Origin of the sequence: Rheinheimera sp. (assembly GCF_036782235.1) — a bacterium.
Taxonomy (GTDB): Bacteria; Pseudomonadota; Gammaproteobacteria; order Enterobacterales; family Alteromonadaceae; genus Pararheinheimera.
On the sequence record NZ_DAIPZL010000005.1, the window covers coordinates 173,015 to 230,685 of the forward strand.

General features: G+C 49.3%; 48 protein-coding genes, 1 pseudogene and 1 riboswitch (2 of these 50 running past the window's edge). Of the genes and pseudogenes, 22 read left to right on the top strand and 27 right to left on the bottom strand.

Going from position 1 to position 57,671, the window contains the following annotated elements:
• On the top strand, positions 1–1,252 hold the 3' portion of the coding sequence (locus tag V7P87_RS08220; RefSeq protein WP_333797007.1) for a sulfatase-like hydrolase/transferase. Its footprint begins 812 nt before the window's first position; the window shows 1,252 of its 2,064 coding nt (coding positions 813–2,064); its start codon lies beyond the left edge, outside the window; the stop codon is at positions 1,250–1,252.
• 92 nt (positions 1,253–1,344) lie between these two features.
• Here the strand turns inward: V7P87_RS08220 and V7P87_RS08225 are convergent, their stop codons facing one another.
• The gene (locus tag V7P87_RS08225; protein WP_333797008.1) at positions 1,345–1,965 is read right to left on the bottom strand and encodes a DUF2799 domain-containing protein; all 621 of its coding nucleotides are present in this window, start codon (positions 1,963–1,965) and stop codon (positions 1,345–1,347) included.
• A gap of 237 nt (positions 1,966–2,202) precedes the next feature.
• On the opposite strand from V7P87_RS08225, the gene torT reads away from it, so the two are divergent.
• The 4 genes from torT to V7P87_RS08245 all read left to right on the top strand — a co-directional run bounded on the left by torT (position 2,203) and on the right by V7P87_RS08245 (position 6,068).
• Positions 2,203–3,282, top strand: coding sequence for a TMAO reductase system periplasmic protein TorT (gene torT, locus V7P87_RS08230; RefSeq protein ID WP_333797009.1), 1,080 nt, complete (start codon positions 2,203–2,205; stop codon positions 3,280–3,282).
• Between the two features lie 129 nt (positions 3,283–3,411).
• Positions 3,412–4,359 (top strand): hypothetical protein, encoded by a 948-nt coding sequence (locus tag V7P87_RS08235; RefSeq protein ID WP_333797010.1) that lies wholly within the window; start codon positions 3,412–3,414, stop codon positions 4,357–4,359.
• A gap of 48 nt (positions 4,360–4,407) precedes the next feature.
• Entirely contained in the window at positions 4,408–5,625 is a 1,218-nt protein-coding gene (locus V7P87_RS08240; RefSeq protein WP_333797011.1) for a class I SAM-dependent methyltransferase, read from the top strand.
• 53 nt (positions 5,626–5,678) lie between these two features.
• Positions 5,679–6,068, top strand: coding sequence for an acyl-CoA thioesterase (locus V7P87_RS08245; protein ID WP_333797012.1), 390 nt, complete (start codon positions 5,679–5,681; stop codon positions 6,066–6,068).
• A 51-nt stretch (positions 6,069–6,119) separates the two neighbouring features.
• Here the strand turns inward: V7P87_RS08245 and yjjX are convergent, their stop codons facing one another.
• The 4 genes and pseudogenes from yjjX to V7P87_RS08260 all read right to left on the bottom strand — a co-directional run bounded on the left by yjjX (position 6,120) and on the right by V7P87_RS08260 (position 9,276).
• Positions 6,120–6,680, bottom strand: a complete 561-nt coding sequence (gene yjjX / locus V7P87_RS08250) for an inosine/xanthosine triphosphatase (RefSeq protein ID WP_333797013.1) — start codon at positions 6,678–6,680, stop codon at positions 6,120–6,122.
• Positions 6,681–6,770: 90 nt separating this feature from the next.
• Positions 6,771–7,274, bottom strand: coding sequence for a methyl-accepting chemotaxis protein (locus V7P87_RS16710; protein WP_442967948.1), 504 nt, complete (start codon positions 7,272–7,274; stop codon positions 6,771–6,773).
• Positions 7,275–7,307: 33 nt separating this feature from the next.
• Positions 7,308–8,126 (bottom strand): annotated as a pseudogene (locus V7P87_RS16715) (PAS domain-containing protein); the annotation flags it as partial.
• Positions 8,127–8,192: 66 nt separating this feature from the next.
• Positions 8,193–8,278, bottom strand: a riboswitch (cyclic di-GMP riboswitch).
• A 296-nt stretch (positions 8,279–8,574) separates the two neighbouring features.
• Positions 8,575–9,276, bottom strand: coding sequence for a YebC/PmpR family DNA-binding transcriptional regulator (locus tag V7P87_RS08260; RefSeq protein WP_260656348.1), 702 nt, complete (start codon positions 9,274–9,276; stop codon positions 8,575–8,577).
• Between the two features lie 147 nt (positions 9,277–9,423).
• On the opposite strand from V7P87_RS08260, the gene V7P87_RS08265 reads away from it, so the two are divergent.
• Positions 9,424–9,885 (top strand): cytochrome b562, encoded by a 462-nt coding sequence (locus V7P87_RS08265; RefSeq protein ID WP_333797015.1) that lies wholly within the window; start codon positions 9,424–9,426, stop codon positions 9,883–9,885.
• 50 nt (positions 9,886–9,935) lie between these two features.
• The gene (locus tag V7P87_RS08270) at positions 9,936–10,307 is read left to right on the top strand and encodes an excalibur calcium-binding domain-containing protein (protein WP_333797016.1); all 372 of its coding nucleotides are present in this window, start codon (positions 9,936–9,938) and stop codon (positions 10,305–10,307) included.
• A 179-nt stretch (positions 10,308–10,486) separates the two neighbouring features.
• Here V7P87_RS08270 and V7P87_RS08275 read toward each other — a convergent pair whose 3' ends face one another.
• From V7P87_RS08275 to imuA, 9 genes are all read right to left on the bottom strand, one after another.
• A complete protein-coding gene (locus V7P87_RS08275; protein ID WP_296300050.1) occupies positions 10,487–10,876 on the bottom strand; it encodes a ribonuclease E inhibitor RraB in 390 nt (129 codons plus the stop codon).
• A gap of 73 nt (positions 10,877–10,949) precedes the next feature.
• The gene (locus V7P87_RS08280; RefSeq protein ID WP_333797017.1) at positions 10,950–11,552 is read right to left on the bottom strand and encodes an acyl carrier protein phosphodiesterase; all 603 of its coding nucleotides are present in this window, start codon (positions 11,550–11,552) and stop codon (positions 10,950–10,952) included.
• A gap of 42 nt (positions 11,553–11,594) precedes the next feature.
• The gene (locus V7P87_RS08285; protein WP_333797018.1) at positions 11,595–12,365 is read right to left on the bottom strand and encodes a hypothetical protein; all 771 of its coding nucleotides are present in this window, start codon (positions 12,363–12,365) and stop codon (positions 11,595–11,597) included.
• Positions 12,366–12,419: 54 nt separating this feature from the next.
• Positions 12,420–13,280 carry an EamA family transporter gene (locus V7P87_RS08290; RefSeq protein WP_333797019.1) on the bottom strand — a complete coding sequence of 287 codons (861 nt, stop codon included), beginning with the start codon at positions 13,278–13,280 and terminating at the stop codon, positions 12,420–12,422.
• Positions 13,281–13,408: 128 nt separating this feature from the next.
• Positions 13,409–15,988, bottom strand: a complete 2,580-nt coding sequence (locus tag V7P87_RS08295; protein WP_333797020.1) for a hypothetical protein — start codon at positions 15,986–15,988, stop codon at positions 13,409–13,411.
• A 250-nt stretch (positions 15,989–16,238) separates the two neighbouring features.
• A complete protein-coding gene (locus V7P87_RS08300; RefSeq protein ID WP_333797021.1) occupies positions 16,239–16,703 on the bottom strand; it encodes a hypothetical protein in 465 nt (154 codons plus the stop codon).
• A gap of 58 nt (positions 16,704–16,761) precedes the next feature.
• Positions 16,762–19,833 (bottom strand): error-prone DNA polymerase, encoded by a 3,072-nt coding sequence (locus tag V7P87_RS08305; protein ID WP_333797022.1) that lies wholly within the window; start codon positions 19,831–19,833, stop codon positions 16,762–16,764.
• Positions 19,833–21,557, bottom strand: coding sequence for a Y-family DNA polymerase (locus V7P87_RS08310; RefSeq protein WP_333797023.1), 1,725 nt, complete (start codon positions 21,555–21,557; stop codon positions 19,833–19,835). The genes V7P87_RS08305 and V7P87_RS08310 overlap by 1 nt, the downstream gene beginning before the upstream one ends.
• Before the next feature lie 10 nt (positions 21,558–21,567).
• On the bottom strand, positions 21,568–22,269 hold the full coding sequence (gene imuA / locus V7P87_RS08315; protein WP_333797024.1) for a translesion DNA synthesis-associated protein ImuA: 702 nt from the start codon (positions 22,267–22,269) through the stop codon (positions 21,568–21,570).
• A gap of 337 nt (positions 22,270–22,606) precedes the next feature.
• On the opposite strand from imuA, the gene V7P87_RS08320 reads away from it, so the two are divergent.
• The 3 genes from V7P87_RS08320 (at position 22,607) to V7P87_RS08330 (ending at position 25,211) form a co-directional block, all read left to right on the top strand.
• Positions 22,607–22,990, top strand: a complete 384-nt coding sequence (locus V7P87_RS08320; protein WP_333797025.1) for a DUF3718 domain-containing protein — start codon at positions 22,607–22,609, stop codon at positions 22,988–22,990.
• 218 nt (positions 22,991–23,208) lie between these two features.
• Positions 23,209–23,841 carry an HAD family hydrolase gene (locus V7P87_RS08325; protein WP_333797026.1) on the top strand — a complete coding sequence of 211 codons (633 nt, stop codon included), beginning with the start codon at positions 23,209–23,211 and terminating at the stop codon, positions 23,839–23,841.
• A gap of 110 nt (positions 23,842–23,951) precedes the next feature.
• A complete protein-coding gene (locus V7P87_RS08330; RefSeq protein WP_333797027.1) occupies positions 23,952–25,211 on the top strand; it encodes an HD-GYP domain-containing protein in 1,260 nt (419 codons plus the stop codon).
• 67 nt (positions 25,212–25,278) lie between these two features.
• Here the strand turns inward: V7P87_RS08330 and V7P87_RS08335 are convergent, their stop codons facing one another.
• Positions 25,279–25,611, bottom strand: a complete 333-nt coding sequence (locus V7P87_RS08335) for an MGMT family protein (RefSeq protein ID WP_333797028.1) — start codon at positions 25,609–25,611, stop codon at positions 25,279–25,281.
• A gap of 56 nt (positions 25,612–25,667) precedes the next feature.
• Between V7P87_RS08335 and V7P87_RS08340 the strand changes: the two genes are divergently transcribed.
• The 3 genes from V7P87_RS08340 to V7P87_RS08350 all read left to right on the top strand — a co-directional run bounded on the left by V7P87_RS08340 (position 25,668) and on the right by V7P87_RS08350 (position 30,206).
• Entirely contained in the window at positions 25,668–25,841 is a 174-nt protein-coding gene (locus V7P87_RS08340) for an oxidoreductase-like domain-containing protein (protein WP_333797029.1), read from the top strand.
• Positions 25,842–26,123: 282 nt separating this feature from the next.
• Positions 26,124–27,779, top strand: coding sequence for a peptide MFS transporter (locus V7P87_RS08345; RefSeq protein WP_333797030.1), 1,656 nt, complete (start codon positions 26,124–26,126; stop codon positions 27,777–27,779).
• 180 nt (positions 27,780–27,959) lie between these two features.
• A complete protein-coding gene (locus tag V7P87_RS08350) occupies positions 27,960–30,206 on the top strand; it encodes a S46 family peptidase (RefSeq protein WP_333797031.1) in 2,247 nt (748 codons plus the stop codon).
• A gap of 105 nt (positions 30,207–30,311) precedes the next feature.
• Here the strand turns inward: V7P87_RS08350 and V7P87_RS08355 are convergent, their stop codons facing one another.
• On the bottom strand, positions 30,312–31,157 hold the full coding sequence (locus tag V7P87_RS08355; protein ID WP_333797032.1) for an HDOD domain-containing protein: 846 nt from the start codon (positions 31,155–31,157) through the stop codon (positions 30,312–30,314).
• Between the two features lie 349 nt (positions 31,158–31,506).
• On the opposite strand from V7P87_RS08355, the gene V7P87_RS08360 reads away from it, so the two are divergent.
• From V7P87_RS08360 to V7P87_RS08380, 5 genes are all read left to right on the top strand, one after another.
• A complete protein-coding gene (locus tag V7P87_RS08360) occupies positions 31,507–33,279 on the top strand; it encodes a choice-of-anchor I family protein (RefSeq protein ID WP_333797033.1) in 1,773 nt (590 codons plus the stop codon).
• A 380-nt stretch (positions 33,280–33,659) separates the two neighbouring features.
• Positions 33,660–34,115 carry a hypothetical protein gene (locus V7P87_RS08365; RefSeq protein WP_333797034.1) on the top strand — a complete coding sequence of 152 codons (456 nt, stop codon included), beginning with the start codon at positions 33,660–33,662 and terminating at the stop codon, positions 34,113–34,115.
• Positions 34,087–35,289, top strand: a complete 1,203-nt coding sequence (locus V7P87_RS08370) for a hypothetical protein (protein ID WP_333797035.1) — start codon at positions 34,087–34,089, stop codon at positions 35,287–35,289. Before V7P87_RS08365 ends, V7P87_RS08370 begins: the two co-directional genes overlap by 29 nt.
• A gap of 2 nt (positions 35,290–35,291) precedes the next feature.
• On the top strand, positions 35,292–37,715 hold the full coding sequence (locus V7P87_RS08375) for a putative bifunctional diguanylate cyclase/phosphodiesterase (protein ID WP_333797036.1): 2,424 nt from the start codon (positions 35,292–35,294) through the stop codon (positions 37,713–37,715).
• A gap of 587 nt (positions 37,716–38,302) precedes the next feature.
• A complete protein-coding gene (locus tag V7P87_RS08380; protein ID WP_333797037.1) occupies positions 38,303–38,767 on the top strand; it encodes a hypothetical protein in 465 nt (154 codons plus the stop codon).
• A gap of 502 nt (positions 38,768–39,269) precedes the next feature.
• Here the strand turns inward: V7P87_RS08380 and V7P87_RS08385 are convergent.
• From V7P87_RS08385 to V7P87_RS08425, 10 genes are all read right to left on the bottom strand, one after another.
• A complete protein-coding gene (locus tag V7P87_RS08385; protein ID WP_333797038.1) occupies positions 39,270–41,972 on the bottom strand; it encodes a CHASE domain-containing protein in 2,703 nt (900 codons plus the stop codon).
• A 4-nt stretch (positions 41,973–41,976) separates the two neighbouring features.
• Positions 41,977–42,138: a hypothetical protein gene (locus V7P87_RS08390; protein WP_333797039.1), complete on the bottom strand. Its 162-nt coding sequence runs from the start codon at positions 42,136–42,138 to the stop codon at positions 41,977–41,979.
• Between the two features lie 369 nt (positions 42,139–42,507).
• On the bottom strand, positions 42,508–43,410 hold the full coding sequence (locus V7P87_RS08395; protein WP_333797040.1) for an SAM-dependent methyltransferase: 903 nt from the start codon (positions 43,408–43,410) through the stop codon (positions 42,508–42,510).
• Between the two features lie 164 nt (positions 43,411–43,574).
• Entirely contained in the window at positions 43,575–45,317 is a 1,743-nt protein-coding gene (locus tag V7P87_RS08400) for a tetratricopeptide repeat-containing diguanylate cyclase (protein ID WP_333797041.1), read from the bottom strand.
• 17 nt (positions 45,318–45,334) lie between these two features.
• A complete protein-coding gene (locus V7P87_RS08405) occupies positions 45,335–45,607 on the bottom strand; it encodes a hypothetical protein (protein ID WP_333797042.1) in 273 nt (90 codons plus the stop codon).
• 41 nt (positions 45,608–45,648) lie between these two features.
• Positions 45,649–46,167: a GNAT family N-acetyltransferase gene (locus V7P87_RS16720; RefSeq protein WP_442967947.1), complete on the bottom strand. Its 519-nt coding sequence runs from the start codon at positions 46,165–46,167 to the stop codon at positions 45,649–45,651.
• A gap of 176 nt (positions 46,168–46,343) precedes the next feature.
• Entirely contained in the window at positions 46,344–49,463 is a 3,120-nt protein-coding gene (locus V7P87_RS08410; RefSeq protein ID WP_333797043.1) for a transglycosylase domain-containing protein, read from the bottom strand.
• Positions 49,464–49,601: 138 nt separating this feature from the next.
• On the bottom strand, positions 49,602–50,084 hold the full coding sequence (locus tag V7P87_RS08415; RefSeq protein WP_333797044.1) for an FKBP-type peptidyl-prolyl cis-trans isomerase: 483 nt from the start codon (positions 50,082–50,084) through the stop codon (positions 49,602–49,604).
• A gap of 124 nt (positions 50,085–50,208) precedes the next feature.
• Positions 50,209–50,667 (bottom strand): hypothetical protein, encoded by a 459-nt coding sequence (locus V7P87_RS08420; protein ID WP_296299674.1) that lies wholly within the window; start codon positions 50,665–50,667, stop codon positions 50,209–50,211.
• 100 nt (positions 50,668–50,767) lie between these two features.
• Positions 50,768–51,592: a zinc-dependent peptidase gene (locus V7P87_RS08425; protein ID WP_333797068.1), complete on the bottom strand. Its 825-nt coding sequence runs from the start codon at positions 51,590–51,592 to the stop codon at positions 50,768–50,770.
• Between the two features lie 168 nt (positions 51,593–51,760).
• On the opposite strand from V7P87_RS08425, the gene upp reads away from it, so the two are divergent.
• Together upp and V7P87_RS08435 are read left to right on the top strand one after the other, a co-directional pair.
• Positions 51,761–52,414, top strand: a complete 654-nt coding sequence (gene upp / locus V7P87_RS08430; RefSeq protein WP_333797045.1) for a uracil phosphoribosyltransferase — start codon at positions 51,761–51,763, stop codon at positions 52,412–52,414.
• 10 nt (positions 52,415–52,424) lie between these two features.
• Positions 52,425–54,542, top strand: a complete 2,118-nt coding sequence (locus V7P87_RS08435; RefSeq protein ID WP_333797046.1) for a CHASE domain-containing protein — start codon at positions 52,425–52,427, stop codon at positions 54,540–54,542.
• A 10-nt stretch (positions 54,543–54,552) separates the two neighbouring features.
• On the opposite strand, the gene V7P87_RS08440 is transcribed toward V7P87_RS08435, so the two are convergent.
• Positions 54,553–55,890, bottom strand: a complete 1,338-nt coding sequence (locus V7P87_RS08440; protein ID WP_333797047.1) for a DUF3422 domain-containing protein — start codon at positions 55,888–55,890, stop codon at positions 54,553–54,555.
• A 200-nt stretch (positions 55,891–56,090) separates the two neighbouring features.
• Here V7P87_RS08440 and V7P87_RS08445 point away from each other — a divergent pair, with 200 nt between their 5' ends.
• Positions 56,091–57,056, top strand: a complete 966-nt coding sequence (locus V7P87_RS08445; RefSeq protein ID WP_333797048.1) for a sterol desaturase family protein — start codon at positions 56,091–56,093, stop codon at positions 57,054–57,056.
• On the top strand, positions 57,056–57,671 hold the 5' portion of the coding sequence (locus V7P87_RS08450; RefSeq protein WP_333797049.1) for a LysE family translocator. 5 nt of this gene lie beyond the right edge of the window; only the first 616 of its 621 coding nucleotides appear in the window; the start codon lies at positions 57,056–57,058; the stop codon falls past the right edge of the window. Before V7P87_RS08445 ends, V7P87_RS08450 begins: the two co-directional genes overlap by 1 nt.

The window sequence follows — 57,671 nt, forward strand, 5'->3', positions numbered from 1 at the left end:
CATTGATGAAGATGACTTATTTGGTGATTTGCCGGCTTTGCCAAAAGCGCAGGACAGACTGCCGGCGCTGGTACAACAAGCCATTCGTGAACAGCGCCGGCCACAACATCTGGTGCTGGTAGTGCTGGAAAGTGTCAGGGCGGATCAGCTGTTTGCAACTTTAGACGGCAAGGCGGTGATGCCAGAGTTGTCGGCTATTGCCAAACAAGGCAGTTTTAGCCAGCAGGTCTACAGCCATACCGGTTTTACGACCAGTTCATTAAAAGCTTTGTTTAACCGCAGTTTAAGCAGCAGGCCAGTGGAAATGAGCCTGGTGCAGGCGCTGGCTAAACTGGGTTATCAGCAAAACTTTATTTCCGGTCAGGCCGAAGATTTTGGCGATGTGGCCACCACAGTCGGTATGAAGGCGCCGGGGCATTATTATTTTGATGCCAAAACCGCGATACAAGACCGGGTGTATCCCTCAACCACGCTGGGCTCGCTGCGCCTGAGTGAGGACAGAGTGGTGCGGCAGGTTGCGCAGAGATTCAGCGAGCTTGACTGGCAACAACCGCAGTTTGTGTACATTAATCTGCAGGCTGCCCATTACCCTTATGTACACGGCCAGACCAAAAAGCTACTCAGTGAAGTGCTGATCAGCCGCAGTCAAATCAACGAGCGTAATAAAAAATTGCTGGAACAAAGTTACGCCAATGCCGTGGCTAATGCCGATCTGGCGCTTGGCCAGATAAAACAATTGTTGGCCCGGCAGCAGGTGATGGAGAACACCTTATTGGTGGTCACGGCTGATCATGGTGAGTCGCTGTTTGATGATGGTTTTTTAGGCCATGGCCATCAGCTGAACGACGCCCAGACCCGCATTTTTTATGTCAGCAATCAGCAACAACAATTGCCGGCGGTCTTTGGCCATGTGCAGATGGCTGAGCTGATATTGCGCCAGGCGCTGTTGCTGGGGCCAACAGCGGCAGAGCCGGCCGCAACTGTGCCTGAGGTATTGCAGGTGGTCGGGCTTATCCGGGCGCCGCTGCAAATTGCTGCGATAAACAGTGACAACAACAGATTGCTGTATGATTTTCGGGATCAATTTTTCAGTGCCCAAAGTGAGCGTGGCAAAAAGCGCCTGATGTTGTACCACAAACAACAGCAGCAACTGACAGCACCACAGCAGCAAGCAGCAGAACAATTAATACGGCATTGGGGCTGGCTGAGGTATCAGCAATCGGACTTACATCACGGGCTCAGTCAGGGGTGAAACAGCAGCAGGCACAAGTTACAGCTGATTTGCTTTTGGCTACACAACACGGCAGCTGAAGCTGCCGTTGATAGACAAGGCTGTATGACAAGTTAAGGTCGGTTTAGTGGTGCAAATGCTTGTTGTGCCTGATAAAACTGTACCTGCAACCGGCCAAGTTCGGTGTGGTAGTCTTCCAGTTCATCTCTGAGCCTGTCGGTGCGGTATAACAAAGAAGCACGGCGGCTTGGGTCATTTTCCATCGCAATTTGTTGATTGCTGCGGTAGATCTCATCTTTGTGCTGTTCTATCCGTATTTGAATGTTGTTGATGGCAGCGCCTAATTCGTCCACCTTCGATTTGGCCTGGTACCAGCGGCGTCCTTGCTGATAACCACGGCGAAAATCAGCTTCAAGTTTGCCACTGCAGGCGGTGTTGTATTCAGCACCACTGCGGCCATGGGCTTCACCGTGCGGGAAATCACAATAAAACACTAAGCCCTGGTTATGACCTTGCTGATAAGCCTTAAAGTCGGGGGTTACTCCATGCTCTGCACAGTCTTTTTGATAATCACGAAACTTGCTGGCCAAAGTGCCGGCTTTACCATCGTTAACGCCCAAGCTGTACCAGTCGCCACGCAAACATTCATCTTTGCTGATACTGCTGCAGGAGGCTAATAACAGCAGCAGACTAGAGGCGGCAACGAGCCGGCATAAGGTCTGGGTAAGGCTCATCTGATGTTCCGTCATTTTTGAAAAAGTGCTCTATGCTAATGTTTGCCGCTTTGGCTGCCAAGCAAATTTCCCTGAAAAAACCGTGCTTAAGCAACAAGGGCTCTGCCTCATGTGGTCTTTGACTGTTGTTGTTGTGAAGGTTGTTGCTGTTGCAGCGAGCGTGAAGCAGGGGCTTTGTGCAAGAAGCCGGGGCCAAGTAGTTAAGCCTTGTGGTCACGGATATCAGGAGTGCTTTGAATGAAACGAATTTTTGTGCTTTTGTTGTTGCTGCTAAGCCCTGCCGTTATTGCCAACTGGTATCCGGTGCCTGTGATAGCCGATGGTAAAAAACAACAATACAGTCCTTTGCCCAAGGCGCAGCGGCAATGGCGGTTATGTGCTTTGTTGCCCCATGGTAAAGATCACTATTGGTGGGGCGTGGCCTGGGGCCTGTCGGAGGAAGCGGCCAGACAAGGCGTAATGCTGGGCATTTACGAAGCCGGTGGTTACGAGAATGCCACAAAACAAGCTGAACAGCTGGCCTTATGCGCGCAGAAACAAGCGGACGCTTATATTATTGCGGCTATTTCGGCCAATGGGCTTGATGCCCAGATCCGTGAACTCAGTGCAAAAGGAATTCCGGTGATAGACCTGATTAACGGCATTGACAGTGCAGGGGTCAGCAGTCATTCATCGTTATCTTTTGCCGGTATGTCGGCGGCGGCCGCCCGTTATATTCTCAAGCAGCAGGGTAATAAGCCATTAAAACTTGCCTGGTTTCCGGGGCCTGAAGGTGCAGCCTGGGTGCGGGATGCTGAAGCGGGTTTAACAAAAACGCTGCGGGGTAGCCAAACTCAGGTGCTGCACGCCGGTTATGGTCCAACCGATGCTTTTAGTCAGGCCGGCCTTGCCCGCGATTTTTTTGCCAAAAACCCGGACATTGATGTGGTGCTGGCCAATGCCGTTGCCGCAAAAGTGGTGTCGCAATTATTACAAAAGCAAATATTACAAAATGAGCAGGCCGGCAAATCGCCGGACGACGCCAAACCTTCGCCAAAAATTATTGCGTATTATGCCAATCCGGCAGTAATAGAACTGCTACAACAAGGCCAGATAGCTGCAGCTGTTACTGACTCGCCGGTGCTCCAGGCGCGGATTGCAGTGGATCTGGCGGTGCGGCTGTTACAAAAAGAGCGGGTGCCAGCTTATGTGGCGCCACAAATTGAAGTACTGCAAGCCGATAATCTGGCTTCCTACCCGATAAACAGGTTGTTACCGCCGGACGAGCAGTGGATCATCCGTCGTGAGCTGCTTGATTTGCCGGAAAAACCACGTTAGCAACCCCTTCGCAGGCGCTGCCGCTTGTAGCTGATTTTGCTGCCGTTTACGCAGGCACAGCTTCGCTGGCTGTGGTGGGGCAATTCCACTATGCTGAAGCTATCTGTATGAGATAAAGGTATTTTTGTGATGTTCAGTTTGCCGCGCCAATGTATTTTTGTGTTGTTATTGACAGTCTGGTTTGGGCTGGCAACTAAGGCGTTTGGCGCAGAAACAGTGATCCGAACCCTGGGTCAGCAATCCATTCAGGAAGCCAGCCATGCTTATTATCAGGATTTATTGCAGCTGGTGCTGAAACAAACCGAAGCCGAGTTTGGCCCTGCCCGGGTGCAGGAGCTGATGCCTCCCCGTCATGGCAATATGTTTTACATGCTGCACAAGGGGAATTTTATTGATTTACATCGTTTTGGCACCGATTTGCAGCTGGAAAAAGACTTGTTGCCAATCCGGGTGCCGCTGCTTGGTGGGGGGTTAGGTTGGCGCGGTTTTATGATCCGAAAAACCGATTTAGCCGGTTTTAAACAGCTGACGAGCTTTTCAGAGCTGCAGCAGTTAACCGCCTGTCAGGGCCTGACCTGGCCTGATTCGACCATTATGGAGCAGGCTGGCCTTAAGGTGCTGCGGGTGGATGGTTATGATCAGATGTTGTCTTTACTCAGTAAAAAACGTTGTGATTATTTCCCACGCAGTGTGTTTGAAGGCCCCTCTGAAGTGGCACATTTTGCCAAAGAATATCCGGATCTGATGTTCAGCACTGATGTGTTGCTGAAGTACCCCTACGCCATGTACTTTTTTGTCAAACAAAACAATGAACAACTGGCCAAAAGGCTGCAAAAAGGCTTAACGGCGCTGGCGGTGTCTGGCCAGCTGCAGGCCTTTATGCAACAACATCCGGTGAGCCGGCATGTGTTTCCGCTTAGTCAGTTTAGTCAGTCGCTGGTGTTTGAGCTGCCAAATCCGGTGTTACCGCCGGCCACGCCCACCAGCATTACCGAATTTTGGTTGCAGTTGCCGCCTTCCACCCGGGTGGAAAAAATTAAAATAAGGGAAGCAATAAAGCCCGCACAGCAGTTTTAAGCCTGGCTCTGATATAATCCGGCGATATTTTTTTGCACCGGAACCAGCATGACCTTTATTGATCCTATGACCAAGTCTACAGACCCAGCGCTGACTGAATTTATCGACCTGTTCCGCCAGGCTTTTACCGCCGGTGCTTTGGTGCGGTTGTTATTGTCAAAATATCAGGGGCAGGATGCAGAGTTGCAGCGGGTGCACATCAGGCCGGTGCAACTAAAAAACGAGTTGTTGCTGTCGTTCTTATCGGAAAACCGCACCTTTGACAGCACAAAAAATTATACATTGGCGGATGCTTGTGCTCTGCTGACCGAGTGGATTGGCCGCGATTTTTATAATGTGTTATTGGAAACTCAAAGCCAGGAAGTGCAGCTTGGCATCAGTAAAAAAGGCAAGGTGCTTTTGAATAAACGCAAAATTGCCCAACCCAAAGCACCGGCCGTTTTGGCGCATAACAAAGAAAAACACCGTTTTGTGGAACAAAGCCGGCCTTATTTGCAGGCGCTGGGCATTACCGACGCCCAGGGTCAGCTGATTCCGTCCATGTCAAAAAAATGGAAGCAAATTAATAAGTTTATTGAGGTGCTTTCCAAAGCCATCAGCCAAACCGGCCTGGCACAGCAACAGTTGTTGCATGTAGCAGACTTTGGCTCAGGCAAAGCTTATTTAACTTTTGCGGTTTTTGATTATCTGACCAGCACCCTTGGCCTGAAAGCGCAGGTAACAGGGGTGGAGCTGCGCCAGCCTTTGGTAGATTTATGCAATAACACAGCACAGGCGCTGGCACTTGATGGCCTGCAGTTTGAGCAGGGCGATGTGAAACATTTTAAAGCCCGCGGTATTAACGTGATGATAGCGCTGCATGCCTGCGACACCGCCACCGATTATGCCATTCATATGGGCATTCGCACCGGCGCTGAAATTATTATGTGTTCACCTTGTTGCCACAAAGAACTGCGGCCTCAGCTATTAAGCCCGCCGGTGTTATCGCCATTATTGGTGCATGGTATTCATGCCGGCCAGCAGGCGGAGATGTTAACCGACGGCTTGCGGGCATTATTGCTTGAAGCCCATGGCTACGACACTCAGGTGTTTGAATTTATCAGCCTGGAGCACACCAGTAAAAATAAAATGATCCTGGCGCAAAAACGGAAAAAACCAAAAGACAACCAGGCGGTTCTTACACAAATTGCCGAGCTGAAAGCTTTTTATGGTATCAAACAGCATTGTCTGGAAACCTTATTGGCTGCGGCTGAACCGACCAGCTAAGGCGTTAAAATCAGCGACAATCGGCAACTTTTTCGAAACTTCAGGAGCTTCATGTGTTTGCGGTAGATTTTAAAGTACGGGATTACGAATGTGATATGCAGGGTATAGTGAATAATGCCGTGTATTTTAATTATCTGGAACATGCCCGCCATGAGTTTTTATTAAGTAAAGGCATTGATTTTGCCGCACTGGCACGTGATGGCATTCATCTGGTGGTGGTGCGCAGTGAAATGGACTACAAAGGCTCGCTGACCAGCGGCGATTTGTTTGCAGTTACAGTGCAGTATCAGCCAATTTCTAAGGTTCGCTTTGGCTTTCGCCAGCAAGTGGTCAGAAGCCGCGACGGCGCTGTGCTGCTGGATGCGCTGGTGACAGGCACGGCATTAAATCAACGTGGCCGGCCTTTTGTGCCTGACGCACTGGCGCTGCTGGCCAACGAATAAGCGCAGACGCCCGCCAGCTGCGGTTTCGCAAAAAACTGCAGCTTTGCTGCATTAAGGTGCCTTCGGGTACAACCCGGGTTGCAAAAACGGGATCAAGGCCAGTATTAACGCCTGTTGATAAACACTGCTGCGGCTGAGTCTGTGGCCTGTTAACAGCGCAATGGCACCACCGGCTTGTTTGATATTGTCGGTACCAAACAACGCGTCCATCACATCACCAAGCTCCTGACCCTGTTGCAGCTGTTGCAAGGCTGCAGGTGGTAACATCAGACTGGCCGAGCGGGCTTTGCCCAACACACCCCGGTGTTCTATCAGCATCCAGGCAAAAGTAAATTCCCCGTCCAGACCTGCTTCGATGCTGACATAAAAGTCGGCCTGCACCTGCTGTTTTAGTGTGTTGATGCGGTTTTGCGCGCCCAATAAAGTTTCTTCGCTGCTCATCGGCTGCGCTGCCACACCAGATGGCACGGCATAACCTTGCACTTCACAATGGATATCGGGGAAAACCTCAGTAAAACAATGCTGTACAGCTTTGATTTTGGCGGGGTTGGCTGAAGCGACGGCAATAGTCCAGTACTGAACACCGGGTTCTGTGAATAGTTGTGGTGACATCAGGCAAAAATCTTAGACAAAAACTACCGTTATCATACAGTGCCCCGCCACAGTATGCAGCAGGCAGTTTTTGTTAGCTTGTATGCTGCATCAACCGCAGGAACCCGACAGCTCGGAGATTGCACGCTGCACCTGCTCGTTACTTTGGCAAAACCCGACAAAAACCTCTGCAGTGTCATTGATCAGCATATTGCCCCGATCAGACTCGCGACTGGCCTGTTGCATGCTAGCAAGGGCGTTTTGCGTTAAAGTCAGATTGGTTTTTACGACGGTTTCGATATCTACTGTTGATTTACCAGTACTGGACGCCAGTTGCCGGACTTCATCGGCCACAACGGCAAAACCACGACCGTGTTCGCCAGCTCTGGCCGCTTCAATAGCTGCATTTAATGCCAGCAGGTTTGTTTGTTCGGCAATATGGCGAATGGTGCTGACCATGGCATAAATCGCCTGTGACTGTGTAGCCAGCTGTTGCAGCAGTGCTGCTGCATGATTCACTTCTTTATTGACCAGGCCTGTACTTTGTACACTTTGTTGTAGCAACAGCTCTCCCTGAGCAAAAAGTTCAGTGTTAAGTTGCTGAATTTGCTGCACTGTTTTTGTAGCCTGCTGTACGGCCTGGCGTTGGCGGATCAACGCCGTAATATCACTGGCAAACTTTACGACTTTTACAACACGGCGTTCTTCATCAAAGACCGGGTTATAGCTGGCCTCCAACCAGATTGAGTCGCCGGCGGCATTTTTACGTTCAAACTGGCCGGATTTAAACTGCCCCTGTTGTAACTCAAGCCAGAAATCCGGTTGTTGCTGATAAAAACCGTCAAAACAAAACATCCGGTGATGTTGACCGCTGATTTGTTCCAGACTGTAACCTACAGTGGTGAGAAAATTTTGATTGGCGTGCAGAATATGGCCGCAAGGGCTGAATTCGATAATGGCCTGTGATTTATGCAAAGCGGCAATAATGGCCTGTTGTTCCTGCTGCTGCCGGGTTTTAGTGCTGACGTCGGCAGCAAACTTAACCACTTTCACCACTTTGCCATGTTGTAACACCGGAAAATAAGTGGCTTCCAGCCAGATTTTCTGCCCTGATTTATGCAAGCGCATAAAAGTGTCAGCCTGACTGTGCCCCTGTGCTAACTGTTGCCAGAACAACTGGTAGCTTTTGCTCTGCTGATGTTCCTTGTCACAAAACATACTGTGATGGCGCCCACAAATCTCATCCCAGCGATAACCGACAGTGTCCAGAAAAGCTCTGTTTGCGTGCAAAATAGTGCCATCGGGTAAAAATTCAATCACGGCAATATTGCGTTCGATAGAGCTGATGTAATGTTGCACCGACTGCAGATCGTGCTGGCTTTGTTGTAAGGCAACTTTGAGTTTTTGATTAAACATAGGCTTTCCCTTGCTGCTAAATGTGTCTGAGCTGTGTTGACGCAATAACATGGGCAAGGGGTGCTGCTAGGAGAAAGTCAACAGGCGGCGACGGTATTAGTGAACCACCTTTGTGTCTACTGCAACCTGGCAACCTTAGTTTATTCACCTTAGGCCCATAGTTTTGCGTGTTCAGCTTTTCAACTGACTTGCCGGTTTTGATTTTAACTATCCGCAGCAATTTGAACAGCGCTAACAGATCAGCTGTGTTGCATCATTGAGATAACGATCTGATTTGGTTCGATATGTGAAATGTACAAAATTGTGCAGTGTGAAAAATTGTGGCATGGGCAAAAACTACAGTGATGCCCGTCAGCAGGTGCTGTAGTAAAAAACATCTGCAGGTTCAGAAGGTGTTGTTGATGGCCGATGGATACAGCGGCACAGCAAAAAACAAGCAGCTAGTTAGCACAAAGGAGCTTTACAGCTCCTTTGTGTTGGGGATTTTGCAGTGACTTAATTAACCGCCTAAACCCACATACACTGTTTGCACGTCGTCATCGTTGTCGATGGCTTCGAGGAAAGCTTCTACTTCGGCGCGCGCGGCGTCATCCAGGCTCACCGGGTTTTTCGGTTTATAAATCAGCTTGGCAGAGCTGACGCTAAAACCAAATTCCGGCAGGGCTTTTTGGACCAGGTCCAGATCGGTCGGTTCAGTGTAAAAAATCACACTGCCATCTTCATCCTGTTCAAAATCCTGAGCACCGGCTTCAATAGCGGCCACTTCTACATCAGCGTCTTTGTTGTCGGCTGTGGCTTCAATAGCGCCTAAATAATCAAAGTCCCATGACACTGAACCTGAAGTGCCAAGCTGACCTTTGCGGAACAGAATACGCATACTTTGGGCTGAACGGTTTTTGTTGTCGGTTAAACATTCAACAATGACCGGCACCTGATGTGGGGCAAAACCTTCGTACACGACGTGCTCGTAGTTCACCGGGCCATCCAGTAAACCAGCACCTTTTTTAATGGCGCGTTCCAGCGTGTCTTTTGGCATTGAAGCTTTGCGGGCGGTTTCAATGGCTAAACGCAGTTTGGCGTTCATTGAAGGGTCGGCGCCGTTTTTTGCCGCCATCATAATTTCTTTGGCTAATTTGGTAAAAATACGGCCTTTGGCCGCTGCAGTATCCTGCTTATGTTTTGCTTTCCATTGTGCGCCCATGGCTACAATCTCGCTCTGTGCTGTGTGATCAAAGAAAATGCCGTAGTCTAGCCAAAGGGCCTGACCGGCGCAACAGCCACAGTGGGTACTGCAAGCGGATTTATGTTCTGTGCTAGAATGCCGGCAGTTTTTTGGCAAAGAGAAGTGATGAAGTTGCTATTATCCAGGTTTAAAAAATTAACGCTGTTGTTATCCGTATTTAGTCTGGGTTGTCTGAGTCTGGCGTTGCATGCTCAACCTTTAGAAGAGCAGGTGAGCGCACCTGCGGTTGTTGAAGCAACCACTGATGTCGAAGCTACGATGAAGTTGATGGCGCTTTATTATAAAAAAGCGCTTACTGCTGTTGATATTTCGCAAATGCAAAATGAAATCAATGCATTACAACATGAAGTTGCAAGTGTACAACAATATCAGTTTCCCTCTGAAAAGCAGCCTGTATTCCAGAAAGGCCTGATGGAAGTGCAGCAACAATTGACGCTGGTACAACAGACGCTGAGTACAGGCGATCTGGCACTTGCAAAACAACAGCTGGCTCAAGTGGATCATCTGAAAAAACAATATCATAAAAAGCGCAGCCCAAGTTTCTGGCAATTGTTGTTTGGCGGTTAACACCTGGTGAAGGTGAGCAGTCTGAAGAAAATACGAGGGAACAGTCCAGTATGAATAGCTATGTGATGGTCGCTCTGGCAGCTTTTGGTATTGGCCTGGTGACAGGTAAATTAATTTATCAGCAACCGCCGCAACTGGTGGCAGTGCCTGCTATTGGCGCTGTGCCGGAAGAATATCTGGCACCTGTCAGCACAGGCGCTGCCGGTATTGCTGAGGGAAAAACAGCGCATAACACCAACCCTGACCAAGGCACTTTGTTTAGTGAAGCCGCCACAAACAGCAGTTTTTCCTGTGATGGCAGAACCATGTGCAGTCAGATGAATTCAAGGGAAGAAGCAGAGTATTTTATTAAAAACTGCCCCAATACCAAGATGGATAGTGATTTTGACGGCGTTCCCTGTGAAAGGGATAGCCGCTGGTAAGCACTGCGCCCTGCAGGTAGCAGGTCCAGTAAGCCAACCAATAAGCCAAAGTGACCTTTGTTGCCTGTGATGCCGCTGATGCCCATAGCGCCTTGAAGTCAGTCAGATCTGAAAACAAAAACAGCAGCCCATGGTGCTGCTGTTTTTTTTACAAGACGATGTGTTTAAAAACTCAGCTTTTAGTGCTGGTGATCACAGTCGTCATCACATTCGTGATCGTCAGCAAAATCGTCGTCGCCGTCCTGATGTTGCATCACACCCCAGCCGTCGTTATAACCGCCAAATTTTTTCGCAAATTTGTCCAGTTCGGCTTCTTTGGCGGTGATAGCGGCATGGTCCGGCACCATATTCAGGCTGACAATCAGTTCCCATTGCTCCAAATCGTTAAAATTCAGTTCAACTTCGCCACCTTCATCCAGTGCTGTTAACGCATTCAGTGCGGTTTCGGCTTTTTGTTTGTCCGGAAATACTAAATAAAAATCCAGCTCCAGGCTTTTGCTCAGATCCACACCGGCGTCAGCCAGTGCCTGTAGCATATCGCCGTTGCCATCATCCGGGAATTGACTCATTGGGCTCTCCGTGAAGCAATAGTAGGGGAAAATTCTGCGCGCTAGTTTAGCAAGTTTTTAAAATGTCCGGCAGTTAATTTCCTGCGCCAGCTTGCTGCGCTGCGTTGTATTGCACAACAAAAGCCTGCAGGCTTGGAAAAAACTGCAAAAACAATTGCTCAAACTGCTGTTGATGGGTGCTGAAGTCGGTGATAGCACCGGAGAATTCGTTGGCAAAACGCAAACGACCAGCGATACGATCCAGCGCCTCGCCAATACCGTCAAGTGAAGCATAACTGCCAAACCAGTCCTGTGGCACCAGATAACTGATGGTGGTTGCCATGCGCTCCGGCATCAAAGCTCTGTCCTGCCACAGCTGCTGATAAAGACGGCTTTTGTACACTACAAAAGGTTCAGGGTGAAAAGCCGGCCAATGTTTGATTAAGTAGTGATCAAACAATAAATCCAGCGCCACTCCGGCAAAACGACGGCGTTTGGCGGCAAATAATAATTTGGCCTCACGCACTTCTGGTGCAGCGTCGGTAAAACGGTCGATGGCTCTGTGCTGCATCAGGCCGGCCTTTGTTGCGGGGGAAAGCGCCGTTAAATCAACACCACGGCAAAAATCCCCTAATAAATTGCCAATCCGCGATTCAGGGCTGTTGCCGGCAAAATATAAATGAGCCAGATAGTTCATCTTTGGCCTGCATTGCAGCCTGCATGGTGCACCATCATGCAGTTACTCAGACTCAGGCACACAAGATTTGATATAAGAACACTTATGTTTTTTGGCATAAGAAACAATCGCTTGTTGCATCTGAGTTTGATGGGGCGAACGTGCCGACAACACATAAAAAGTATCAATGGCACTGATTGCCTTACGCTCTAGGTTTTTCAGTATGCTGGCATCTTTGGCTTTTGCATAGGCGCGAAACGGGCCGTCGTAAGTTAACAAATGCTGGCTGCGCTGATGCAAAAATAAGTCGCTGGCGCTGATGGCATCGGGTAAATCCACAGGAATAAAACCACGTTCAAGCAATTTGGCTCTTTGGCCCTGGTAGTCAAAACCACGGATCAGCGCAACTGAGTTATCTCTGGGCGCCTGACCACGGTTTTTATGGCTGTACATCACCAGCTGCAGCTCTGAGTAGGGCGTTGCCACAAACAAATGTTGCCCCTGCTGCGGTGCCAGTGCTTTGGTGCTTTTAATATTGATGCTTAAATCCAGCTCACCGCTGTCAAGCAGCAGATACATCCGCGCCGGGGTGACACAGACAGCTTCTACTTCAATCTGCTGCATGGCAAAAATGCGGCGGGTCAGCTCAAAGCCTGGCCCACCACAACTTTGGCCATCGCTGCTGACAATAAAATCAGGCGGAAAATTATGCAGTCCCATTTTGATCCGTAATGGCGCTGACGCCGCACAGGGCAGCGCAGCAAAAAGGATGGCGAGTACCAACGCACAGCGCAATTTGACAAAGACGGCTAATAAGGGTGTTCTGGCCTGCATAACATCACCTGGAGTTACTTCTGGCTTTGAGTATGAAAAGCCTGATGCTTAGTTTCAAGCCTTTTGTGATGGCCTGGCAAATAAGGTCTGGGCAATACCGCAGGCTAAAATCAGCAAAACACCACTGATTTGCAGCAGGCTGAGGTTCTCCTGAAACAACAGCCAACCGGCCAGGATCACGGCCACAGGTTCAATATAAGCCAAAGTGCCATACACCCGGGTCGGCAGATGCTGCAGCGCGGTCAGCGTCCACAAAATAGCTAAAAACCCCGGGAAAATGCCAGCCAATAATATCCAGGGTAGATCCGCGCTGGCTGGTAAGGCGGCGTCTTGCCAAAACGGCAACACACACAAAGCGCCGATGGCCAGCTGGTAAAAGGTGCGCTGGTACAAAGACTGCGCCGGGTCTGGTTTTCGGTTGAGCAGTAAAAAAGCGCTGTACGCCAATAACGACAACAAACCATACCCAAAACCGGGCAATTGCGCCGGGGTTAAAGCTAAATCCAGCTGAAATTGTTGCAGCATGGCAAAACCCAGCATGGCAAAAACAATACATAAACTACTGGCAAGATTCAGTTTTTCATGAAAAAGCCAGTGGGCGGCAAGACTGGTCAGCGGCGGGGCCAGGTACACCAGCATAATGGCGTTGGCCAGGCTGATAGTCTGGATAGCCTGTAAAAAACACAACATAAAACTGGCGAGCAGCACACCGTTTAGCCACACATGCCAATCAGGTTTGTGTGTGAGCACTTTGAGTTGCCCACGTGCCAACAGCAGCAGCGCCAGGCAAAAAGCCCCGACAAAAAGCCGGTAGAAAGTGAGTTCAGCAGCGCCAAGGCCGGAATAACGCGCGATAATGCCGCTGCTGGCCATACAAAGGGCGGACAACAGCGCCAGTACTACATAAAAATTCACATCTGATCCTTAGTTGGCCGCAGGTTAACCTTGGCTGGGGCCAGTGTTTATTGGCTTGCCGGCAAAGCTGTGATTTCAGACAAATCGTGCCGGCAGGCACCTGCTACAGATGCAGCAGGCGCCAGTTGTTATTGTGCCGCACTCCATAACAGGGCTTTGTGGATCACCGCCTGATTCAGTGGGCCGGTCTGACCGCCTTTGCCGCCGGTGTAAAGGGCAAAATGTTGCAGATAACTCATATTAAAACCATCCACAATGCTGATCTGACATTCGGTGCCGGCCTTGGCTTCAAAGCTGGCCACAGTCGATATACCAGCTTCAGTGGCTGTGGCCAGATGCGGCATCACTAAGCTGCTTTGTTGCAGTGGCAGGCCAGGGCATTGCACCTGTGCCTGTTTTACCACAGCGGTAATACCGGTATTTACCGGGCCGTTGTCGATAAAATACTCCAGAGCCAGCCGCTGGGTGCCACTGTGGTTGATTTTGGCGCTCAGCTGCAGTTTTTGCTCCGGCAAACCCCAATTTTTAAACACCGGTAAACCCAGATAATCAGTGGCGGTTAAATCATCACTTTGTAAAGTGTCGCCTGCCACAAACTGTTGCTGTTGGCCTGCTGTGCAGACAGTGCGGCTTGGTAGTGAGGTTAACGCAGTATCGGTGTAACTTTGCACCAGGGCATAACATTGCGAAACATGACCAGGGTCTTTATCCAGATAATGATCCCGCTGTTTTTTCAATTGCACTTTTGCGCCGTTTTTATACAGGATAAAACGGGTTTTTGTTTCACCATTGGCGTCAAATTTCAGTAAGATTTCACCTTTGTCGGTACTGGTCAGGCTTAATAATGGCTGTTTTGGCGCAAACAACGCCCTTTGTTCAGCTGTGCTCAGTTTCTGGTTGTCGGCCACTTTTAACATTCTGACTGGGCTTTGCTGCTGGGCTACAGGCGTAAGCACCATGTCAATCTGGTTTTGTTCAGTAGAAAAATCATCCAGTTGCAGCTGCAGTTGATGCGCTGAGGTTAAGGCTTGTGCCACGCCATTGATCCGCACTTCGGACAGCTGATAACTTTGTTGTTTGCTGGCTTTGCCCTGCAGCTGCAAGGTCAGTTGTACTCTGTTGCTGCCAAGACGCAGATTTTCCAGTTTCAGTTCGTTGCCAAGCTGCAGATCCTGCGCCAGCTGTGCCGGAATATAAGGGTTCAGCACCAGAGTACGGCCGGATACCGCCACACCAAATAAAGCGTTCACGATAAAGTCGTGATAAGCGGCTACAGACCAGAGCTGGCGCTCAGAGTTAATCACAGGACCGGATAACTCACCGTCATCGACATGGGCTTTTTGGCTCAACCATTCGAGATTTTCCATATTGGATAAATTAAAAGCCGCGCCCTGAAATAACGACATGGCAATTTTATGGAACAGTTCCGCATGTTGGCGTGACTTGGCCGCTCTTAACGCATAAGCGCTGACAAAAGGCCAGATGGCTCTGTTGTGGTAAATCGGAATTTGTTGTTTTGCCGGAAACAACACGGGTGGACCGGCCTGGGTCAGCGGATAGTTTTGTAAAATCTGGTCGGCCTGCGCGCTTGATGCCACCTGATGGTTAATAGCCAGCGCTAAACCCAATAAATCATATTGTTGCACCGGCATAGGGTTAAATTCTTCGCCGAGATAACTGGCATATAAACCTTGTTCCGCCAGCCAAAATGACTGGTTAATGGCGGTTTTCAGCTCATCGGCCCAGCGGGCAAATTGTGGCGCTGCCGCTGGCTCCTGGGTTTTGGCTGCTTCTGCAACCGCCTTGAGTGCGGCGTAGTGCAGCACATTGGTTGAGAGTGCATAAGACTGAGCCAGAAAGCGGGTATCTTTGGCTGTCCAGTCCGGATAATTTTGCTCGCGCCAGTCTAAAAAGGACGTTTCGCCCCGGTATAACCCCAGTTTTTCGCTGAAGATATATTGCCTGTCCTGCAGCAGGGTATTTTTGGCAATGGGGTACCACTGCGCTTGCCAGGCTTGCTGCGCTTCAGTGCTGCTGCTATCGGCCATAGCGTTTAGCGTCAGGCCGCTGGCGGCTAAAATCCATACCACCCGGTCTGAGCTGACAGGCCAGCTGCCGCCTGAGCCAGTGTCCTGCAGCGCCACTTCAATAGGCGACACCTGACGGGCCACCAGTTCGGGCCGCACTTTGGAGGTTTTAAATAACAATGAGTTTCGGGCGCGCTCCGGGTCGAGATAACCCAGGCCCAAATCCAGGCTGTAGGATAAATCGCGGGTCCAGACATAATGCCATTTGGCACCGGTTTCAAAACAAGGGCAGGGCACTGCCTGCTGATCGTTAAAACCCCAGTCGGTAATTTCATTGACGCTGTTCTGGTTTTTTTCCAGCTGCGCCAGGCTAAACAGGGCGTCAAATAACACATTCTGGCTACGAACCTGCAAATCGCCGGCACTGACACTCAGAGTTTTTGTTTTAACGGTTTGCACTGGCTCGGTGCTGGCGCTGCCATCGGCACTTTTGAGCGGCACAGCATTACTTTGCAGGTTAAATTCCCGCTGACCATCGGCCAGCAATAAAGCCTCTATGTTCACCTTGCCAAATTTATTGGCATATTGCCGCTGCTGCTGGCTGGCTTCGCTGTTGGCCCAGGCACTCTGGCTCAGGCCGACTAAGGTGGAGAAAAGTCCCAAAGCAAAATAAGAGCGCATAAGCATACCTGTCCTTGCCGATAGAATCGGTTTGAGTTTAACAGGCTCTTGGCGCTGAGTGTATGGTGCAGGGTACAAAAAACGCTGTCAGGCAAAGACTTAGCAATAAGTTAACAAGAAATGCAGCCATCAGCCGCTGATGCCGTTGATGTTTAGGTAGCCGCTATGGATGCCAAGGTGTTGTAGGAATGGTGCAAAAATACGGCTTGTGGTGGATCAGGCTTAGTGCCGGGCTGTGATAAGCCTGTATTTATTCTGCTGCCGGTGACAGACCAGTTAAAATCGCCTGCCGTTCTTTTTCAGTCAGCAAGGCTGAAAGGGCGGTACGCCTGCGGTATTTGCGGCTATGCGCGTCATCGCCAAGCAGGCTTTGCCGGAATAACTCTGGCTGATCCAGCTGCAATAAAGCAGTACTCCAGAACAGATATTCACCATGGCGCAGCAGCCCTTGCTGATAACGCTCGTCCAGCTGCTGCTGAATACGGGTCGCCTGCTGCGGCGCCGCCAGCAGTTTTTCCACCATGGCCTGATGTAATAACCAGATCTGCTGATCAAGCTGACGTTCTTTGGCTGAGCTTGCTGTTTTATTGCGGCGCTGTTGACGGCGTGATTTGGGTTGCCAGCCGGGTGTACTCACCAGTTGCCGCCGCTGTGTCACAGTGGTCGGCACTGTGGTTTCAGTTTGTGGTTCTTGTTGTTTTTGCTGCTGAGCCATACCGTTGTGTTATCTGCTGTTGTCGTTATTTTTTGCCGTTACCGCCTGCAACTTGCCTTTAATGAAAATTACGGGCAGCAGTTACAAGTTCAGGCAAACAGTGGTCCAGACTTTGTAGTTGTCCGGCGATAATATGGATCACTTCACCACTACGTTGTAACTGGCCGGCCACACTCAGAATTCGACTGGTTAAAAAAGCGGTTTTATCACGTTGTGCAATAGTGCGCCACACCACGACATTCACCAGTCCTGTTTCATCTTCCAGCGTGATAAAGGTTACACCACCTGCTGTGCCAGGGCTTTGCCGGCAGGTGACCAAACCCGCTACCTGCACCGGCAGTTGGTTGGCAAGTTTGGGCAAATTGATCGCCTGATGACTTTTTTTTAAAAAGCCGGCCTGACGTAATAATGACAGTGGATGTTCAGCCAGGCTGAGTCCCAGCTGGCGATAGTCTTCCAGTACGTTGCTGATGGCTTTGGGCGCCGGTAAAGGGCAGGGCGCAGGCTGTTCGGCCACAGCAAACAAAGGCAAATCTTCCAGTTTGTCCTGGAGCTGCCAGCGGCTGGCATAACGGTGGCCACTGAGCTGTTGTAAAGCGCCGGCACTGGCCAGTTTTTCCAGTTCAGCTCTGGCGACACCACATTGCCTCAGTGCAGCCAGTGAGGCAAAACCAGTTGCCGGGCGTTTTGTCAGCAGCAATGTTGTGCTGGCCTGAGACAGGCCTTTCACCAGTTGCAAACCAAGCCGTAATGCCAGGCCATCTGCTGTTGTTTCTATCTGATGTTGCCAGGCCGAATGCTGGATACACACCGGCAGAATGGTCACTCCTTGCCTGCGGGCATCCTGCACCAGCTGCGAGGCACTGTAAAAACCCATAGGTAAGCTATTGAGTAGGCTTGTAAAAAACTCAAGCGGGTAATAATGTTTTAACCAGGCGGAAGCATAAGCCAATAACGCAAAACTGGCTGAATGTGACTCGGGAAAACCATATTCACCAAAACCACAAATTTGCTGGAAAATCTGTTCGGCATATTGCTGGCTGTAGCCTCTGGCCAGCATGCCGGCAATCAGTTTGGGTCTGAATTGCTCCAGTTCACCGGTTTTTTTCCAGCTGGCCATGGCACGGCGCAGTTGGTCGGCTTCACCGCCGCTAAAACCTGCCGCCACCATCGCCAGTTTAATCACCTGCTCCTGAAAAATGGGGACGCCCATGGTGCGGCCCAGCACCTGCTCCAGCTCTTTAGACGGATAACTGACAGGTTCGAGGCCTGCACGGCGGCGTAAAAACGGATGCACCATATCACCCTGAATAGGGCCTGGCCGCACTATGGCGATTTGGATCACCAGATCATAAAAACAGGCCGGTTTGAGTCTGGGCAGCATGCTCATCTGGGCACGGGATTCAATCTGAAAAAGCCCGACTGTATTGGCTTGCTGGATCATCTGATACACCGCCGGATCGTCGCCGCTGTTGCTGATATCGGCCAGCGTCAGCGCTGTAGCGGCACTGTTATTCACCAGTTGCAGGCATTTTTTCAGTGCGCTCAGCATACCAAGCGCCAGAATATCAACTTTGAGCAAACCCAGGGTTTCCAAATCGTCTTTATCCCACTGGATCACGGTGCGTTCGCTCATGCTGGCATTTTCCACCGGGACCAGCTCATACAAAGGTCCGGCTGAAATGACAAAACCACCCACATGCTGGGATAAATGCCTCGGAAAACCACGAATTTGGCTGATCAGGCTGATCAGCTGCTGGTGTTTGGGCTCGGCCGGGTCAAAACCATAGTTGGTCAGTTGCTGCCACCAGCTTTGGCTGGAGTCACGCCTGTTGATCTGCTGCAGCCATTGCTCCAGTTGCAACGGGTGAAAACCCAGCGCTTTGCCAACATCACGCAGGCTGCTGCGAAAACGATAACTGACCACAGTGGCGGCCAAAGCAGCTCTTTGCCGGCCATATTTGCGGTAAATATACTGAATCACTTCTTCGCGCCTTTGATGCTCAAAATCCACATCAATATCAGGGGGTTCGGCCCGCTCTTTTGAAATAAAACGTTCAAACAACACCGATATTTTTCGCGGATCCACAGCTGTAATGCCAAGGCAATAACAGACCACTGAGTTAGCGGCTGAGCCCCGGCCCTGATACAAAATGTGCTGGCTTTTGGCAAAGTGCACCAGATCGGCAATGGTCAGAAAATAATAGGGGTAATTCAGCTCAGCAATCAGCGCCATTTCTTTATCAATAATCTGCTGAATATCGGCAGGCACGCCGCCCGGGAAACGATCATCGGCGCCCTGGCTGACCAGTTGCTGCAGATGTTCAATCGCAGTTTTGCCTTTTGGTACCAGCTCAGCCGGGTATTCGTATTGTAAGCTGCCAAGGTTAAAGTGGCACAAAGCGGCGATGTGACAGCTTTGCTCAAGTAAAGCTGCATCAAACAGCCGCTGCAGCTTGGCGATTGGCCTTAAACAACGTTCGGCATTTGGGCTTAATGCAAAACCGGCTTGTTCAACTGTGGTGCCAAGGCGGATGGCGGTCAGCACATGCTGGAGCGGCAACATGCTGGCCTGATGCATCAGTACTGCGCCTACAGCAGTGCTGCGCAGCCCAAACTCCCGGGTAAGTGCCTGACAATGCTGCTGATATTGGGCATCTGTTGCAGTTAACAATCTTTGCTGAGCCAGATATAGCCGCTGCTTAAAATGCTGCACCAACCAGCGCGCCCAGCGTCTGTCTGCCGGGCCGCCTTGTGGCAACCAGAGCACCAGGCAATAACGGCAACTTTTTAAATCCCAGATATTCAGCTGATACTGGCCTTTGCTGGCGCGGCGGCGGCTATTGCTGATAATACGGCACAGCTCAGCATAAGCGGCACGGCAAGGGCACAGCAGTACCAGTTCTAAGTCGGGCGGCAATTTGAATAAAGAGCCCACAATCAGCTTTAGCGGCAGTTGTTGCTCACGAATACGCCGGTAAGCGCGAACCACACCAGCCACTGAACATTCATCAGTGATGGCAAGCGCCTGATAACCAAGTTGTTGAGCGTTATCAACCAGTTGCTCCGGGCTGGAAGCACCGGTTAAAAAAGAAAAATTGCTTTGGCAAAACAGCTCTGCATAAGTCATCAGGCAAAATACCCCTGCACATACCAGCCCGTTCTGTCTTTAAACAACCAGCACCATTGGCCTTTGCAATTGCGGCCAATCTGATAATCACGTTCTATTGGCTGGCCGTCCCACCAGCCGCTGACCAGGCGTTCGACTCCGGGTTGTAACTGTATCGGCTCCTGGAGTGGTACAGGTGTTGTCAGTAAAAAAGCAGGTCTGAATAAGTCAAAGTTGTGGTCCTCCGCATGCTGTAATTTGGCAGCTGGAGTTTTTCCCTTATGCTTTGCTGCTGTGCCCTGGGTTGTTGTATTGTCTGCTGCTTCCTCCGTAGTCCAGGCACTTGCCAAAGTTGTAGTGCAGGCACTCTGATACGAAGTGTCGCTGATAGGGCGGTTTTTTGTTTTTAGTGGTGGCACAGTGCCGCTGCTTAATGGCAGGCACTGGTTGGCTTTGTCTGGTCTGTGTGCTGGTACAGTGTTGAGCTGGAACAGCAGCTTTGGGCCAAATTTAGCCAATAACAAAGATTGCAGCTGAGCAGGTGTCAGGGCTGTCGTGGAACGGTCAAACAAGGCCAGTGCCTGCTCAGGGCGCAAACAAGTTTGCCTGGCACCAAGTTTCAGCTGAACCACAGGCGCTTTGAGTTTCAGCTGCTCCAGCTGCAGCTGGCATAAAGTCAGCCAGCGCTGGTACTGATATTCTCCCTGGGCTGACTGGATCGACAGCTGTAAAGGTTCTCCTTGTTGCAGCTGTAACTGCAGCTCCAGCAGATAACAATGTTGTGCCCGCTGCAGCAAATACGCCTGTAGTTTTTTTAACAATAAGGTTAGCGGCCCTTGCAACTGCGCGACAACCTCACACTGATACAACAGCTCTAACTGTGCCGAAAACTGCTCAGGCGGTTGATAAAACTGCAGGTCGGATGGGCGCTCGCCACTAAGCTCCTCTAAATAAAGACACAGCGTTTTTGCAAAACGCCGGCTCAGTTCAGCTTTAGGCAATGCCTGTAACTGCGAAAGCCGAACTATACCCAAAGCACTGAGCTGCTGCAGCACATCGTCGGGCAGTGGGCTGGCTGCCAGATTGCAATCTGCCGGGCTGGCCTGTTGTAAGTTTGTGGCCAGTTGCTGCAGCTGTGTTGGCGGGGTTCTGTTGTCTGCTTTGCTTGCCAATGGCGCTGCTGTGGTTTTTATCTGTGTTTTTGCCCCATTTTGGCAGTTTGACATTGTTTCAGGCGTAAAAAACGGCAGTGTAACAGGCCGGTCACAGGCCAATAAACGGGCGGCAGCCGCTGTGTGGCCAGCGCCCAGCATAATATGCACCCTGGGTAATTGTTGACGCAGCAATAACAACAAAGGCGCCAGCCCACCATAAAGCTGCAGCATAGGATCAACTCTCAGCCATAAAGCTGCCGGTGCATCCAGCGCTATATCGGCACAATACAGATACAACAGGCTGGCCAGCTGTTGCAGTTGATGGTGTTCCAGCTCAGGCTGATAAGGGATGAGCTGTACATCAGGCACCAATGCACAGGCCATGCTGATGTTATGCCCCAGGCAAATACCGGCCTGCTGCGCCGCCTTATTGAGCTGACAGACCTGTAGTTTTTGATTGTCTATCAGGCAAATAGCAGGTTCAGCTCCGGTTTTTATGGTGCTGTCACAGTGGGGTTGTGCGCTGAGCTCCTGATACAACAAATCAAGTTGCAATGAAGGAAAACGCAGATATAACCAAAGTGTATTCATTGCTGGTTGCTCAGGCAGTGTGACTCAGAGGCTGTGCAGCTGTGCCGCTTCTGGTGTGATGGACTGAACTTGTTTTGGTGACACTGGCAGCAACACAGAGCTGCGGGTAATGTTGTTGCCAGTCCAGCACAATAGCGCCGCGGTGATGACCTCCTCTGCGTTTTAAAATCTCAATGGCAATGCCAAGCGGGTGGGGGCTCAGTTGCATACTGAGCGCCACCGGCAGCGCAAGTTGTGATTGTGGTGGTCTGAGAAGCAAATGACAGGATTGGCCTTGTTCAGCACAAAGTTGCAGCCTTTTCAGCTGGGCTACCGAAAGGTTGGCCTGCCATTGTAATACGGCACTGCAACAGCCACTTTTTAAACAGACTTCGGCGGCCCAGAAGGCATCTTTGGCATTGTGTGGCGTTAAAATCAGCAGCTGAGACAACTGCAGGCCGGCCTGCAGCAGCATTTGGGCGCAAAGCTTTAGCGGCGGAGCAATAAAAACCAGCAGCTTGCCCTGTTGCTGTTGTTGCAGCAGCGGCAGTAATAACCGCAGCTCCCCAATCCCAATCTGACTTTGAATATCAATCACGGTATGCAGTGGCCAGCCACCGGCCAGCGCCTGATCTAATTCATAAAAGCCGGTACTGACCACAGCAGTGGTTGCCTGCACTTCACTCAGTCGCCAGACTTTTCCTGTGGCTGTTAGTTTTGACAACACAGACATAAACACACACCAAGATATACTGTATATAAATACAGTATATCTTGCTTTTTACACAGTGCAATTTTTATCTGGGGCTGGTTGTGCTGCCAGCTTGTAACAAATTGTTGGAGCAGGCCGTGATAAACCTGGTGAAGTGCGTTAAAAATCAGTAGGTTGAATGGAACTCTGCCGTTCATCCCTGCTCTGTTGTTACATCGCAGATCGGCAAACTAACAACCTTTTTGTCATCCCATGCAACTATTAAACGGAGTTCTGGTGTGCCGGTCTGGCAGTGCATCATCAGTACCCGGGAGCCGCGTTAATGCGGTAAACAATGGAATGAGGCAGGAGTAACATTATGCGAGTATTCAAAGCTGTTTTGCTTGGGGTTTGTATGCTGGGCGCCAGTGCTGCACAGGCAGCAATTTATGTGGCTGCTGATGACAGTCCGGCAACCCGTTTGTGTGTGAGTGCAGCCATGGACGTTCCTATACGCTTTGTGATGAATATGCGCGAAAGCAATATGACACGTCCTTTTATTGCCAATCGTATTACCTGTAATGGCAAAAATATTACCGCTTTTGCTTATGAAACCGGTAACATCAAAAATTATCAGAGATTAAGCCGTTATCATCGTGGATTTGTTGAGATCAGCGATCTGGCAAAAGCACCGATGGTAAAACCTACAGATACTGTTGTTGCCATTCAGGGTGGGAATATTGCGGTATTTGCCAGCAATTAACCTTGGTGGTTATGGTGGTCTGGATAAGCCCCGGCATGATGCCGGGGTTATTTTTTTCAGATGTTTGAAACTCTGATCTGGATGTGCGGGCATTGCGTAATGCCTGCACACCGATACAAGGATCTCGTATTTCGTTAGCTAACGTTTTGGTCGTAGTGCCATTTTGACCTGGTTTTGTTACGTTACTTTTGGCAATTATTTGTAATAATCAGTACTTGTTGAGACATCAAATTTTCGAGGTTGTTATCAGTCAGCTCAGCATTGGCAGAAATTTAGGCCAGCATCGCGGTATTATTTTTGATTTAGATGGCACTCTGGTTGATTCACAACTGGACTTCGCCTTGTTGTGTCAGCTACTGGGCTGGCCCGTGGGTACCGCTATTCTGGAGCATTTAGCCACTTTAGCTGAGGCTGAACAGCAAAAAGCCCGTCACATCATCGAAGATTTTGAATTGTCAGCTGCTGCCAGGGCCAGTTGGATGCCGGGGGCTGCTGCATTGCTTCAGTTGCTGAAACAGCAGTCTGTACCTAGCGCTATCTTAACCCGCAATACCCGTAAGGCCACTTTGCTTTGTATGGAAAATCTCGGGCTTGAGGTGGATGTGATCCTGACCCGCGATGATTGTCCGGCGAAACCTGATCCTGCCGGTTTACAGCAAATTGCCGCACAATGGCAAATGCCCTGTACTGAATTGCTGTTTGTCGGGGATTATTTGTTTGATTTACAAACCGCTGCAAATGCCGGTATGCCTTCTTGTTTATATCGCAATACCCACAATGGCCATTTTGCCGCCAGTGCCGATTTTGTCATTGATCATTTTATTGAACTGCATCAGCTTTATGACAGATAAAGTGGAGAGCCGCTACTATCGGCACAGACATTCGCAACTGATATTGCTAAACTACAAAGCAATTCGCTAAGTCAATGCCGTAAGGCACATTTTTGGTCTAAAGGTGCAGGGTGTCAGTCGCAAAAATCAGTCCAGCTCAGCTAAAAATTGGTTTTTTTATTCAGCTACCCGTGAACTGGATGAAACATCCTTTTATCACCAATAAATTTAAAATTGAAAATCATCAGCAGATAGCCATTATCCAGGGGCTGGATCTGGATTTTGTGTATTTTTTCCCCGATAAAAGCAGTGTTGATTTATCCGCCGAGCCCGAACCTGAAACCACAGATCTGAGCTTGCAGGCTGCCACTTTAAAAACTGAGCTGGAGCGGGAAAAAAATGCCCGGATAGAGCAGGCAAAAGAGCAGCGCCGGCAACTGCAAAAAACTGAAAAAGCCTTTGAACAATCGATGGTGCAGGTGCGTAATGTGATGGCCAAAATTGGCTCTCGCCCGTTACAGGCTATTGATGAAGCTTCAGAACTGGTGGGCAATATTGCTGATACCATTATTAACGCCGATGCACTGGTGTTACACCTGATTTCTCAGGCCGGTAAAGAGCAGGAGAGTGTGTATTATCACGTACTAAACGTGTCAGTGCTGTCGATGATGCTGGCGAAAAACCTTGGTTTAACCGAAGAAAAAATTAAAATGGTTGGGCTTGGGGCTTTGTTTCATGACATTGGCAAACTGAAAATTCCAAGCCAGATCCTGCGTAAAACCGAACCTTTAACCACGCCAGAAGCCAATTTGTTAAAACTGCACACCCGGTATGGCGTGGAGCTGTTAAAACTGACTCAGACTTTTCCGGAAGATGCACTGACCATAGTGATGCAACACCATGAGTTTCTGGACGGTTCTGGTTATCCGGCCGGCCTTAAAGAGCATGATATTGATTTACTTGCAAAAATTGTTGCTGTGGTCAATGAGTTTGATAATTTGTGCCACCCGGTGGACCCCAGTAAAGCCCGCTCGCCGCACCATGCTATGTCTTATTTATTTAAAGCGATGAAAGGTAAACTCGATACTGCCCAGATGACCACGATGATCAAAATGATGGGGGTTTATCCACCTGGCACAGTAGTGTTGCTCAGTGACCAACGTGTGGCCATGGTGATGTCGGTTAACAGCGATAAGTTGTTATATCCGAATGTGATGGTGTATGAACCACAAATTCCACGGCTGGAAGCGCCGGTCATTGCGCTGGAAGAAGGCAAACTCAGTATTGAAAAGGTATTAAAACCAACGGCTTTACCACCACAGGTATACGAGTATCTGAACCCAAGGGCTCAGGTCAGTTATTATGTGCAGGGGGAGCAGCATAAAAAATAATGCTGCTGCGCCTGTTGTATTGGTATCGTTTTTTTATTTTGTGGTTTAAAAGCAGATTGCGTAAATCCTAATACTGCAGTGTAAACAGCAGCTCACTCAGCTCAGGTTGCCAGCGATAGTGGGCACAGACACGTTGGCCCTGAAACATCACTCCTTCTTCCAGCAATAAACTGCGCTGTAACTGCGCATCTGCAGTGCCGGCAGCAAAAGCCAGAGTTAAATTACTGCGCAGCACTCTGTGCCAGGGCAGGGGCTCTGGGCTTAAACCCAGCGCTTTGCCCACCAGTCTTGCCCGGCCCGGTAAGCCGGCTAAATCGGCAATCTGACCATAACTTGCCACTTTGCCCGGCGGAATTGCCAACACTGTTTGCCATATTTGTCGGTAATAAGCAGACGACATCTGGCACCTCTTGTCTTAGAATAATGGCCTTCAGCATGCCAGAAGCCGGAATAAAGATGAAGTTGATTGAAAAACCAGAACCTCCAGGAAGTAACGAATGTTGTGGCAGTGGCAGTTGTTGCCCTTGTGTCTGGGATTATTACCGTGAACAGCTGGCGCTCTGGCAACAGCAACAAGCCAGTCTGCAAAGCGCAGCAGAGCAGCCAGAGCCTCCTGCCCAGGAAAATTAACAAAACACAAATTGCTGCCAGGCTCAGACTGATTACTGCAGTAGTCAGTTTTAGCATTGCGATATCCGTAGCCATAAAAGGCAAAGTTCAGGGTAAAAAGGAATGGCTCAGCTTTGCGCTGGTATTGCCAATTGCCATCAAGTTTCCATTTGTTGATTCCGTGTTATAGTACGGCACCTATGATCCGGCTATGCCTTTGGCTCCAGCTTTGTTTTGCGCACAGCTGCATGGCAACAAGCCCGGCACTCTATAACTAAAAAATACCGACATTCCAGGATTTATATGACAATTTCAACTCCAGCACTGGCTAGCCAACGTCAGTGGTTTGGCCATCCGGTTGGCCTTTATGTATGTTTTTTCACCGAAATGTGGGAGCGTTTTGCTTTCTACGGTTTAAAAGCCCTGCTGTTTTTATACCTGACTAAACACCACTTATTCTCTGACAGCGACGGTTATTTACTGCTTGGCACCTATGCCGGTTTAGCTTATGCATTGCCGGTGGTGGGCGGTTTATTGGCTGATAAATATCTGGGCATGCGTAAAGCCGTGACCTTCGGCGGTGCTTTGATGGCTGTGGGTATGCTGGGCATGGCTTATCGGGGTCACGCCGCCACAGTGGAAGCCGGACAAGACGCAGTGGCAGTACAAATTATGTATTTGTCGCTGGCGCTGGTGGCTGTTGGCGTGGGCTTTTTAAAACCCAATATCTCTACTATTGTTGGCCGTTTATACAGTGATACAGATCCACGCCGTGATTCGGCTTTTACGCTGTTTTACATGGGCATTAACTTAGGTGCTTTTGCCTCCAGTTTATTTGTTGGCTGGATAGGTGAAGCCTACGGTTGGGAATATGGTTTTGGCTCTGCCGGCATAGGTTTATTGTTGGGTTTAGTGGTGTTCGGCACCCAGAAAAAACATTTGCATGGCCAAGCCGAACCGCAGCAACCTGAACTGTTAAGCCAGAAAGTCTGGGGCCTGGGGCGGGAAAAACTGATTTATCTGCTGGCTATTGCCGGTGTATTGGTGGTGCAGCAAATTCTGCAAATCCGTTTTGATTTTGGTGCCCTGGCTGCAGTGCTTGGTCTTGCGGAAGGTTCACATATTACAGCCACTGAAGTGGTAGCTATAGTGCTGACCATCGCGCTTTTGGTGTGGTGGTTTAAGTTTATTTTTGTTGAATGTAGTGCGCTGGAACGCGCCAACATGATAGTGCTGATGGTGCTGATTGCCATTTCAGCTGTGTTCTGGGGTTTATACGAGCAAACTTACGGTACCTGGCTGGCCTATTCAGATCGGGTGATGAATAGCCACACCTTTAATTTTGGCTTATTTGACTTTACACCTAATGCTGCGCAGCTCACTTCTGCGGGGGCTTTGTTTATTTTCCTGCTGGCGATTCCATTTGCCTGGCTCTGGCCTGTGCTGGATCGTAAAGGCTGGAACCCATCAGCCCCTGCCAAGTTTGCTTTGGGTTTATTGTTTGCAGGCCTTGCCCATTTTGTATTGCAATATGCAGCGCTGAATCCACAGGACAACGGTCTGGCCGGTTTCTGGTGGTTTATTCTGGCGTACCTGGTGTTGGAAATTGGTGAGATGGCGTTATCACCTATTGGTTTATCTGCGGTGACCGCTTTGTCGGTGGCGAGGGTGGTGAGTCTGATGATGGGCGTCTGGTTCCTGGCTTCAGCTTTTGGTGAAATGATCGCCGGTCGTTTTGGTACCCTGGCTGCTATGCCACAGGGCACTTCGGTGCCTGATGCACTGGCCATTTATGCCGATGTCTTTGCCACCTTGGGCTGGATTGGTGTGGGCTCAGCTGTGCTGATGTTTGTATTAACACCGCTGTTGAACCGTCAAATCAGCCGAGCTACGGCGCAGCATCAGCTGGAACAGGCCACAAAGAACCCTGGCTCTGCAACAGCGGAAAAACTGGCCTGAGTTACAGGGTGAACACAAAGCCGGAGCCCTGTGCGCCGGCTTTGTTGTTTCTGCTCTGGCGTTAAATGGTTGTGTAACGGTCGTTTTATAGTGCAGTTTGACCGCAACTTGCCGCCGGTCGGCGCGCAAAATCGTTACTCTGCACCATCACATCATTAGCAATATAATACGAAGGGATGTATGAAATATTCTCTGCTTGGCAGCGCGCTGCTTGTTGCCCTCACCACACACAGTGCCATGGCCGATGAAGGCCAGTGGCAGGTTCATCAGTTAACTGATTTACAACCACAACTGAGTGCCAAAGGGATCCGGTTGCCAGCCAGCCAACTGGCTGATTTGTCACAATATCCAATGAATGCCATTGTCAGTCTGGGTTATTGTTCTGCTTCTTTTGTGTCTGATAAAGGCCTGGTGATCACCAACCATCATTGTGCTTATGGCGCTATTCAGCATAACTCAACAGCACAAAACAATCTGATCGCCAATGGTTTCCTTGCCAAAGAGCTTGCGGCAGAGCTGCCGGCCGGCCCACAGGAAAGGTTGTATATCACTGAGCAGGTGCTGGACGTGACAGCCAAGGTTTCAGGTGGACTGGCCAAAGAGCTTGGCGCACTGGAACGTTATGAAGCTATTGAAAATAATCGAAAAACACTGATTAAAGAATGTGAAAGTGATGCCAACTACCGCTGTAATGTGGTGAGTTTTCACCATGGTATGGAATATTTCCTGATCAAGCAGCTGATGTTGCAGGACGTGCGCCTGGTGTATGCACCGCCTGAGTCTGTCGGCAATTTTGGCGGGGATATCGACAACTACGAGTACCCGCGCCATACCGGTGATTTTGCCTTTTTACGCGGTTATGTGGGCAAAGATGGTAAACCTGCGCCTTATGCTGTGGATAACGTGCCTTATCAGCCAAAAAGTCATTTAACCATTAATGCCGCTGGCGTGCGTGCCGGTGATGGTATTTTACTGGCCGGTTACCCGGGCCAAACCAGCAGGTACCGCCTGGCTGAAGAAATTGCTTTTGCCGCCAGCTGGCAGTATCCGCAGAGTATTGCCACATACCAGCAAATGATTGGCACCATTGAAAAAATGGGCGCTGCTAATGCCGATTTCCAGGTGAAATACGCTTCAGTGGTAAAAAGCCATCACAACAGAATGAAAAAACTCAAAGGTTTGCTGGACGGGTTTAAAGCCACTGATATTTATGGCATTAAACAGCAGCAACAACAGGCGCTGCTGGCCTGGATTGCTGCGGACGACAGCCGTGCGCCTTATCAGCAGGCGCTGACTGAGCTGGCCGCTGTGGTGAAGGCCGAGCAGGACTTTGTCAAACAAACTTATTATTTTGATAACGCCAAACGCAGTGATTTGTTAAAAGCCGCCAGTGATTTATATCGCCTGGCGGTTGAGCAGCAAAAACCGGACGCACAGCGGGACATTGGTTATCAGGACCGCGATTTAAAAATGTTTGAAGGCCGGTTAAAACGGCTGGAAAAAAGTTTTGCCAAAGAAGTGGACCTGGCGCTTTGGACAGAACAACTGGCGGTATATCTGGCACAACCAGCCGAACTTCGGGTAGCAGCTCTGGATAAAGCGCTGGGGCTTGAAGCCGGCACTGATATGGCTGCTTTAACCGCAAAACTGCAAAGCTGGTATCAGCAAAGCAGCCTCAGCAGCAACGAAGGGCGTTTAAGCTGGCTTGGCAAAACACCGGCAGATTTTGCCAGCAGTGACGATCCTTTTATCAAAGCTGCAGTGGCTTTGTTTGATGTCAGCATGGCCTTTGAAAAACAGCAAAAAGAGCTGGCAGGGCAGTTGTCTTTAGTGCGTCCGGCTTATATGCAGGCCATTATTGCCTATAACAAAGCACAGGGCCGGCCTGTGTATCCGGATGCCAACAGCACACTTCGGGTCACTTATGGCACTGTGGACGGTTATCCGGCAGCAGATGGTGTGTATAAAACACCTTTTACCACTGTGGCCGGCATGCTGGCAAAACAGCAAAACCAGGCGCCGTTTTTAGTGCCGCAAAAGCTGATAGATGCTTATAAAGCTGAAGCATATCAGGGGTATTATTACGCTGACCTCGCGGCACCACCGGCCAAACACTGGTGGTGTGCCATGGTCACTTGTGCTGCACCGCAGGCGCTGCCCATCAATTCAGTGCCGCTGAATTTCCTGTCGAGCGCTGATACCACAGGCGGTAACTCAGGCTCAGCAGTGATGAACGCCGACGGTGAACTGGTGGGTCTTAACTTTGACTCTACTTACGAGTCTATCAGCAAAGACTGGTATTTTAACCCGGCCATTACCCGCGCTATTCATGTCGATATCCGTTATGTGCTGTGGCTGATGCAATATGTAGATAAAGCCGATAATTTACTGGCTGAAATGGATATTAAAACAACCAAGCCTGAATAAAGCTTTCAGCACCTGCTAAAGCTTTACAGACCATAAAGCCCGGCGTTACCGGGCTTTATTTTTTGGGCAGCTGCGACAGAACCAGCAGTATTATCTATCAGGCCATTACAAAATCATCGAGGCTTTGGGATTTAACAAAGATAAAATCGACAGCCCTTCGAGGCTGGCAAAAGCACGAGCTTCATCCAAATCTTTGCGGCTTAAACCTAGGCTCTGCGCCAGCGGCAAATCAATTAAATCAGCAAATTCAAACTGGCCGGCGGCGGCATTTAATAACGCCAATCTGGACGCCAGATGTAAGATCTGTACCGGCAGATTGCCGGTTTTCAACTGGGGTGTATTCAGATAATTTAACGGTTCAATCAGATTTTCCGGCAGTTGCCACAGTTTGAGCAAGGCCACACTGCAGTCGCTATAGCTAAAACCCAACAGCTCCTGTTGGCGGATCCAGGGAAAGGTTCCGCGCTGATAATGGGCACAAATCCTTGCTACTTCGGGTTTTACCGCAACCACCACCAGCTCGCCGATATTATGCAATAAGCCCGATAAATACAGCGGTTCACTTTGCCGTACATTCAGCCTGCTCCCCAGTTGTTTGGCAATGAGCGCACAATGAATGCTCATCTCCCAGAATCTTTCTAAATCAATGACCTGAGTTGGTGTTTTGCTAAAAGCTTCAGTGGTGCCATAAGCCATCACCAGATTATAAATCTGCGTGTCGCCCAGCAATAACAGCGCTTTATTTAGCGAGTCCACCTGATTGGGAAAATTGTATAAAGCACTGTTGGCAAGTTTCAGGATGCGTGAGGCCAGCGCGGGATCAAGGGCGATCAGTTCAGCAATTTCATCCAGACTACTGACATTGCTATCGATTAAGTCTTTGATTTTAAGGCAGGTCTCTGGCAATACAAATAGATCACCGACCTGGCGGGCATAGTCCAATGCACTCACGCTGTCCTCTCCTGTACGGTTTTGATTTTCTATAGTGTCGCTTTAAACCACACTTTTACAAGGCAGGGCTGGCTTTTTTTTGACCTGTGCACTCTTGGTCAGCGTATATTTTGATTGATGTTAAACCCTTGTAAATTAATCCTTTATCTGTGACCTGCTGCTGTGCTGAACCCAGGTTGCGCTCCATCTTGATCCGGCTAAAGCCCAAACCCCAAATGCTCCGAAGCTGTTTTCAGGCAGCAGTTAAATTGCTATTACAACATAAAAATGACATTGAGATGTCATGTAGCTGTCATCGCAGGCTTCTATGGTAACTGCTTTATTTTTATCAAGTTACTGAGGAATTGTGATGAAACACAACGGAAAAATGCGTGCTGTAGTGTTGGCGGTATTGCTTGGAAGCCTGCTGTCGGGCTGCAGTCTGGACGGTAAAGATGGCAGCACAGGGCCAGCAGGGGCAACAGGGCCAGCTGGCGCCACCGGACCTGCCGGCAGTGCCGGCCAAAATGCACAAAATGGTATCGCGCTCACTGCCATTGCCCGTTTTAGTACCGGCACTTATGGCGCTGGCGCTGCCGAAATAGTGCAGTTTCACCATGCATCTTCCCGTATTTTTGTCGTCAACGGCGCTGCCAATAAAGTCGAAGTGCTGGATGCCGCCGGGCTCAAAACAGCTGCGCTCAGTGACCCGCTGACTGCCAATAACCTCAGCAGTACACCACTTTTGATGCCTGCTACAGTGACAGTACGCAACAGTTTGGATCAGGATGAAAACCTTGCGCTGGGTTTTGCCAATTCTATTGCCATTTGGGGCAACTGGCTGGCCGTTGCAGTGGAGAATAAAATCAAAACTGCGCCAGGCGCTGTGCTGTTTTTTGATATCAGCGCCGCACCTGTATTGCGCTATGCCGTCAAAGTTGGCGCTTTGCCCGATATGCTAACTTTTACCAAAGACGGCAGCAAAGTGCTGGTGGCCAATGAAGGTGAACCTGCCGCTGATTATCTGACCGATCCTGAAGGTTCAGTGTCGGTGATCACCTTGTCTCAACAGCAACCGGCCTTACAGGCACAACATATTCTGTTTACCGGGCTGAACAGCCAAAAAGCGCAGCTGGCGGCCAAAGGGGTGAAGTTTGCAAGCCCGGCAGCCACCACTGTTGCACAGGATCTGGAGCCTGAATACATCACTTTCAGTGCCGATCAGCAAAAAGCTTATGTAGCGCTGCAGGAAAATAACGCGCTGGCAGTGCTGAATTTAACCAACAACACAGTAGAAAAGCTGTTACCTCTTGGTTTTAAAGATCACAGCCAAAGCAAAAACACGCTGGATGTCAGTAACAGAGATGGTGTCAATCTGGTGACAGTGCCAAAACTTTATGGCATGTATCAGCCCGACACTATCGCCAGCTACAGCTGGAATGGCGCCACTTTTATTGTCAGCGCCAATGAAGGGGATGCACGGGATTACCCCGGTTATTCTGAACAAGCCAGAGTAGCGTCATTAACCCGCTCCGACAGTCTGCAACTAAGCCAGGCACAAATGTATAGTGCAACCGGTCTTGGCCGGCTGAATGTCAGCACTGCCTTAGGCAAAAATGAAGAGGGCAAGTTTGACGCTTTGTATGCTTTTGGTGCCCGCTCTTTTAGTATCTGGGACCAAAATGGTATGCAGGTGTTTGACAGTGGCAACGATTTTGAACGGATCAGTGCGGCTTTACATGCAGAAAAATTTAACTCCAACCATCTGACGGTCGAAGGTGATAACCGCTCTGACGACAAAGGCCCTGAGCCGGAAGCGCTGGCGATAGGTCGGGTCGGGGACAGAACCTATGCTTTTATTGGCACAGAGCGCATGAGCAGTCTGTTTATTTACGATATCAGCAACCCGTATCAGCCGGTGTTTATCGACTATCTGCTGAACCGCGATTTAAACGCACAATACAGCATTAATGATGATGTGCAGCCGGCGGTTGTCAGCGGCAATGTGCAGCAGGCCGGCGACTTAGGCCCTGAATCTATAGTCTTTGTTGAAGCTCAGCAAAGCCCGACCAAACAGCCGCTGTTATTGATTGCCAATGAAGTCAGTGGTTCTGTCACTGTATTTCATATTCAGGTTAAATAAGTAACAAGCTGAAAAAACGTTTTTATCGGTCACGGCCGGTCTGACCGATCGGCCAGTTTGCTGCTGCAGCGACACAATAGCCGCATCAGGCTATTGTCTGTTGTTGCTCTTTTAATACTTTATATGTTGTTTTTTGTCCTACTCCCGGAAACAGACGATCACTTTGGCTTGAAAATTTTCATCACAACTTGCTAACATAATCTAAATGGCTGCTTTTTATGACATTATTGGCCTTTTTTATGTGCTTGATTGATGGGCTTCATCTATACTCTGCCACATTCCAGACCAACCTTTACCGGATTTGTTGTTGAACGCGACAGCAGACTGCACTGCTGCGAATTCTTATCAGGGTAAAATTGCCAATTCTTCAGAAGGACACTGTGATTAAGTTTGCATTTGGCATTTTCTTATTATCTTTCAGTGCACTGCCGTTGGCTGACAATGCAGCTCCAACACCTGTGGAAAGTGCGGCTGCGCAGCCACTGGTGGTGGTGCATCCCACTGTTGCGGTGCCGAGCCTGACTGCGGCGCAGCTTCGCAGTATTTATTTAAAACGTCAGGTGATTTGGCCAGACGGTTTGCCGGTTCAGGTTTTTGTCTTGCCATTGCAGTCGGCTGTGCATAAGCAGTTCAGTCAAACCCAGTTAAAAATGTTTCCTTACCAGCTGGAACGGAATTGGCAAAAACTCACCTTTTCCGGCATTGGCACGCCACCCACCGAAGTTAGTTCAGCCACGGACATGTTGCGCCTTATTCAGACGACACCAGGCGCTATAGGCTATTTGCCGTTTGATCATGAGACTACAGATGCAAAAGTTATTCAAATCAAGCCATAACGCAGCAGGAGCGCTGCTTCTCGCCCTGAGCATTTGCCAGGTGAGCCCGGTTATTGCCAGCGACACCTGGCACTGGCATGGTTTTGTGGCCCAGGGCCTGATGCGCTCGGCCGACAGCAATTTTTTGAATAACGACGGTGCCATCAGTGCTGAACTCACCGAATTTGGTCTGAATTCTACCTGGCAGCTCAGTAACACTGTGCGGTTGGCAGGCCAGCTGATGTATCTGGATGGCGGCAACAGGTTCCAGCAGGGCGGTCGTATTGATTATCTGTTTTTAAACTGGACTGCCGTCAATGATATGGACTGGCAACTGGATTTATACGCCGGCCGTTATAAAAACAATCATTGGTTATATTCCGCCACCCGCGATGTGGCCATTACCAGGCCGCTGATTGTGTTACCGCAGTCGGTGTATTTTGATGCCTTTCGCGATATTGCAGTGGGCTCAGACGGCCTTGCCGTGACTTCCACCCATAACCTGAGTTTTGGCGAGCTGGAGCTGAACTGGAGCCTGGGGGCTACCCCTATTCCAAAAGAACAGAGCCAGCGGGTGATCAGTACCTTTATTAACGGTAAAACCGAACAGGATTTTGTACATCAGTTCAGTGTGTTTTTACGACCGGCTCAAAGCAAAAGTCAGTGGGGTATCAGTTTACTGGATTCGGATTTTAACTACCGCCGGGTTGCCAACGACGTTTTTGCGGATGGCGACTTTACTGTACAACGGGTGATGGCCAACTGGCGTTACAGCGAGCAGGATTGGGAGCTGTCGAGCGAGCTATTTCAGGAACGGGTGTCGGTGTATGGTTTTTATGCGCCCGGCACAGAACGCACCCAGTTTGGCTGGGGTGCATATTTACTCGGCAGTTATAACCTGTCAGCCAACAGCACTTTGTATCTGAGTCATGACCACTTTTTTGCCAACAAAGATGACAAAAGGGGGTATTTATTGCCGCAGCAAAGTGGTGGTTTGATCCCGGCTTATTTTGGTTATCAGCGTGATACTGCACTTGGTCTGAGCCACAACATCCAGCCAAATTTACGGCTGAAAATGGAGTATCACTGGAATACCGGCACAGGCCGGCTTGGGCCCAATGTGGTGCCTGACATTGTGGTGAACCGCTCGCGGCATCACGAGCTCTGGGCTGTGCAGTTGATGTATTGGTTCTGAGTATGCGGCCATTTTTAAGCCTGCCGTGGAAAATTCTAACCCTCACGCTGGGCGCTTTATTGCTGATGACGGTGGTGCTGACCAGTTTTAGTCTGGTGAAAATGGAGCAGGATTTTCGCCTGCAACAGAACAAGCAGCTGGAACTGCGGCAACAACAGTTTAACCATCTGAATTTGTTATTAGAAAACCAACTGCGTAGCTGGATTGAGTCTTTTACCGATATGGTGCAGCTGCGCGCGCAAAACGACTTTTCTGCTTTTGCCACTGAGTTGGCCGAACATTATGACGCCATTTCTTTACATCTGAATGTGGAAAGCATGTGGTTGCTGGATGCCCAGTTACAACCCTTGTATGCCTCAGTGGCCGAAATTCCAAAACCTGTGTTAACAGTGGCCCGTCAGGTACTGGCGTTACAGCAGCCACAGTCGGCCATCTTTTGCCGTTTGCAGTGCACTAAGCTGGTGATGGTGCCGGTGCAAAATGCCAGTGGTGAACTGGCTGTGGTGGCTATTTCTACCACTTTGCTGGATGTGCTGGCGTCGCTGAAACAGGGCGTTGGTTCGGAAGTGGCGATAGTGCGGATTGAAAGTGCTGAACAAAGCCCACTGCTTAATTTTAAATTATTGTCTTTGTCCAATCCTGAACTGATGCGGCCTGTGTTTGCGCAGTTGTCGGAAGTGCTGAGTTTACAACAGGCCATCAACCGCGGCATTGACGTAAAACTGAACCAGCAGCAGTACCTGATCAGCCTGTTGCCGCTGCTGACGCAGGATGAAGGTTTTTATCTGGCGATGGTGGACGATATCAGCAAGTTTGCCAAAGCCAAACAGCAGTACCAGCAACAGATCATCTGGTTTGCCTGTTTTAGCTTTTTTCTACTGGCCATTATTATTTATATCAGTACCTTACGTTTAAGCAGACGCTTGTTAAACCTGGCTGCGCAGTTGCCTTTGCTGGCGCAGCGTCAGTTCCGCCAATTCCGCCAGCAAAGCAGCCACGCCCCGCTGATTTTTCAGGATGAAGTGGACGTGCTGACCCAGTCGGCGCACCAGCTCAGTGTGGAGCTGGAGCATCTGCATCAGCAAATTGAGCTTAATACCCAGGAGCTGGAAAACATTGCGATGTTTGATTTGCTGACCGGCTTACCCAACCGCAATATGCTGCAGTTTCAGCTGAAAAAAAGTCTGGCGGCACTGGAGCGACAGCAAGGTGCTTTGTCGGTATTGTTTCTGGATTTAGACGATTTTAAAAAAATTAACGACAGCAAAGGCCACGCCGCCGGTGATCAGCTGCTGGTTGAGGCGGCCAGCCGGCTCCGTGGCTGTATCCGCAGTGCCGATATTGCCTGTCGTTTTGGCGGCGACGAGTTTGTGCTGGTGTTAACTCAGTCTAATGAGCTGAATTACCCTTATCAGGTGGCCGACCGGATTTTTGAAGCTTTTAAACAGCCCATCAGCCTGGGCAATCAGCTGTTTTATATCTCCACCAGTATTGGCATCAGCATGACCGAAGATCCGGACGCCGTGCCGGATGAGCTGATACGACAAGCCGATATGGCCATGTATGAAGCCAAAGAGCGCGGCGGTAATAATGCACTGTTGTACGACCAGCAAATGTATCAGCGCCTGGCGCAGCGTCTGGTGCTGGAGCGGGAAATTAAAGATGCTATCAGCCTGCAACAATTCAGTTTAAGCCTGCAACCACAAATTGAACTGGCCACAGGCCGGCTGGCCGGTTTTGAAGCCTTGCTGCGCTGGCAACATCCAGAGCGTGGCATAGTGACACCAGATGAATTTATTGGCATTTTAGAAAACTCACCCCAAATGATTGAGCTTGGCTATTGGGTATTTAAACGCAGTTTTTTCCTGGCGAAAGAGCTGATTAATAAAGGTTATCCGGATATCCGTATTGCGATTAATTTATCGGCTGAGCAGTTTTTAGACCCACAACTGCCGGAGCTTTTGGCGCAGTGGCTGGAAGATTTAAACTTGTCGGCCGCCCATTTTGAGCTGGAGCTGACCGAGCGCACTCTGGTAAAAAATATCGACGCCACCCTTACAGCCATGCGTGCACTCAAAGCCCAGGGTTTTTATTTTGCCATTGACGACTTTGGCACCGGTTATTCGTCGTTAAGTTATCTGAAACAAATGCCGGTCGACATTATTAAAATTGATAAAAGTTTTGTGTTTGGCATGCTGGAAAACGACGCAGATTATCAGATCATTGTGTCGACCATTGCCATGGTGCAAAAGTTGGAGCTGAAAGTTGTGGCCGAAGGGGTAGAAAACCGCGCCCAGCTGCAGCTATTGCGCCAGCACAGATGCGACTACGCCCAGGGTTATTATTTTGCGAGGCCACTGAATGATGTGCAGTTGCAGGAGTTTTTAACCGATAAGGTACCTAATGGGTATTTGATGCTGGGGTAGGGGTGGCATATTTGAGCAGTATGCTTTTGCCTTTATCTCGTTTTAACCGCTACAGGTTTCCTGTCATTTCTGTTGGCGACCCGCCATAAAATGCACTTTCAGCTGGCAGCTGATGCTCTGCCATTAGTGTTGATGCCTGCGGCATGGCGCTCAGCGGGGACTCGCCCCCGCAGGCGAGTCACTTTTTGTATCGACAAAAAGTGACGCAAAAAACGACCCCGATAAGCCTTCGAAAGCCCGCTAAAAATCAAAAGTTTGAGGCGCCGCCAAAACTCAACGGCTGCTAACGTCAGCCGCTTCAAACAGTTGGCGTCTTAAAACCTCAAACTTTCAATTTTTATCGGCTCGGCTTAAAGGGGGGGGGAAAGTGCTTGCTTTGGGATTGAACCTGTAGGGTCAGGTCTTGCTTTTTGCCTTTTAGTGAGCTTGATGCAGGCTAATTAATAAGGTTTAGCTTTTAATCCCAAAGGGGTTAGGATTAGGCAAAAGGCAAGACCTGACCCTAGGGGCCTGTGCAGTTTTGTTAAGGCTGGTGTCGGTGATGCTGTAAGGCTGGGCACTTTTAACTACAAAAGTTGGTGGTAATGATGGAGGCGAATCTGCTAATAAGTAACAAAAAAGTTGCCTATCTTTTAGGGGGCTTAATTTTAGCGTACGTAGGAGCTATTTTATCGATGCTTATCGGGAAGGACGAGTTGGTACTTCAGACATTTCTCGAGATCAACGAAAGTACGCCGTATACACTCGAGTCAGAAGAAGGCGTAACAAATGGACAACTAGGCAAGTTTTTTAATTGCTTAAATAATTACCGTAGCATCAATCAGTTACAGGTTAAAGATGGTCGTTCAGTCCGAGCGAAACTTTATATCTCAAATTACAAGTATTTGAAATTACTAATCGTTGATAATGAGGCATATCGTTTTTATATTGTTCACGCGGAAGAAGGGCTGGATGTGATGAAGAATAAGGTATTCCAGCGAACGCAGGATTCTGACTCATACGCCATAAACTGTGATTTAGGATTGTTGAATCAATTAGAGCCTGATAATTAAATTATGCCGTAGCCAATCAAAATTTGAACAAAGCTCCTTCACCGGGGCTTTGTTTTACTCGATGCCTTTGGCAATGCGTTGGGTTCACAAAAATATGAATCCTCTCAACGAGGCAAAGCCGACGTTTGTTTTTGAGAGTTTCTGTTTAAAACAACCGCTTTTCGCTCAAACCAGAAATTCCGCTTTTCCTCCCCGTTTAGCGAGCCGTTGTTTTGGCCGGTTTTGAGGTTTTAAGCCGACAACTGTTTGAGCGGGGTGACGCTAGCACCCCGCGAGTTTTGGCGGCGCCTCAAAATTGGTCAAAACAGCGGGCTTTCGAGCGATCTCGGGGTCGTTTTTTATGTCACTTTTTGGCGACCCAAAAAGTGACTCGCCTGCGGGGGCGAGTCCCCGCTTATACAACACCATCAGCTGCAAGCTGAAAAAACCATTCAGCCAGATGGCGGCGAAGCCCTGCTTTCACATCGCCATCAGTGAAAAGTGCAATGGGTTTTATAGCAACCTAACCTGCCGATGTTGGTGCTTCAGGCTCCTCATCCACCAATGGCAATATAATAAAAAAGGTGCTGCCTTTGCCTTCAATGCTGTCAAAACCAATGCTGCCGTGCATTTTTTCCATCAGCGCTTTGCAAATACTGAGGCCAAGGCCGGTGCCGCCGCGTTGGCGGGTGTCTGAGCCGTCAGCCTGGGCGAATTTCTGGAAAATTCGGCTGCGAAATTCTTCGGCTATACCTGGGCCCTGATCGCTGAAGCTGACAATAGCCTGCTGGCCTTGTAGTCTTGCTTTGATTTGCACCTGGCTTTGCGCGGGCGAAAATTTTACCGCGTTGCTAATCAGGTTACTGAACACCTGCTGCAAACGCTGGTTATGGGCCATCACTTTGGTTGTGGCTGGCAGCTGCTCCATATCCAGGCACAGGGTAACGGCATAACTGGTGGCATAACTCTGGTTTTGTTGCAGCGCCAGCTGCAGCTGGTCGGCAAGATTTAGCGGGCTCAGCACCAGACTGGCTTCGGCCAGCTCCAGTTTTTCTATATCCAGAATATCGTTCACCAAAAGCTCCAGCCGCTCAGTGTTTTTGCAGGCCAGGCACAGCATATTGCCGGCCGCTTCGGGTATGGTGCCTAACACGCCGGCGTTCACCAGCTCCAACGCACCTTTAATTGAGGTGAGCGGCGTGCGTAATTCATGGCTGACGGTGGCGACAAATTCACTCTTTAGCCGGGCTATTTTTTTGCGTTCGCTGATATCGTGCAGCAGACAAATAAACCAGGTGTGGCCTGGCAGGCTGTAGCTGCTCAGGCTGATTTCCAGCTCAAGCATAACACCGGCGGCGCTGTTGCCCACAGCTTCAATAGCACGGCCTTGTTTTTGGCTCAGTTCGGTTTCGCCGGCGTGTTTAAATTCCGGCAACAGGCTGCCAATAGGCAGTTGCAGCAGCTGGTTATTGCTGTAACCAAACAATTGTTGTGCGGCAATATTGGCCCGTTCAATTCCACCTGCAGAATTAAAAATAAGAATGGCTTCAGCGGCGTTATTTAAAATGCCGGTCAGCTCCAGCGTGCGCTGTTTAACCTGACGGCGCACTTGTTCAGCCCGCCCTGTCACCGACAACAAAAATCCGCCCAGCAAGCTGCATAACAACAAACCGCCGGTCAGAATGGCCCAGGGCTGCAGGCTGCTTTGGGCCTGCAAAAATTGTTCACTTGGTTCAATATGCAAACTAAAACGCCGTCCGGCTACTTCAAACTCTTGCTGCCAGGCCAGCGCCCTGGCATAAGCCGGCACCGGGTTGCTTTGGGTGTGATAGAGCGGCAGGGCGCGGCCAGTGCTAATGTCATCCAGCTGTAACTGAAAACTCTGCTGTGGGTAACTGACCAGTGCCGAAGCAATAACCTCGGTGATATGCAGCACAGCCACCACATAACCACGCAATAACTGCTGGCGCCCGGCCAGAGTGGCAGGCAGTTGATGGCCTTGATACACCGGATAAAACAACAGCATACCAATCTGGTGCTGATGGTCCTGCACCATGCTCAGTGGGGCAGTTAAGCTGGCATTACCGCTGTTACGTGCTTTAAACATCGCCTGCTGGCGCACCGGCTCAGAGGCAACGTCATAGCCCAGCGCCGCCCGGTTTTGCGCCAGAGGTTCAATATAACGGATAGGGAAATAACTGGCTCTGTTGCCAGCTGGCACCAGAGTGTCATCGTCGTCCCGCTCGTTGATGCTAAGCCTGGCCACTTGCCCCGTACTGTTAGCATCCTGCGTTAGTTCAGCTTCAAACTGCAGGCGCTCTTGCTGCAGCACTTTGGGGTTCCAGCTCAGCGCCCGGATCCCGGCATGGTTTTGTGCTGTTGCACTGACAAAAGTGGCGAAGTCGGTGTTGCTGACTTTGGCGGAGGCCGCAAAAAAACGTTCGACCGGTTTGATGGCACTGGTATAAAGCTCAAGGCGCGACTGAATGCTTTGGGCCATTAATTTGGCCTGCTCGTGAAAATGTTGTTGCAGCCGGCTCTGCTCATCTTCAATGGTGCGGAAAAACAGCACCACCATCAGGGCGCAGCTGAGCAATAACGGCAGGCCTACAGTGCTTATTCTGCTGCGCCAGATATCACGAGGGCTGGCAAAAGCGATAAACATCAGTGGCATAGCTATCAACACACCTATGCTGTCGCCCACCCACCAGCTCCACCAGCTAAATAGCAGCTGCCCTGAGGTAATGATCTGGTGATGATATAACACGCTGATGCCGGCGGTGGCGCTGAGCAGGCAAGACAGTGGCCCACCTATCAATAAGATCCAGAAAATTTGTTTGTCGGCGGTCATGGCCGAGGGAAAACCCACCCAGCGTTTAATGCTCCAGCTGGCCACCAGACACTGCGCCGTGGTGCCCAGGGCAATACTGCAGGGCACCAGGAGCGACTCCAGGCTCAGTGCAGCAATGCTGACGCCGGAAATACTCAGATTCAGTAAGCTGGAGCCTAAAAACACACCCAATAACATGGGGTAACCCCAAATCAGCACTGCCGCAAGCGACACGCCAACAGGCGGGAAAATAGCACTGACAAAACCGGGTGGGGCAGCCAGCAACATGGCCAGCTGGCCACTTTGCACATAAGCAGCAGCAAGCAGGATAATTCTGCCACCTTGCCATAACAGGCGCCAAAACAGCGTGCTGGATAACGGATAATTTAAAGACACAGCGTTAAAGTCCTGGCATTAAAACATTCAGGCTGCCAATGCCGGCAGAGCTTTGAGGGACTATCTGCCAGAGGGGATAGGCTCTGGCTTTTGTACTGGCTTTGGTTCTGGCATTTATATCGGCTTTGGCACCGGCAGCTTTGTTGTTTTTTTCATTGTTTTTCATAACAGGCACCGGCGGCAGTAGATGACAGATCCACTATGAATTTCAACCTGATAGCGTACCAAACTAAGATAGCGTAAAGCGGCTTGTGTCGCCACGGCACACTATTGGCAAAAAGCCGGATCATCAACACAACAGGCAATACAAGCGGCAACAGCAAGCTTTGATTGTCACATCCGGTGCTGCAGAAGCTTTGTCTGCGAATTCAGTTCTGTTCTGTTTTGCGCTGCCTTGCCTGGCTGAGGCTCTTTCCCAGCACATCTTTTTATGTGCTTTTGTGAGTAAAAGCTTTTGTTATCATGCTTTTTTATCACTGCGCCTGATACAGGCAGCCTGATAGGCTGACGCTGCTGTTATTTTGGCTTTCAAACTTTATTCTGTTGGAGTCACAGTGATAAAAGCCTGCTGATATTCTGTTTCCGGCATGAAAGTTTGTGCTAAGGGCGCTCTTTGAGGCTGCCCCGCCTGCTCCCGTGCACTGATTGCCGCCAGTTTATCCAGTACCAGCTGGTTTTTCTGAAGGGCTGTGGCAGGTGGCACCACCATTGTGGTTTTTAAGTTCATCTCTGCTTGGGGCAGCGCCGATAACGGCAGTTTGTCGATACGGGCTTGCTGGAAGGGCAGGCTGGGCGCTTCATACAATATCACTTCGTGATTGAGCGGGTAATGCTGCACCAATAACTCCACCAGCACTTCCCGATAAGCGGCGCCTGTGGCAAAACGGGCCATGCTTTTATCTCCGGCAATACCCACCTGCCACAGCACTAAATACGCTGTTGGGTCTATAGAACGCTTATAAAACATATACTGGCTGGTTTCAAAATACTGACAACCCACTTTGCCCGGGTCTATGCCAAGTTCAGCATGTAAACAGTCTGCGGCGCTGATCCCAGGCTCCATATGGGCGGCATAACCTTCAGCCCTGGCCAGTTCAATCACTTTATGTGGTGCATAAGCAAACACACCGGGGTGACCATAAAATGCCCCCACCACTTTTTTGCCTTGCCGCACTTCAGCCAGCATTAAATCAATCATTTGCTGATAGGTTTGATGGCGCGATTTGCCTTCGGCATAAAGCGGCGCAAAACTGCGCACATCCTGGTGCATTTCTTTGAGCCAGAGCTCAGTAATACCATCGGCCACCCCGGCAAATACCACATCGGCATTTTCAATATAACTGCGCGATAAAGGGCTGATATGGGAGCCTAAAGTAATACCGGTGCCGACGATGACGATGCTGCCTGGAGTTGTTGCTTGCAAAGAAGGTTGATTCATCTTGATGTCTTATTGTTTTTATGGATGCTGCGGGCATTTCTGTATTTGTTGTTTTTAATTTGGTGCAATGGCTGCTTTGATTCAGTGTTAGATAAACAGCCAATGGCAATTAGGGTCATCAACGGCCACCATCAGGCACTCACTGGATTGGGCTCAGCAATTTTTTATACTTCTTCAAATAATGACACTTGATTACGGCCTTGGTGTTTCGATTGATAAAGGGCGTGGTCTGCATCGCGGAACAACTTTTTCAGCTCATAGCCGGAACGATCTGTTGCCGTCACGCCAAAGCTTGCAGTCATTTTAATCGGGTGGCCACTGCCGCTATAATCAATTTGCGAAATCGCATCACGCAGAATCTCCGCAAGAAGCGCCGCTTTTTCAGCAGTGCAGGCCGGCAGATAGATTGCAAACTCTTCACCACCGATACGACCGAATACATCAAGATTGCGCACAAACTGTTTGCTATGAGCCACCACAGTTTGCAGTACCCAATCACCGGTTAAATGGCCATATTGATCATTAATCTGTTTAAAAAAGTCCAGATCAAAAATAAGAAAAGAATCAATCTGACCCAGCTTATTACTTCCTTCCAGTATTTTTTTAACTTTGTCAGTAAAATGAAATCTGTTGCTAATACCAGTAAGGTTGTCGTTCTCTGCGAGCAGGCGATAATACTGTTTGCTTTTTAATGTTCTCAAGGCGAAATAAGTTAGAAAGATAATGCTGAATGTAAGTAATGCGATAAATAGTTGCTGATTCTCTGTGTTAGTCTGATTTAACTCGTTTCTCAGTGTCAAAACAGAATTATCTTTTTCAAGCAATTTTATTTTCTGATTTTTTTGTAGAACTTCACCTTTTGCCAATTGGTAGGCAAGTTGTTTTTCAGACAGATCATCTCTATAGGCTTTTTCTGCATCAGCATACTTTTTATAGTAATCCAAAGCCAATTCAAAATTGCCAGATTTTTTGTATATATCAGATAACATCAGATAACTTTCAACTAATGGCTGAGTAAAACCAAGCGTTTTACTCAATTCTAAAGTCTTATCTAACCACACTTCTGCTTCGGAATATTTGTGTAAGCCAAATTTTGCTTTAGCCATAAAAAGATAATAATCAGCTGTAAGGCGCGGGTACTGATGACTCTCTACAGCCGGAATAAACTTATTTAATTGTTGTTCAGCAAGAGAGTAATTCTGTTCGTCTAAAAGTTTCTGAGGCAGAATTCTTTGAAAAATATCTGCTACTAACATTTCGCCATTTAAGCGGCAGTTGTCAATTGACTGGTTAATTTGGTTAATATCAATCGGATTTCTAAGTGAATAATGCGCCTCTGCAATAAGTTGTTCAGCGATGCAAAGTGATTTTACGCTTGTATGTTTTTTCTTCACAACTTCGGCATGCTCAAGGGCTTCAGGGTGAAGTTGTGCAAGATTGTAAATTACTGCAGCAACAAGAAAACCTTTCTCTTTAATTTCTGGGGATTTAATTTCATTCTCGAAACTAAAGGCTTCAAAAAGGGAAGCAAAAGAGTTTGGGAAATTTCTAGAAAATGAATATAAGTTTGCAAGAGATGTTAAAAGTTTAAATCTAAAATCAGGCTCCGTAACCTTGGGTATCAGAGTTTTAAACATTTCGATAGATTGACTGTAGTTACCGGTGTAACCTGCCGCGTATGCTTTGAAATATTCAAGCTCTAACAACTGCTTTTCGGTAAAGCTCTCTCTATTTTGTTCTAATTCAAGAATTATTTGTTGAAATTTTCTAAAATCAGCAGTTTTAATTTGATCAGCTTCTATGAAAAGGTTTTTGTAATCTTTTTTTGTTTCTGCTGATAAAAATAAAGAAAAGGCAGCCAGTAAGATTACTAAAAAATATTTTAAAATCATTAGAGTGGCTGCCATAACTTTCTCAGTGTGAATTAATGAACAACAGTAATTTTTTCTTCGTCGTTATCATCAGGCAATGCCGGTTGCTCTTTATTCTCTTCATCTGCAGGGACAAAGACAAAACAGCCTTTTGAATGTGTATTCATCATTGCTGCAACTGATTGTTGATCTGCAGCTAATATCGCCTGAATTAATGCTTCAGATAACCCTGCCTTTTGTGCAGCTAAAGCAAGTTCAGTTGTATCAAGTTGACGATAAGCAGAGTTCTGCCCAAGTGTTTCTAAAAAGTTTACTGTTGCGTTCATAACAATTTTCCTTCTCTGGTTATAATTCAGGCTCAGAAGATTCAGTCGTTCACAATCCATAGTTGCCATGGCGAACTGATGGTGACAAGTTTGTAACCAACTTTCTTAACCAAATTCTGGGCCGCTTTATTGTCGCTATGTAAAATGCCACTGATCTGAAACCCAGGCAACAGTTCTCTACAAAGCTGGATCAATAGCCACAACGATTCTTCCGCAAATCCATTTTTTGAATGTTGAGCTAACAATGAAACTCCAAGCTCTACATTTTTCGCTCGATAGTCAATTTGGGCTAGCCCGCAAAATCCAACGACGGCGTCAGTGTCTACCGTACATATGCTTAGATACAGGTGTTGTCGCTGTCTGGCGGCATTCAGTGCTATTGACCTTTTCAGGCACGTATTTGCTTTTTCCTGATTGAGTGGCGCACATACAAACTGCATCTGAACATCATCACAGTAAAGTTTGCTATAAGCCTCTTGGTCAGCTATGCGCATAAGTCTCAGATAAATACGTTTTCCCTGGATGAGTTCAACGTCTGATAACGAGCCTATGCTGGACATGATCTGATTTCAAAATATTAACACTGAGGTGTAATTTACCCGCTTCTTGTGTATTTTTCTATGTATTTCAGTTGCTAAGCTTAACAAGTTCAAACTGAGCTACGGGGTTTATAAAAAAAGAGGCCGGCAATTGGCTTGCCGGCCTCTAGACAAAAACTCAATGGTTCAGTTGAGTACTATCGTACCTTAGCCACACCACACATAGACTCCTCCTTCACCACATAAGGCTGCAGCAGTGGTGCCATGCCTTTGAGTACCTGTAATGGCAGCGCTGAGGTAAAGCTGAAGTTGTCGGCGCCTTTGCCAGGTACAAAAGCGGTCAGGGTGCCAAAGTAGTTGTCGCCTAAATAAAATACAAAGGTGGCGGTTCTGTTATTGACGGTCGAAGCCATCACTTTGCCACGCACCACCTGAGTGGCAATACGGTTATCACCCGTACCTGTTTTGCCGCCAATTTTGAGTGGGGAGCCATCGGTTTTAGTAAAGCTGCCATTTAAACGCCGTGCCGTACCCAGCTCAGCCACCTGGCCTAGGGTTTTTTTCAGCGCACGCGCGACTTCAGGGCGCATTACTCTCTCACCTGCGCTGGCGTTATATTGCAGCATGGTTTCATAAGGCGTTTTGGCGGCAAAATGCAGGCTGTCAATACGGATGGTGGGCAAACGGATACCGTCGTTCTGAATAATCCCCATCAGTTCAGCCAGGGCGGCAGGGCGGTCGCCCGAACTGCCAAGTGCAGTGCCTAAAGACGGCACTAAGTGGTCAAAAGCGTAACCCAGTTTGGCCCAGCGCTGGTGAATATCGAGGAAAGCTTCTACTTCCAGCATAATGCGGATGCGGTTGTCGCGTGCACTGCGGTTACTGGTTTTAAACAACCAGCGATACACCTGCTGACGTTGTTCGCTGCTTTGCGCTACGGCATCGCTGAATTTTGCGTCCGGGTTTTTATTGATAAAACTTAATAACCACAGCTCCAGCGGGTGCACCTTGGCGATATAACCCTGATCCGGCAGGCTGAATTTGCCCGGGCCATATTTGTTATACAGCTCATCAAGTTTTTTCGGACTCAGTTGTTCATCCGGCAGTTTGTCCAGTAAAAACCGGCTGAACTGGCTAAAGTCAGATTCAGGCAATAAATAACGGTGCACCGCAGCTAAACGGTCCGGCGTCTGTTTTAAACCATCAAAAAATACTTCGAGGCGTTCATCGGCCGGTTTTTGCTGATATTTTTTCCAGAATTTACGTAAAAACTCTGTGCCTTCTTTATCAACAAAACGGCGCAGGTATTCTTCCCGTTTTGGATCTTTGTCACTACGCAGCAATAACGAGCTGCTGCCCAGGGTTTGGTAGCTGCTGGCATAAGCAACTATGTCGCGCATTAAGCGCACAAAAGGCAGGTTGTGCGACTGCTGCAGGCTTTCGGCAACAGTTGGCACCTTGCTGTCTTCTTTTTTGTCGAAGTTATTAAACACCTGCAAACCACCGCCGGTGAAAAAACGTTCGTGTGGCGAAGCGGAATAGGTACGGTTCAGCGCAGCGTCCAGCATAGCGGTCAGGCTTCGGTCTGACGTTTGTGCCATATAGTTGGCGGCCCAGCGGGTAATGTGGTCGGCCGGGGCAATATCCAGATTCAGTAAATTGACCGGCAGCTCGTCGGCAAAATTCTGATGAAGTTCAGCCACTATTTCTAAATAGGTGGCCAGCACGCGCAGTTTGGCTGTGGAGCCAAGCTCCAGTTTACTGTGTTCGTTTAAGTCAAAAGGCTGGTCTGTACTGTCGGTTTGTACCCGCACCCTGTTGCCATCCGGTGTTTTTTCAAACAGCGTAAAGCTGTATAACACATCGGCCGTGCCACTGGCGCTTAACAGCCGATCACCAATCAGGCCGTATTTGGCGGCGGTGTCCGGGTTGGCCAGGCTACGCAAATAAGCACTGACTTTTTGCTGTACGTCGCCATGCAAGGTGCTGTGGGCGTTTAAATCCAGCCGGTCTAAGTCGTACATCGGCTGGTTCAGTAAATTGCCAAGGCGTAAACGTGCGGCATTAATGCCTTTTTTGGCGTCCTGTTCGGCTTTGGTTTTATTCACTTTGGCCACGCGGAAGGTCAGCTTTTGCGACAGCGCTTCGTCGCGCAGGGCTTTGTCTATCACACCGGCGCCTGCCAACAAGCGCAGATGGCTGTCGGTCAGCTGTTCTAAATCGTCATGGCCTTGCAGCAAATAATAGGAAGGACGGCGCTGCGCTATCATCAGCGCAACAATTTGGCGGAAATATTGTGCCCGCTCCGTGGCATTTTCAGCGGTCGCAGGGGCATTTAACAAGCTATTGGCTTTATCAAAATCACTGCCAAACCAGGCGTATAGCGCATCTCCCACACCATGCACTTCACCGTGGCCAGGGGCGGACGATAAAGGCACCGTATTTAAATAGTCTTGGACGATGCGGGTACGCATGCCCATGGTATTCACACCATGCTGATACACCCGGATGGTGCCAGAGATGATCTGAATGGCTTTGTCTTTAAAACCGCGGGTTAACCCCATAGGCGAGTGGCGGAATTTTTCAATCTGGGTGGCGAGGGTACTGCCGCCGGCGGACTGACCACCTACTGATAATACTTTACCGACCTGACTTGCCGCCGCCATGATAAAACGCGGCCAGTCCATCACAGGGTTGGCTGTCGGGGGGATTTTTAATAAGTTTCTGTTTTCAATAAATAATAAACTTTGCGCCACCACCACAGGAATTTGTTTGGGGTCGCGGTACACCCGCTGCGGGTAGTTAAAATCAAATAACGTCTGATTGCGGCAATCCGCCAAAAACAAACCGGATTGCACTTTTTCGCGATAAGGCGGAAATAATCCCTGTGAAGCGTAATGATTGAGCGCCGGCGAAAACTCAGCCTGAGCGGTGATACGGAAATTACGCTCCAGTAAACGGGGCAATAATTCGGGCAACTTGGTGTAACCATGGCGCTCGTCAAAAGGGCCACCTTGCGGATACACCACTTGTTTGGCCGGACCTTGCTGCAGTTGATAGGTCAGGGTTTTGGCATATTCGGCAATTTTGGGAGCGCTGTAGTGCGCAGTATGTAATTCATAAGCCACCAGTACGCCGGCAGATGCCATTAAAAGCAACAATAACACCGGGATCAGACTGCGGCGTTTGTAACGCACTTCCACCAGCTGTGATATATCACCTGCGCGCTGCGGCGCCTGGCCGACAGGTTCGCGGTAGTTATCAAACTGCATTTTTTCAACCGGTGGTGGGGTAGAGGTAGGCAACTTTAAATCCATTTTGCACGGCAAAGAACAAGGCCGCTGATTTTATCTGGTTCCGCTGTGCTTTGCAGCTGAATTTTAAGCTGCCTCAGCGCCTGGTGCAGGTTGCACAGCCGTGTGCACAACCTGTATTTGCAAAAGCTCAAGCCCGGCTTAGTGGTGATGGTGTCCACCCACACCATGGGCGTGACCATGGGCAATTTCCTCTTCAGAGGCGGCACGTACATCCAGAATTTCAAAGCTAAACTGCAATGTTTTGCCAGCCAGCGGGTGGTTGGTGTCCACGTCGGCTTTAAACATGCCAACTTTAACAACTTTAACCTGACGTGGGCCATGTTCGGTTTGCACCACGGCCATCATGCCTGGTTGCCATTTTTTTGCGCCCTGCAGATGTTTAACCTGCACACTTTGAATGGCGTCTTCACGGCGTTCACCATAGGCATCTTTGGGCGCTAACGTCAGCTCCAGTTTGTCGCCTTTGCTTTTGCCTTCCAGTGCCTGTTCAATGGCCGGTAACATATTCTGATGACCGTGCAGATATAACAGCGGGTCGCTGCCTTGTGAGCTCTCCAGCAGGCCGCTGTCATCTGATAACTGATAGTGCAGTTGTACCACTGTGTCTTTGCTGATTAACATTTGCTGCTAAGTTCCTGTGCAATAAAAAAGGCCGTTATTATCCTGACTTCATTGCCAAAGCGCGACCTTTTTTCTACACGCGCCATGTTCTGCCCGCTGAAATGTCTGATTTGAGCCGCTTCCGTTAGTCATAACGGTGATAATGGCGGCGTTCTTCCCGGCCTTCAGAGCGGCGGGTGTCGTAACCATAACTTTCCCTGCTGTAATAACGGGGTTGGTCGTACACCTCCACAAAACGCACTTCACGGCCGCAGGCATTGTATCTGTGGCAATGTTTTTTCCAGTGTTTACGGTGTTTTTTAGGGGCATGAATAATAACGGGTTGTACCACGACAGGGGCGTAATGCCGCTCTACATACACAGGTTCGTGATACACCCGCACAGGTTCATGGTAAATCACAGTGGGGCTGCGATCACCAATATGTACTGAACCATAAACACCGGGTTGCACCTGACCATGCAGACTGACGCTGACATCAGCGGCCAGCGCGCTGCTGCTGATCAGTGCCAGCACGCCCAGATATAACCAGCGCGCGTGTCGGCTTAATGGCGCTGATGTGTTGCTGTGATTGTTGTTTGTCATTGGACTACCCTCCGCCCTTGCTGGGCTTATTGATAATCACACTATGGCAAGCGACATCTGAATTTTGGCTGAACTGAACAGCAGGATTTTTTCTGAATTTTTATTGTTGCCACAGCGCCGGATCCAGCCGGTAAAACTGGCGCAGTTGCTGATACAAAGCCGGGTGTTGTTGTTGCATCGCTTGTGGCTGTTCAAAAAACACCTCGGTGGTGACGGCAAAAAACTCGGCCGGATTGGTGGCGGCATAAGGGTTAAATAAAGTGGGGATCCCCAACTTTAGTTGTTGTTGCAGCTGATCAAATTCAGCTGTTAGCACCTGACTCCAGACCCGGTAAGCTTCAGTGCTCGCCAAAAAAGGCGCGCCGTTGGCGATACCGTTTTCCTGATCCAGCTGATGGGCAAATTCATGCAACACCACATTATGGCCGTCTTTGGGATCGGCAGCGCCTTGCAGGCTATCGGGCCAGGACAACACCACTTTGCCCTGTTGCCAGGATTCGCCCAATCGCATTTCTGTGTTGTTGCTGACCACGCCCGCAGCGTCAGTTTGTTGTCCAGGCACCAGATAAGCCGCCGGATACACCAGAATAGTCTGCAGGTTTGGGTATAAAGCGCTGGGGCGGTTGAGCATTAACAGACAAGCCTGAGCGGCGATATTGAGTTTTATCTCATCATTTATCTGCAAACCTTCGCAGCCAATAAACCGTTTTTCAGCAATAAAAAGCTGAATAAGTTTTTTCAGTTTCAGCTGTAAATCCGCCGGCAGGCTGTTATAGAGCGGCAGTTGTCGCTTTAATATTTTGCGCCAGGGCGTTGGAAAAGCCGTGTTGGCAATTTGTTGCTTGAGCCTGCGCTGGCGCCACACCGGCCACAAGATGGCTGCAATCACCAGCAACATCAGGATCACTATCAGACTGTTTTGCATAAAACCCACACATTTTACTCCTGCGCGCGCTGAAATCACCGCTCTGGTCTTTGAAATGGGTCAGCTGCTTTGATTTTTCAAGCAAAACCCTGGCAATTCAGTTGGCGGAAGGCGCAAAAAATGTCATCTTTGTATACACTCTACGCATCCTTGTCAGCGGAAAGACGCATGAACATTTTTCAATTACAACAACAACTTTCAGTCGCTCAGAGCATTCTGGCCCAGCTTCGGGAACCGCAAATTCAGCAAGACCGGATGCGTTTTCGGCTGAACCTGCAGCGCCTCGGCAGTTTACTGGCCTACGAAGTGTCTAAGTCTTTGCCATACCAGCAATTTGAAATTCAAACCGCACTGGGCACGGCTAAAGTGGCAGATTTAGCCGAGCAGCCGGTGCTGATTTGTGTGATGCGGGCGGGCTTGCCGTTTTATCAGGGGTTTCTGGATATGTTTGACCAGGCCGACAGTGGTTTTGTCGGGGCTTACCGGGAAGAAGGCGCAGATGCCAGCGAATTGGATATTTTTTTAGGCTATAGCGCCACGCCCGATATTGCCGGCCGTGATTTGATTTTGGTTGACCCTATGCTGGCAACCGGCTCGTCATTATTAAAAGTGTGGCAATTGTTGCGCAAAAAAGGTGAGCCGCGCAGTCTGCATATTGCTGCCGCTATAGCGGCGCCTGAAGGCATGACACTGTTACAGCAACAGCTTGACTTTCCTGCATCTTTTTGGCTTGGTGCTTTGGATAATAATCTCAACGCCCAGGCTTATATAGTGCCTGGGCTGGGTGATGCCGGTGATTTATGTTTTGGCAGCAAGAACTGACAGGCCCGGTATGATCCAGCGCACATTATTACCACCGCAATTAGCCCCGGAATTAAAAGGCCGGCGCCTGTGGTTGAGCCGGCATAATGCATCGAGCTGGCTGGTGATGGCGCTGATTTTGCCTTTTTTTCTGTATTACTGGTTCAGTTACAGTCAGCAAATTACAAATGAACAACAAGAAATTTTCCAGCAGCATGCCGACGCGTTGGAGCTGAATTTAAAACAGCGGCTGCAGCATTTTGAATTTTTGCTGGGTTCAGGCATGGCTTTTGTCACCTCGTCCGAACAGATCACTCAGGCAGAATGGCAACGTTTTGTTACCGGCCTTGATTTAGACAAACACTACAGTGGTATTCAGGCTTTTGGTTTGGTGAATTACCGTGCTGGTAAAGACATTGCCGCGCTGGAGCAACAAATACGCGCCGATGGTGTCTCTGATTTTACCGTACATCCTGCGGGCGAACGGCCTTTTTACGCTGTGGTGACTCATATTCAACCGCAGAATAATAAAAACAGTGCTGTGCTTGGCTATGACATGTTAACGAATCCGCTGCGGCAAAGAACGGCAATGCGTGCTGCCAGTCTTGGTGGTATCGCCATCACACCGCGGATTTTATTGGCGCAGGATGGTAGCAATGCCGTCGACCCTGGCTTGGTGCTGGTGCAACCCGTGTATAAAGCAGGGGCAGAGCTGTTAAGTGCAGAGCAAAAAATTAACGCGCTGCAGGGTTTTGTTTATGCGGCTTTTCGCGTCAACGACATGATGACGCGGCTTTGGCATAGTGCACAAACCGAACTTGATTTCAGCTGGTATTCGTCGGCACAGCAGGCACCTTCTGATCTGTTATTTCAGCGCCAGTCCGGTCAGTTAGATGGGCCGGCTTTTGTGATGCATAAAGAACTGGAATGGTACGGCCAGCCGTTTTGGTTACAGATCAGCAGCAATGACAATTTTGTAAACAACTACCTGCCGGTGGCCAACTATTGGTTGTTATTTTTTCTGCTGTTGATGATGCTGTTGTTGTTTGGCTTACTGAGCCGGGTAAATCTGCGCCGTTACCATGCTGAGCTGCTGCAACAGGAATTACAACAGCAGCTGCATGCCCAGTATCAGCAACTGATTGCCAATGAACAGCGCCAGGCGCTGGCGCTCAAAGCTAGTCAGCTCGCCTGGTTTGAATTTGATTTATCCACCGGCGATGCTTTTTATTCGGATAATTGGTGGAAATTATTTGGTTTTGCCGGGCCACAACAACATCCGACCGAACAAACCATGCTGGATTTGTTGTTGCCGTCGGAGCGCGACATCTTCCGCCATGACATACAACGTATTCTGGCATCAGGGCCGGAGCAGTTCAGTCAGCGTTATCAGTTTATGCACCGCCAGGGCCAGATATTGTCGGTGCTGATGCAGTGCCAGTTATTGCGGGATGCTGATGGCTCGGCTTTACGTTTGTCCGGTGCTTTGCTGGATCAGACTCATCAGGTGAGCCAAAGTGAACAGCAGCAGCAGTTAATGCGGTTATGTCAGTTTGAAATTGCGGCTGCTGTGGCCAGTTGTCAGTTGTTATTGCAAAAAGATGCTGCAGTGGCTGGCTATCAGCTGGCGCATTTGCACTGGTTAAGTCAGCAGTTCTGCCAGTTGATTTCAGGGGCTGAACCTGTGCAAGCCGTGCCGGTGCGGCTTGATTTTATGCTACTGATGCCAAAGTTGTTACAGGCGTTAGGCCCGGTGGCAATACAACAGCAACTGCATTTAGTCTGGCGGCAGAGCCAAAGCCCTTATGGCCTGGCCGGTCATGAAGGGGTCTGGTGGCAGCTTTGTAGTGATTTATTATTGCTTGCGATGTCGCTGGCCAACAGCAACAGCAGTATTGAAGTTGGTATGGAGTTTTACCCTGGTATTATCAGCTGGCAGGCAGAGCTGGAAGTCGACGCCGAACAAACCGCAAACTTCCTGGCGACGCAAACCAACATTGCCATGTTAGATGGCCCTTCAACAGAAAGTAATAACAGATATTGTGCTTTACTGGCGGCCAAACACTGGGCGTCGGTGCTGGGCGCTGAGCTGAATATCAAGCATGAACAGCAAAAGTTATGGTTTTATCTGACGGTTCGCCAGTCATAAAGCTTTGGTGTCAGTTGTGATGGTCTCGCCCGGGTTTTCTCAGCTGATACCACAATACACTTATCAGCAGCACCACCAGCGGCAAGCTCAGTGCTTGTAGTAACTGCAGCGGCAGTGCAGGCCACAGCAGGCTTAACGAGCTTAAGCCTTTGTCCAGCAGCTGCACGGCATAATAACAAATGGCCACAGTGGATAACCGCTCTACCGCTGTTTGTAACTGCAGTTGTTGCCTTGCTCTTTTTTCCATCGATATCAGCAATTTACTGTTTTGTCGTTCCAGCTGCAGGCTAATGCGGGTGCGCAATAACTCAGTGGAGCGGCCAAGCCGGTTTGATAAACTGCGTTGGCGATTCAGCACCGACTGGGCGGTGCGAAAGGCTGGGGTGAGCCGGCGCTCGGAAAAATCCTGTAATGACATCAGGCCATCCAATGCCGTTTCTTTTAACGCTTTTAGCCGGTCCAGGGTAAGCTGATAATAAGCCACGCTGGCTTCGAGCCGGGCGCTGTTGTTGGCGATCAGATGTTCAGTTTGTGCCGCCATCTGGCTGATTTCCTGCAGCATTTTTTCATCCGACCCCTGCTGCTGTTCAATGCGCTGGGTAATGTCCGACAGTTGTTGCTCCAGGCTATGTAACTGGGACAGTGCCTGACGGGTTAAAGGCCAGCCGAGCAGGCTGAGCTTGCGGTAGTTGCCTAAATCAAACAATTGTTGCACCAGCCGCGCCAAAGCGCTGTCGGACAAACCTTTATCCAGCAGCACCATACGCCCGCCTCCTTCCGGATGTTTACGAAAGTCGGTCCAGATCTGTGCCTGCTGATTGGCAACCAGACTGGAGATACAGTGCTCACTGGCAAACATGGCTGCCAGTGCCTGAGCGCTATGTGTTGTGATGTCTGGCTGCTCTGGCTGTTGTTTGCAGATGAGCAGCTGCACTACGCGAAACAGCTGACCCGGCACTAAATCAAACCAGTCCGGTGCCGGTAAAAATTGTTGTGGATCAGCAAAGTCAGTGCTTTCACCCGGCACAATAAAACTGTAGGTAGAAAACTCACTATGCCGTTCCCAGCGCAATGTAATGTCACCAAGTTGCAGATTAACGTCGCTGTCGCCTTCCTGCAGCTGCACACCGGCCTGCAAGGCCCTTTGTTGCATCAGCGTAAATTCGGCGGCTCTGGAGCCGGTACCAAGGGTGAGCATAAAATGGCAGATGCGACAGGGCGCACTGAGCGCCGGGAAAAACCTTTGTTGTAGTTCTTTTTCCAGCAAATCCCGTTGCGGATGATTTCGGCTTTGCAGCCATGGACTTAACCTTGTGAAATGACTGTCGGGTGTAGACATAGTGGTCATAATTTCCCCCTAGATACGCAGCAGCGTTGCAATAGTGTCCGCTTTGGGTGGCATTGTGATGACAACTGCAAAAATGCCCGCTTTGCTTTTACAAAGCAACAGCTGTACCAAGGGGTGTTTTTAATTAAGTATTTGAAAATGATGGTAAATGTCTGTCTGGTTGCACTTTGGGCTTAGCTGGCTGCAAAATTTCAGTGCAGATGGCACAAAAACAGGGCGCGGATGGGTTTTCTAAAGTGCTGGCTTGGCGTAAAGTCGACAGCTGCGCTTTTGGCAATGTGGTAATGAGGTATAGCGTGATCCCGGTAGAACTGATCCTGATCCTGGCAAGTCCGGTATTTTTTATTTTTATTGCATACGAGTGGTATCAGTCTGAGCGGATGCAACAACATATTTATCAGTGGCGTGACAGCCTTGCCAATCTGATTCTAGCGGCCATGCATCAGGCTGGTGATGCGGTGTCTTTGATATTGTTATTGCCATTTTTTTATTGGCTTAGTAGTTTCGCCATTTTTGACTTGCCTTTTAATACATTAAATTTATTCATTCTTTTTGTACTGCAGGACTTTTTATATTATTGGTTTCACCGCGCTTCACACAGTGTCCGCTGGTTATGGGCTTCTCATGTGGTGCATCACAGCTCGCGTTTAATGAATTTTAGTACCGCCTTTCGCCAAAGCCTGACCTATCCCATCTCCGGCATGTGGTTGTTCTGGACACCGCTGGTGCTGCTCGGGTTTGACGTGAAGCTGGTGCTAGCGGTGGTGGCTATTAATCTGGCCTTTCAGTTTTTTGTGCATACCCGCTGGGGTAAACACTGGGGCCCGCTTGGCCTGATTTTTAATACACCCAGCTGGCATCGGGTGCATCATGCCTGTAATCCGGTTTATATCGATAAAAACTTTGCCGGTGTGCTGGTTATTTGGGATCGGCTGTTTGGCAGTTTTGAGCCTGAGCATGCTGATATTCCCTGTGAATACGGCATTACCGACAACTTTGAGTCGGTGAACCCGTGGACCATCACTTTTTATGAGTGGCGGCGGATCTGGGCCGATTTTTGTCAAAACCGTGGTGTAATGGCAAAATTGCGGGCGCTGTTTGGTGCGCCCAAACCCAGGCTGGATACTCAGCAGTCTGCCACTTCGGAGCAAGGTGGTAGTGTCTGATGATTAATGTCGCTTTATTGTCGGTATTTATTCCCACTTTTTTATTTGTTTCCATTACCCCAGGGCTTTGTATGACGCTGGCGATGACCCTGGGGATCAGCCTTGGGGTGCGTCGCACCTTGTGGATGATGTGGGGCGAAATGCTGGGGGTTGCCATAGTGGCAACCAGCGCAGTGCTTGGTGTGGCGGCGATACTACTGAGTATGCCGGCGCTCTTTACCGCTTTTAAATGGTTGGGTGGTCTCTACCTTTGTTATGTTGGTGTGCAGATGTGGCAGTCCAAAGGCAAGCTGGCAATACCGGAACCTGGTGCTGTTTCCCAGGTATCCAGACGCCAGCTGTTCTGGCAGGGGCTGGTGACTGCGGTTTCCAACCCCAAAGGCTGGGCTTTTCATATGGCGTTATTACCGCCTTTTATCGACGCTAAACTGCCATTCTGGCCACAGCTGGCGGCGCTGCTGGCTATTATTCTGCTGCTGGAATTTGGCTCATTATTGTTATATGCGAGCGGCGGTAAAGCGCTGCGGCTGATATTTGCTGAAGATAAAAATGTGCGGTTATTAAACCGAATCGCTGGCAGTTTGATGTTAGGCGTTGGCGTGTGGCTGATTGCGG

Bases quoted from the DNA above. Each gene is read 5' to 3' on its own strand.
- V7P87_RS08240 (WP_333797011.1), top strand. From the start codon at position 4,408: ATGACCTTTATTGATCCTATGACCAAGTCTACAGACCCAGCGCTGACT.
- V7P87_RS08350 (WP_333797031.1), top strand. From the start codon at position 27,960: ATGAAATATTCTCTGCTTGGCAGCGCGCTGCTTGTTGCCCTCACCACA.
- V7P87_RS08360 (WP_333797033.1), top strand. From the start codon at position 31,507: ATGAAACACAACGGAAAAATGCGTGCTGTAGTGTTGGCGGTATTGCTT.
- V7P87_RS08345 (WP_333797030.1), top strand. From the start codon at position 26,124: ATGACAATTTCAACTCCAGCACTGGCTAGCCAACGTCAGTGGTTTGGC.
- yjjX (WP_333797013.1), bottom strand. From the start codon at position 6,680: ATGTCACCACAACTATTCACAGAACCCGGTGTTCAGTACTGGACTATT.
- V7P87_RS08420 (WP_296299674.1), bottom strand. From the start codon at position 50,667: ATGACAAACAACAATCACAGCAACACATCAGCGCCATTAAGCCGACAC.
- V7P87_RS16720 (WP_442967947.1), bottom strand. From the start codon at position 46,167: ATGTCCAGCATAGGCTCGTTATCAGACGTTGAACTCATCCAGGGAAAA.
- V7P87_RS08265 (WP_333797015.1), top strand. From the start codon at position 9,424: ATGAAGTTGCTATTATCCAGGTTTAAAAAATTAACGCTGTTGTTATCC.
- V7P87_RS08400 (WP_333797041.1), bottom strand. From the start codon at position 45,317: ATGGCAGCCACTCTAATGATTTTAAAATATTTTTTAGTAATCTTACTG.
- V7P87_RS08300 (WP_333797021.1), bottom strand. From the start codon at position 16,703: ATGGCTCAGCAGCAAAAACAACAAGAACCACAAACTGAAACCACAGTG.
- imuA (WP_333797024.1), bottom strand. From the start codon at position 22,269: ATGTCTGTGTTGTCAAAACTAACAGCCACAGGAAAAGTCTGGCGACTG.
- V7P87_RS08425 (WP_333797068.1), bottom strand. From the start codon at position 51,592: ATGCAAAACAGTCTGATAGTGATCCTGATGTTGCTGGTGATTGCAGCC.
- V7P87_RS08405 (WP_333797042.1), bottom strand. From the start codon at position 45,607: ATGAACGCAACAGTAAACTTTTTAGAAACACTTGGGCAGAACTCTGCT.
- V7P87_RS08295 (WP_333797020.1), bottom strand. From the start codon at position 15,988: ATGCGCTCTTATTTTGCTTTGGGACTTTTCTCCACCTTAGTCGGCCTG.
- V7P87_RS08440 (WP_333797047.1), bottom strand. From the start codon at position 55,890: ATGACCACTATGTCTACACCCGACAGTCATTTCACAAGGTTAAGTCCA.
- V7P87_RS08275 (WP_296300050.1), bottom strand. From the start codon at position 10,876: ATGAGTCAATTCCCGGATGATGGCAACGGCGATATGCTACAGGCACTG.
- V7P87_RS08390 (WP_333797039.1), bottom strand. From the start codon at position 42,138: ATGAAAAACAATGAAAAAAACAACAAAGCTGCCGGTGCCAAAGCCGAT.
- V7P87_RS08260 (WP_260656348.1), bottom strand. From the start codon at position 9,276: ATGGGCGCACAATGGAAAGCAAAACATAAGCAGGATACTGCAGCGGCC.
- V7P87_RS08375 (WP_333797036.1), top strand. From the start codon at position 35,292: ATGCGGCCATTTTTAAGCCTGCCGTGGAAAATTCTAACCCTCACGCTG.
- V7P87_RS08395 (WP_333797040.1), bottom strand. From the start codon at position 43,410: ATGAATCAACCTTCTTTGCAAGCAACAACTCCAGGCAGCATCGTCATC.
- V7P87_RS08280 (WP_333797017.1), bottom strand. From the start codon at position 11,552: ATGAACTATCTGGCTCATTTATATTTTGCCGGCAACAGCCCTGAATCG.
- V7P87_RS08235 (WP_333797010.1), top strand. From the start codon at position 3,412: ATGTTCAGTTTGCCGCGCCAATGTATTTTTGTGTTGTTATTGACAGTC.
- V7P87_RS08320 (WP_333797025.1), top strand. From the start codon at position 22,607: ATGCGAGTATTCAAAGCTGTTTTGCTTGGGGTTTGTATGCTGGGCGCC.
- V7P87_RS08225 (WP_333797008.1), bottom strand. From the start codon at position 1,965: ATGAGCCTTACCCAGACCTTATGCCGGCTCGTTGCCGCCTCTAGTCTG.
- V7P87_RS08410 (WP_333797043.1), bottom strand. From the start codon at position 49,463: ATGGATTTAAAGTTGCCTACCTCTACCCCACCACCGGTTGAAAAAATG.
- V7P87_RS08335 (WP_333797028.1), bottom strand. From the start codon at position 25,611: ATGTCGTCTGCTTATTACCGACAAATATGGCAAACAGTGTTGGCAATT.
- V7P87_RS08305 (WP_333797022.1), bottom strand. From the start codon at position 19,833: ATGACTTATGCAGAGCTGTTTTGCCAAAGCAATTTTTCTTTTTTAACC.
- upp (WP_333797045.1), top strand. From the start codon at position 51,761: ATGAACATTTTTCAATTACAACAACAACTTTCAGTCGCTCAGAGCATT.
- V7P87_RS08415 (WP_333797044.1), bottom strand. From the start codon at position 50,084: ATGTTAATCAGCAAAGACACAGTGGTACAACTGCACTATCAGTTATCA.
- V7P87_RS08285 (WP_333797018.1), bottom strand. From the start codon at position 12,365: ATGCAGGCCAGAACACCCTTATTAGCCGTCTTTGTCAAATTGCGCTGT.
- V7P87_RS08370 (WP_333797035.1), top strand. From the start codon at position 34,087: ATGCAAAAGTTATTCAAATCAAGCCATAACGCAGCAGGAGCGCTGCTT.
- V7P87_RS08445 (WP_333797048.1), top strand. From the start codon at position 56,091: ATGGCACAAAAACAGGGCGCGGATGGGTTTTCTAAAGTGCTGGCTTGG.
- V7P87_RS08270 (WP_333797016.1), top strand. From the start codon at position 9,936: ATGAATAGCTATGTGATGGTCGCTCTGGCAGCTTTTGGTATTGGCCTG.
- V7P87_RS08340 (WP_333797029.1), top strand. From the start codon at position 25,668: ATGAAGTTGATTGAAAAACCAGAACCTCCAGGAAGTAACGAATGTTGT.
- V7P87_RS08435 (WP_333797046.1), top strand. From the start codon at position 52,425: ATGATCCAGCGCACATTATTACCACCGCAATTAGCCCCGGAATTAAAA.
- torT (WP_333797009.1), top strand. From the start codon at position 2,203: ATGAAACGAATTTTTGTGCTTTTGTTGTTGCTGCTAAGCCCTGCCGTT.
- V7P87_RS08380 (WP_333797037.1), top strand. From the start codon at position 38,303: ATGGAGGCGAATCTGCTAATAAGTAACAAAAAAGTTGCCTATCTTTTA.
- V7P87_RS08310 (WP_333797023.1), bottom strand. From the start codon at position 21,557: ATGAATACACTTTGGTTATATCTGCGTTTTCCTTCATTGCAACTTGAT.